Source organism: Pseudacidovorax sp. RU35E, assembly GCF_900156165.1.
Taxonomy (GTDB): Bacteria; Pseudomonadota; Gammaproteobacteria; order Burkholderiales; family Burkholderiaceae_C; genus Xenophilus.
The window spans coordinates 280,451-324,302 of sequence record NZ_FTMY01000008.1 but is presented as its reverse complement, the minus strand read 5'-3'; the positions used below and the strand labels follow the sequence as shown (position 1 = coordinate 324,302).

34 protein-coding genes and 1 pseudogene (1 of these 35 only partly in view) are annotated in these 43,852 nt (G+C 71.5%); 12 read left to right on the top strand and 23 right to left on the bottom strand.

The genetic code is table 11. The features are described from left to right. The 7 genes and pseudogenes from BXA03_RS26900 to BXA03_RS16650 all read left to right on the top strand — a co-directional run. A pseudogene (locus tag BXA03_RS26900) lies at positions 1-3,107 on the top strand (hypothetical protein); the annotation flags it as partial. 80 nt (positions 3,108-3,187) lie between these two features. Then, positions 3,188-3,700, top strand: a complete 513-nt coding sequence (pal, locus tag BXA03_RS16675; protein WP_076509814.1) for a peptidoglycan-associated lipoprotein Pal — start codon at positions 3,188-3,190, stop codon at positions 3,698-3,700. Between the two features lie 25 nt (positions 3,701-3,725). After that, the gene (locus tag BXA03_RS16670) at positions 3,726-6,854 is read left to right on the top strand and encodes a glutamate ligase domain-containing protein (protein ID WP_234983714.1); all 3,129 of its coding nucleotides are present in this window, start codon (positions 3,726-3,728) and stop codon (positions 6,852-6,854) included. 105 nt (positions 6,855-6,959) lie between these two features. Beyond that, positions 6,960-8,744 (top strand): peptidase domain-containing ABC transporter, encoded by a 1,785-nt coding sequence (locus tag BXA03_RS16665; protein WP_076509812.1) that lies wholly within the window; start codon positions 6,960-6,962, stop codon positions 8,742-8,744. After that, entirely contained in the window at positions 8,741-10,054 is a 1,314-nt protein-coding gene (locus BXA03_RS16660) for an HlyD family type I secretion periplasmic adaptor subunit (protein ID WP_076509810.1), read from the top strand. Before BXA03_RS16665 ends, BXA03_RS16660 begins: the two co-directional genes overlap by 4 nt. Before the next feature lie 155 nt (positions 10,055-10,209). Then, complete coding sequence (locus BXA03_RS16655) at positions 10,210-11,997, top strand: TolC family protein (RefSeq protein ID WP_234983713.1); 1,788 nt, start codon at positions 10,210-10,212, stop codon at positions 11,995-11,997. 27 nt (positions 11,998-12,024) lie between these two features. After that, positions 12,025-13,194, top strand: coding sequence for a GGDEF domain-containing protein (locus tag BXA03_RS16650; RefSeq protein ID WP_076509808.1), 1,170 nt, complete (start codon positions 12,025-12,027; stop codon positions 13,192-13,194). Positions 13,195-13,235: 41 nt separating this feature from the next. Here BXA03_RS16650 and BXA03_RS16645 read toward each other — a convergent pair whose 3' ends face one another. The 20 genes from BXA03_RS16645 to cphA (BXA03_RS16550) form a co-directional block, all read right to left on the bottom strand. Next, positions 13,236-14,624, bottom strand: a complete 1,389-nt coding sequence (locus tag BXA03_RS16645) for a sigma 54-interacting transcriptional regulator (protein WP_076509806.1) — start codon at positions 14,622-14,624, stop codon at positions 13,236-13,238. Between the two features lie 5 nt (positions 14,625-14,629). Then, positions 14,630-16,765: a TadG family pilus assembly protein gene (locus BXA03_RS16640; protein WP_076509804.1), complete on the bottom strand. Its 2,136-nt coding sequence runs from the start codon at positions 16,763-16,765 to the stop codon at positions 14,630-14,632. 1 nt (position 16,766) lies between these two features. Beyond that, entirely contained in the window at positions 16,767-17,177 is a 411-nt protein-coding gene (locus BXA03_RS16635) for a TadE/TadG family type IV pilus assembly protein (RefSeq protein ID WP_076509802.1), read from the bottom strand. Further along, positions 17,174-17,650: a TadE/TadG family type IV pilus assembly protein gene (locus tag BXA03_RS16630; protein WP_076509800.1), complete on the bottom strand. Its 477-nt coding sequence runs from the start codon at positions 17,648-17,650 to the stop codon at positions 17,174-17,176. Before BXA03_RS16630 ends, BXA03_RS16635 begins: the two co-directional genes overlap by 4 nt. A 10-nt stretch (positions 17,651-17,660) precedes the next feature. Then, a complete protein-coding gene (locus BXA03_RS16625; RefSeq protein ID WP_076509798.1) occupies positions 17,661-18,116 on the bottom strand; it encodes a DUF3613 domain-containing protein in 456 nt (151 codons plus the stop codon). Continuing rightward, on the bottom strand, positions 18,113-19,000 hold the full coding sequence (locus BXA03_RS16620; RefSeq protein ID WP_143476339.1) for a tetratricopeptide repeat protein: 888 nt from the start codon (positions 18,998-19,000) through the stop codon (positions 18,113-18,115). The genes BXA03_RS16625 and BXA03_RS16620 overlap by 4 nt, the downstream gene beginning before the upstream one ends. Beyond that, on the bottom strand, positions 18,997-19,950 hold the full coding sequence (locus tag BXA03_RS16615; protein ID WP_083716127.1) for a type II secretion system F family protein: 954 nt from the start codon (positions 19,948-19,950) through the stop codon (positions 18,997-18,999). Before BXA03_RS16615 ends, BXA03_RS16620 begins: the two co-directional genes overlap by 4 nt. Continuing rightward, the gene (locus BXA03_RS16610; protein ID WP_234983712.1) at positions 19,950-20,984 is read right to left on the bottom strand and encodes a type II secretion system F family protein; all 1,035 of its coding nucleotides are present in this window, start codon (positions 20,982-20,984) and stop codon (positions 19,950-19,952) included. The genes BXA03_RS16615 and BXA03_RS16610 overlap by 1 nt, the downstream gene beginning before the upstream one ends. After that, a complete protein-coding gene (locus BXA03_RS16605) occupies positions 20,977-22,302 on the bottom strand; it encodes a CpaF family protein (RefSeq protein WP_076509792.1) in 1,326 nt (441 codons plus the stop codon). The genes BXA03_RS16610 and BXA03_RS16605 overlap by 8 nt, the downstream gene beginning before the upstream one ends. Positions 22,303-22,307: 5 nt before the next feature. Further along, complete coding sequence (locus BXA03_RS16600; RefSeq protein ID WP_076509893.1) at positions 22,308-23,606, bottom strand: AAA family ATPase; 1,299 nt, start codon at positions 23,604-23,606, stop codon at positions 22,308-22,310. 25 nt (positions 23,607-23,631) lie between these two features. Beyond that, a complete protein-coding gene (locus BXA03_RS16595) occupies positions 23,632-25,014 on the bottom strand; it encodes a type II and III secretion system protein family protein (RefSeq protein WP_076509790.1) in 1,383 nt (460 codons plus the stop codon). Between the two features lie 7 nt (positions 25,015-25,021). After that, positions 25,022-26,014, bottom strand: coding sequence for a Flp pilus assembly protein CpaB (cpaB, locus tag BXA03_RS16590; protein ID WP_076509788.1), 993 nt, complete (start codon positions 26,012-26,014; stop codon positions 25,022-25,024). 55 nt (positions 26,015-26,069) lie between these two features. Then, positions 26,070-26,561: an A24 family peptidase gene (locus tag BXA03_RS16585; protein ID WP_076509786.1), complete on the bottom strand. Its 492-nt coding sequence runs from the start codon at positions 26,559-26,561 to the stop codon at positions 26,070-26,072. A gap of 50 nt (positions 26,562-26,611) precedes the next feature. Next, positions 26,612-26,800, bottom strand: a complete 189-nt coding sequence (locus tag BXA03_RS16580; RefSeq protein ID WP_076509784.1) for a Flp family type IVb pilin — start codon at positions 26,798-26,800, stop codon at positions 26,612-26,614. 513 nt (positions 26,801-27,313) lie between these two features. Further along, a complete protein-coding gene (locus tag BXA03_RS16575; protein WP_234983711.1) occupies positions 27,314-28,840 on the bottom strand; it encodes a L,D-transpeptidase family protein in 1,527 nt (508 codons plus the stop codon). 31 nt (positions 28,841-28,871) lie between these two features. Then, positions 28,872-30,089 (bottom strand): nuclear transport factor 2 family protein, encoded by a 1,218-nt coding sequence (locus tag BXA03_RS16570; RefSeq protein ID WP_076509782.1) that lies wholly within the window; start codon positions 30,087-30,089, stop codon positions 28,872-28,874. 134 nt (positions 30,090-30,223) lie between these two features. Beyond that, positions 30,224-30,616: a hypothetical protein gene (locus tag BXA03_RS16565; RefSeq protein WP_076509780.1), complete on the bottom strand. Its 393-nt coding sequence runs from the start codon at positions 30,614-30,616 to the stop codon at positions 30,224-30,226. 69 nt (positions 30,617-30,685) lie between these two features. Further along, positions 30,686-31,081, bottom strand: a complete 396-nt coding sequence (locus tag BXA03_RS16560; RefSeq protein WP_369822433.1) for a hypothetical protein — start codon at positions 31,079-31,081, stop codon at positions 30,686-30,688. 145 nt (positions 31,082-31,226) lie between these two features. Continuing rightward, positions 31,227-33,806: a cyanophycin synthetase gene (gene cphA / locus BXA03_RS16555; RefSeq protein WP_076509778.1), complete on the bottom strand. Its 2,580-nt coding sequence runs from the start codon at positions 33,804-33,806 to the stop codon at positions 31,227-31,229. 14 nt (positions 33,807-33,820) lie between these two features. After that, positions 33,821-36,070, bottom strand: coding sequence for a cyanophycin synthetase (gene cphA / locus BXA03_RS16550; RefSeq protein WP_076509776.1), 2,250 nt, complete (start codon positions 36,068-36,070; stop codon positions 33,821-33,823). 133 nt (positions 36,071-36,203) lie between these two features. On the opposite strand from cphA (BXA03_RS16550), the gene BXA03_RS16545 reads away from it, so the two are divergent. Genes BXA03_RS16545 through queC form a run of 3 tightly spaced genes read left to right on the top strand, consistent with a single transcriptional unit; the run spans position 36,204 to position 39,748 of the window. Then, positions 36,204-38,486, top strand: a complete 2,283-nt coding sequence (locus BXA03_RS16545; RefSeq protein WP_076509774.1) for a cyanophycin metabolism-associated ABC transporter — start codon at positions 36,204-36,206, stop codon at positions 38,484-38,486. Beyond that, positions 38,486-38,968: a cyanophycin metabolism-associated DUF1854 family protein gene (locus tag BXA03_RS16540; RefSeq protein WP_234983710.1), complete on the top strand. Its 483-nt coding sequence runs from the start codon at positions 38,486-38,488 to the stop codon at positions 38,966-38,968. The genes BXA03_RS16545 and BXA03_RS16540 overlap by 1 nt, the downstream gene beginning before the upstream one ends. 54 nt (positions 38,969-39,022) lie before the next feature. Then, complete coding sequence (queC, locus tag BXA03_RS16535; RefSeq protein WP_076509772.1) at positions 39,023-39,748, top strand: 7-cyano-7-deazaguanine synthase QueC; 726 nt, start codon at positions 39,023-39,025, stop codon at positions 39,746-39,748. Here queC and BXA03_RS16530 read toward each other — a convergent pair. Further along, positions 39,703-41,493 (bottom strand): ABC transporter ATP-binding protein/permease, encoded by a 1,791-nt coding sequence (locus BXA03_RS16530; RefSeq protein ID WP_076509770.1) that lies wholly within the window; start codon positions 41,491-41,493, stop codon positions 39,703-39,705. The genes queC and BXA03_RS16530 overlap by 46 nt on opposite strands. Positions 41,494-41,693: 200 nt before the next feature. Here BXA03_RS16530 and BXA03_RS27430 point away from each other — a divergent pair, with 200 nt between their 5' ends. Together BXA03_RS27430 and BXA03_RS16525 are read left to right on the top strand one after the other, a co-directional pair. Next, the gene (locus tag BXA03_RS27430; protein WP_255377189.1) at positions 41,694-41,825 is read left to right on the top strand and encodes a hypothetical protein; all 132 of its coding nucleotides are present in this window, start codon (positions 41,694-41,696) and stop codon (positions 41,823-41,825) included. A gap of 4 nt (positions 41,826-41,829) precedes the next feature. Continuing rightward, entirely contained in the window at positions 41,830-42,258 is a 429-nt protein-coding gene (locus BXA03_RS16525; protein WP_076509768.1) for a DUF1810 domain-containing protein, read from the top strand. Between the two features lie 105 nt (positions 42,259-42,363). On the opposite strand, the gene BXA03_RS16520 is transcribed toward BXA03_RS16525, so the two are convergent. Next, positions 42,364-43,338, bottom strand: coding sequence for a Bug family tripartite tricarboxylate transporter substrate binding protein (locus tag BXA03_RS16520; RefSeq protein ID WP_076509766.1), 975 nt, complete (start codon positions 43,336-43,338; stop codon positions 42,364-42,366). Between the two features lie 75 nt (positions 43,339-43,413). Next, positions 43,414-43,852, bottom strand: the end of a protein-coding gene (locus BXA03_RS16515) for an MmgE/PrpD family protein (protein WP_076509764.1). The gene runs 1,013 nt beyond the window's last position; the window shows 439 of its 1,452 coding nt (coding positions 1,014-1,452); the start codon falls outside the window, past its right edge; the stop codon is at positions 43,414-43,416.

Sequence of the window (43,852 nt, the reverse complement as noted above, 5' to 3'; positions counted from 1 at the left end):
TCGTGAGCAGCGACGGCCCGCTGGGCGGCGTGCTCGGCGCCACGGGCCTGGACGGCGTGGTGGGCGGCCTGCTGGCCGAGGACGGCGTGGTGGGCAGCCTGCTCGGCAGCGTCGCGGGCGATAACGGCTTGGTGGGCGGCCTGCTCACCGAGAACGGTCTGGTGGGCGGCCTGCTTGCCGAGGACGGCCTGGTCGGTGGCCTGGTGGCCGACGACGGCCTGCTGGGCGGCGTCGTGGGCAATGGCGGCATCGTGGACGGCCTGACCGACACGCTGCTGGGCGACCAGGGGCTGGTCGGCGGCCTGGTGGGCGGCACCCTGGGCGGCCCGCTCGATGCCGTGCTGGGCGACCAGGGCGTGCTGGGCGGCGTGCTCGGCGACAACGGCCTGGTCGGTGGCCTGCTGACCGAGGACGGCCTGGTCGGCGGCCTGGTGGGCGAGAACGGCGTCGTCGGCGGTCTGCTGGGTGGTGACCTCCTCGGCGGTGACCTGCTGGGTGGCGTGCTGGGCGAGGACGGCGTGCTCGGCGGCCTGACGGGCGGTGACCTGCTGGGTGGTGACCTGCTCGGCGGTGTGTTGGGTGAGGACGGCGTGCTTGGCGGGCTGACGGGCGGTGACCTGCTCGGTGGCGATCTGCTCGGCGGCGTGCTCGGCGAAGACGGGCTGGTGGGTGGCCTGCTCGGCGGGCTCACCGGCGGCGGCGAGGGCGGCACGGGCAGCCAGCTGCTGGACCCGGCAGCGGGCGTGGTCTCCGACACTGTGGCCAGCCTGGACAGCCTGCCCCTGGTCGGCGACCTGGGTCTGTCGGACACGCTCGCGCCGGTCACAGGCCTGGTGGACAGCACGACCAGTACCGTGAGCGGTGCGCTCTCGCCGCTGCTGGGCGACAGCTTCACGGCCAACGATCCGAACACGCTGGACCCGGTGGACGACGTGGTCGGCACGGCGACCGGCGCGGTGGACGGCCTGGTCTCGCCACTGACCGAAGGCCTGCTCGGCTCGACGCTCGTGCACGACGCGCTCTCAGGCGTGACGCAGCAGGTGGACTACCTGACCGACGGCGTGGCGCACCTCGCCGACGGCGCACTGGGTGGTGACCTGCTGGGCGGCCTTGCCGGCGGTGATCTGCTCGGTGGTGATCTCCTGGGTGGCGTGCTGGGCGAGGACGGCGTGCTTGGCGGGCTGACGGGCGGTGACCTGCTGGGCGGCGTGCTCGGTGAAGACGGGCTGGTGGGTGGCCTGCTCGGCGGGCTCACCGGCGGTGGCGAGGGCGGCACGGGCAGCCAGCTGCTGGACCCGGCAGCGGGCGTGGTCTCCGACACTGTGGCCAGTCTGGACAGCCTGCCCCTGGTCGGCGACCTGGGTCTGTCGGACATGCTTGCGCCGGTCACCGGCCTGGTGGACAGCACGACCAGCACCGTGAGCGGTGCGCTCTCGCCGCTGCTGGGCGACAGCTTCACGGCCAACGATCCGAACACGCTGGACCCGGTGGACGACGTGGTCGGCACGGCGACCGGCGCGGTGGACGGCCTGGTCTCGCCACTGACCGAAGGCCTGCTCGGCTCGACGCTCGTGCACGACGCGCTCTCGGGCGTGACGCAGCAGGTGGACTACCTGACCGACGGCGTGGCCCACCTCACCGACGGCGCGCTGGGCGGTGACCTGCTGGGCGGCCTTGCCGGCGGTGATCTGCTCGGTGGTGACCTCCTGGGTGGCGTGCTGGGCGAGGACGGCGTGCTGGGCGGGCTGACGGGCGGCGACGTCCTGGGTGGCATCACCGGTGGCGATCTGTTGGGCGGTGTGCTGGGTGAGGACGGCCTGCTCGGCGGCCTGACGGGCGGTGACCTGCTGGGTGGTGACCTGCTCGGCGGTGTGTTGGGTGAGGGCGGCGTGCTTGGAGGTCTGACGGGCGGTGACCTGCTCGGTGGCGATCTGCTCGGTGGCCTGCTCGGCGGGCTCACCGGCGGCGGCGAGGGCGGCACGGGCAGCCAGCTGCTGGATCCGGCAGCGGGCGTGGTCTCCGACACTGTGGCCAGCCTGGACAGCCTGCCCCTGGTCGGCGACCTGGGTCTGTCGGACACGCTTGCGCCGGTCACCGGCCTGGTGGACAGCACGACCAGCACCGTGAGCGGTGCACTCTCGCCGCTGCTGGGCGACAGCTTCACGGCCAACGATCCGAACACACTGGACCCGGTGGACGACGTGGTCGGCACGGCCACCGGCGCGGTGGACGGCCTGGTCTCGCCACTGACCGAAGGCCTGCTCGGCTCGACGCTCGTGCACGACGCGCTCTCGGGCGTGACGCAGCAGGTGGACTACCTGACCGACGGCGTGGCGCACCTCGCCGATGGCGCGCTGGGTGGTGACCTGCTGGGCGGCCTTGCCGGCGGTGATCTGCTCGGTGGTGACCTCCTGGGTGGCGTGCTGGGCGAGGACGGCGTGCTGGGTGGCCTGACGGGCGGCGACGTCCTGGGTGGCATCACCGGTGGCGATCTGTTGGGCGGTGTGTTGGGCAACGACGGCCTGCTGGGTGGTCTGACGGGTGGCGATCTGCTCGGTGGCCTCACCGGCGATACCGGTGTCGTGGGCGGCCTGCTCGACAGCGTGACCGGCGACAGCGGCCTGCTGGGGGGCCTCACCGGCGGCGAGCTGCTGGGTGGCGACCTGCTGGGTGGCGTGCTCGGCCAGGATGGCCTTGTGGGCGGTGTGCTGGGTGCCACCGATGGCGCGAGCGGCGCGGGCGATCTGCTCAATGCCGTGCTGGGCGACAACGGCGTGCTCGGCGGCGTGCTGGACAGCGTCACCGGCAGCACGACGGGCGGCCTGCTGGACGGCATCACGGGCAGCGATGGGGTGACTGCAGGCCTGCTCGACGGCGTCACCGGCAGCAGCGGCCTCGTCGGCGGCATGGTCGACACCGTCGCCGGCAGCAACGGCCTGCTCGGCAACGTGCTCGGCGGCAGCGGATCGGCCAGCGGCAGCGGTCTGGTGGGCGGGCTGCTCAGCGGCCTCAGCAGCGTCACCGAGCCGGTGTCCAGCGGCACCGGTGGCAGCAGCAGCAGCCCGGCCAGCCCGGTCGGCGGCCTGTTGCACAACCTGCTGGGTTGACGCGCACGGGTCCTCGTCGTCCATCACGGTGGGCCGGCGCCGCGCGCGGGCCGGCCCCCGATTCCCAAGGTTCAACCAAGATGCTCAAGCCAATCCAACGCCTCGGCCTCGTGCTGTCGCTGCCGGCGCTGCTCGTCGCCTGCGGCAGCGCGCCCAAGAGCGGCAGCGAGGACACCACCTACTACTACGCCAATCCCAAGGGGCGCAGTGCGGTGGCGCCGGTGAACGCACCGCCTCCGCCGGCCAGCCTGGCCGGCCCGGCCGGGGTCGCCCGCGTCGTCTACTTCGATTTCGACAAGTACGACGTCAAGCCCGAGTACCGCGCGATCGTCGAGGCGCATGCGCGCTACATGCGCGAGCGGCCCCAGGCGCGCGTCGTGCTCGAAGGTCACACCGACGCCCGCGGAGGCCGCTCGTACAACGTGGCGCTGGGCCAGCGGCGGGCCGAATCGGTGCGTCAGGCCATGCAGCTCGGCGGCGTGCCCAACGAGCGCATGGAGCCCATCAGCTGGGGCATGGAAAAGCCGGCCTCGCTGGAGACGACCGAGGCCGGCTACCAGCTGAACCGCCGCGTCGAGTTCGTCTACCGCTGAGCGGCCCTGCGCAATGGACCAGGACGTGAGCGCCCCCGCACGGACGGGCGCCGGGGGAGCGGGCTTGCCGCTCGCCGGCGCGCCCGGCCAACCCGGCGAACGGGGCTTCGCTGCCCAGCTCGCCGCCTGCCGCGACAAGGTGGCGGTGATGTGCGCAGCCGTCCCGGCGCCGTATCCGGCGTTCACGCTGTTCTTCTCGGTCACCGACGGCCAGCGGCGGGCCCATGTGCTGCACGCGACGGGCGCCTGCTTCGACGAAGCCTGGCAGTCCGGCGCACGCCGCGCCCATGCATTCGTGCAGCGGCAGCAGCTGCAGTCGCCCTGGCTGCGGGTGGACTGGGTCCAGGGCGTGGGCGAGCTGCCGGTCGCTGAGTTCGAGCAGCAGCTGCGCCAGGTCAAGCGCAACTACTTCCGCCTGGGGCTGGCCTTCGACGCCGGCTTCGCGATGGCGCTGACCGAGCAGGAAATCAATGCCAACGCGCTGCTCTACGGCGGCCCCGACATTGCGCACGCCGTCATCAACCGCCACAACCTGGGGCTCTATCTGCAGCAACGCTACCGGGGCCAGGCGGCGCCGGCGCTGGAGGCGCAGGACAAGGTCTACCTGCTGGCCTTGGGCGGCGTCTTCTGCCAGGAGGACGGCGTGGTGCACCGCCTGGCCGGCCACGGCCTGGACACCGGCCGCCGCCAGGTACCGCCCCTGGACGCCGCCTGTGCACTGGAACTGGTGCGTACCGGCTCGGCGCACCTGGCCCGCCAGGTGCAGGACAACGGTCGCTTCGTCTACGGCTACTTCCCCTGCTTCGACCGGCTGATCCCCAGCTACAACACGCTTCGCCATGCCAGCTCGCTCTATGCCATGGCCGAGGCCTGGGAACTCACGCGCGATCCGGCGCTGCGCCAGGCCATCGACCGCGGCCTGCAGCACCTGACGCAGCAACTTGTGCGCGACTACACGCTCGCCGACGGGCGCGCCGCGGCCTTCCTGGTCGACGTGGGCGACGAGATCAAGCTGGGCGGCAATGCCGTCGCGCTGCTGGCACTGGTCAAGTACAGCGAAGTGCTGGGCACCGACGAATGGCGCCCGCTGATGGAGCGGCTGGCCACCGGCATCGCCGCCATGCAGGACGCCACCACCGGCCGCTTCGTGCACGTGCTGCATGCGCAGGATCTGTCGGTGAAGGAGGTCTCGCGCATCATCTACTACGACGGCGAGGCCGCCTTCGGCCTGCTGCGGCTGTATGCGCTGACGCGCGACGAGCGCTGGCTGGCCGTGGTGGAGCGCGCCTTCGAGTACTTCATCGGCCAGCAGCACTGGCAGGCGCACGACCACTGGCTCAGCTACAGCATCAACGAGCTGACGCGCTGGAAGCCGCTGGAGAAGTACTTCCGCTTCGGCATCCAGAACGTGGCGGGCTACCTGGACTTCGTGCTCGACCGCAAGACCACCTTCCCCACCCTGCTGGAGCTGATGCTCGCGGCGCAGGCCATGATCCGACGCCTCGAAGGCATCCCGGCCCTGTCCCACCTGCTGGGCGAGATCGACCTGGAGAAGTTCGAGCGCGCGCTGCACTACCGGGCCAACTACCTGCTCAACGGCTACTTCTGGCCCGAGATGGCGATGTACTTCCGTCGGCCGTCGGCGGTGGTGGGGTCCTTCTTCATCCGCCACCATTCCTTCCGCGTGCGCATCGACGACGTCGAGCACTACCTGTCGGGCATGGTGGCCTACCACCGGCTGATGGCCGAGCGCGAGACCCAGGGCCGCGCCGCGCCGGAGGCGGCGGCGCGCGGCATCCGTTGGTCGGCAGCCGACCTGGCCCGCATCACCGGCGGGGACTGGGTGGTGGCGCCACCCGAGGGTTGGCAGGCCGTCGGCATGGCCACGCGGCCCTTCGCACAGCCGCAGCGCCTGCTGTGCCTGCATGACGAGCGCGCCGGACGCACGCCCGCGCCGCTGGAGCTGGACGGCCTTCGCCCCGCCGCGGCCGTGCTGTGCGCACACCCGGCACCCCATTTGCACCGCGGTCTGCCGGTGCTGCGCGTGGACGACGTGCGGCAGGCCATGCTCGAACTCGGCGCCCATGCGCGCGCGCAGTTCCCTGGGCGGGTGGTCGCCGTCGCCGGCGATGCGGCCCGCGACACGGCCGCCGCCATGCTGGTCCAGACCCTGGCCGCCTGGGGCGAGGTGGGTGTGCCCGACAGCCGCCAGCGCCTGCCGCTGGGCGTGGCGTGGTCACTGACCTGCCTGCCGCAGGAGGCGGCGAGCTGGGTGGTGGAGCTGGGACAGGCCCCGGCCCCGGCGATGGTGCAGGTCGCCCGGCCGCAGGTGCTGGTGCTGGCCGCCGACCCGTCGGAATCCGCCGTGGCCGACGGCCCGCGCAAGACGGTCCAGCTGATCGACACCATGCCCGAGGGGGCCGCCGTGGTTCTGTGCCGCGACGTGGCGGGGTACGACGCCCTGGCCTCGGCGGCGGCGCGGCGCGGCCTGCGCGTGATCGACCACGGCAGTCACCGCGATGCGCAGGTGCGGCTGGAGGCGCTGGGCCATGGCGAACTGCGGGCCGACGTGGGCGGCGACCCGGTGCGCGCGAGGCTGCAGGCCGTGGGCGCCCACGTGGGCCTGGGCGCCACCGCCGTGCTGGCCACCGTGGTGGCGCTGGGCTGGCGGGCGCAGATGGGCGCGGCGCTGGTCGCGCTCGGCGGCTTCGAGCGACACGAGTGGCGCGGGCCCGTGCTGGAAGTGCCCATCGCCGGCGGCAGCTTCCATTTCGTGGACGAGACGCACGACGCCAACCCCACCTCCATGCGGGCGGCACTCGCCCTGCTGGCCCAGGCGCCCTGCGCGCCGCGCCAGCGGGTGGCGGTGCTGGGCGAGATGCAGGGCCTGGGTGCGGAGTCGCAGCGCCATCACCTCGCGCTGCAGGCCGAGGTGCTGGCCGCGCAGCCTGGCCGCGTGCTGCTGTGTGGCCCGCTGATGGGCCCGCTGGCGCAGCGGCTCAAGCCGGTCGTGCCGGTGCGTTGGTTCAACGACGCAGCCGAACTGGTGGCCGCCTTCGGCGACATCGTGGCGCCGGGCGACTGGGTGCTGGCCAAGGGCGGGGCGCGCATCGGGTTGGGTCGGCTCGCCAAGGCCGTCAAGGCGATGGTGTGAAGGCGTTGCCCTCGGCGATTACCCGGCCTTTCTGCCATTTGACTGACCCAGGGCGGTAAGCATGAGTAACAATCTGTTCATGGTTTTCAACATCGACGGCGGCCCATGCTGAAGTACCTGCTCCCCCGCCAACTGGTGGCGCCGTCGGTTGCCGCCGAGGGCGACGCGGCGGCCAGCCCCCATGCCGACGCGCTCGGCCGGGCCTTCGGCGCGGCCTATCCGGCCGTGCGGCAGGCCGCTTGGTGGTCGGTGCCGATCAGCCTGTTCGGTCTGCTGCCGTCGATCTTCCTGCTGCAGGTGTACGACCGCGTCATCTACCGCAGCGGCACCTCCACGCTGTGGGCGCTGTTCAGCGGCATCCTGTTCTTCCTGACCATCGAATTCGTGCTGCGCAGCCGCCGCTCGCGGCTGCTGCGCGATGCGGGTGCCACCATCGACCACGGCATCTCGGGCGCGCTGCTGCAGTCCATGCTCAATCGGCCGCTGCGGGCGCTGGAGGAGCGGCCCGCCGCCGCGTGGTTCCTGCTGTTCCGCGACGTGGGCGCGGTGCGCATGACGCTCAGCAGCGGCCTCGCGCAATCGATCTTCGACCTGCCCATGGCGCTGTTCGCGCTGGTGGTCATCGGCATCGTGGCGCTGCCGGTGCTGCCGGTGGTGGTGGTCTTCCTGGGCGTGATGTCCTTCCTGGCCTGGTGGTGGGCCGACGAGGTGCGCGCCGGCCGCGTCGAGGAAACCGAGCGCAGTCGCAACCTCGAACGCATGACGGCCGAGATCTGCGCCGCGCGCGAGACGCTCAAGACCCAGGCCAACGACGGTCCCACCATCGAAGGCTGGCGCCAGACCTACGACCACTGGCTGGGCGAGAGCTTCCGCAAGAACGGCGAGATCGAGACCGCCCGCGACGGCACCACGGTGCTGCTGACCATCTTCTCGACGGTGGTCATCACGGTGGGTGCGCTGTCGGTCATGGAGCAGTGGATGACCGTCGGCGGCCTGGTGGCGGCCAACATGCTGGCCATGCGGGCGCTGCAGCCGGTGGCCGGGCTGGTCTCCAACTGGCGCGCACTGGCCACCGCGGGCGAGGCGGCGAGCCGGCTCGAGAAGGTGCTCTGCGAGCCCGTGGAACGCGAGCCCAGCGGCCTGAACCTGCCGCAGCCCCCGGGGCTGGTGCAATTGCGCGACGTGGACTTCCGCTTCCAGCCGCAGGGCCGCCCGGTGTTCGAGAAGCTGCATCTCGCCATCGGCCCGGCCGGCCTGCATGCGGTGGTGGGCCGCAATGGCGCCGGCAAATCCACGCTCGTGCGGCTGATCTGCGGCCTGTACGCGCCCAGCGCCGGCACCGTCAGCCTGGGCGAATACGACCTGGCCCAGTTCGGCCGCGACGACCGCGCCAAGTGGATCAGCTACCTCTCGCAGGAGGTCTACTGGTTCGCCGGCGAGATCATCGACACGCTGCGCCGCTGCGCGCCCGGCCACAGCGACGAGCAGATCGTGGCGGCCTGCAAGCTGGCGGGCGCGCACGACTTCGTCTCGCGCCTGCCCGCCGGCTACCGCACCCGCATCGGCGAGGGCGGCACCGGCCTGTCGGTGGGCGAGCGGCGCAAGCTGGGCCTGGCTCTGGCCTTCCTGCGCAAGCCCTCGGTGCTGGTGCTGGACGAGCCCAGCAACGACCTCGACTTCCACAGCGAGCGCCAGCTCATCAACACGCTGGTGGCCATCGCCCGCACGCGCACGGTGATCGTGGTGACGCATTCGCTGCGCATGGTCGCCGCCGCCAACAACGTCTACCACGTCACCGGCGATGGCGGCGTGGAGCAGGGCCCGCCGGCCGTGATGGTGCCGCGCCTGTTCGGCAGCCGGCGCGCCGACCTCGAACAGGTGGCCGCATGAAGAACGATCTGCCCCAGGTCCTGCTGCGTGCCGAGGACCGCGCGCCGCTGCCGGACGGCCCCGGCCGCCGTCGGCGCTGGCTGATCGGCGGCGCCATCGGCGTGCTGGCCGTGGTGGCGCTGGCCTTTCCCATGGAGACCGTGGTGGTCGCCAACGGCAAGGTGATCCCGTCCGACCGCGTGAAGTCGATCCAGCATCTGGAAGGCGGCATCGTGCGGGCCGTGCTCGTGCGCGAGGGCGAGCGCGTCAAGGCCGGCCAGCCGCTGGTGGAGATCGACCTGGGCGGCAGCGGCCTCAACCTGGAGGAGCTGACCGCCCGCCAGGCCGCCACCCAGGCCGCCCGCCTGCGCCTGACGGCCGAGAGTCGCGGCGAGCCGCTGCGGCGCGAGAGCTTTCCGGCCGCGATGGATGCCGACGTGGTCCGCGGCGAACTCGGCGCGTACCAGGCCCGTTCGCTGGAGCAGCGCGGCATCGCCGCCGGCGCCCAGGCTGCGCTGGAGGCCGCGCGCAGCAAGCAGATGGAGCAGCAGGCCAAGGTGGCCGGCCTCACGCAGCGCGTGGCGCTGGCGCGCAAGGAGCTGGAGATCTCCGAGCAGCTGGCGGCCGAGAAGCTCATCGGCCAGCTGGAGGTGCTGGACAAGCGCCGCGAGGCCGAGGTGGCCGGCGCCGAGCTGGCCGTGGCGCGGCAGGGCGTGGTCTCGGCCGCTGCCGCCATCGGCGAGGCGCAGGCCAAGCTGGCCGAGGCCGAGGGCAGCTTCCGCCGCCGCGCGTCGGACGAGCTCTCCACCGTCGAGCGCCAGCTCGCCAGCCTCAACGAGGACCTGCAGCGCGCGCGCAACCAGCGCTCGCGCACGGTGGTCACGGCGCCCGGCGAGGGCATCGTCAAGGGCCTGCGCAGCGGCAGCCCTGGCTGGGTCATCAAGCCTGGCGAGGCCATCCTGGACGTGGTGCCCGACGACGCACAGGTGATGGTCGAGGCGCGCCTGAGCCCCAACGACCGCGGCTTCGTGCACGCCGGCCAGAAGGCCCGCGTGAAGATCACCGCCTACGACTTCCTGCGCTACGGCACGGTGGATGGCCGCGTGGACCTGGTGGCGGCCGACGCCGACCGCGATGCCACGCTGCCCACCGCGCCGCCCTATTACCGGCTGCAGGTGAGCACCAGCGCCTCGCACGTAGGCCGGCCGGAGAACCGCATCACCCCCGGCATGGAGGCCGAGGTGGACCTGATCGTGGGCACCGACCCGTTCATCTGGTACATCCTGCGGCCCGTGCTGAAGCTGCAGCGGGAGGCGTTTCGAGAACCATGAAGCACCCCCAGGCTCCGCACTTCGCGCTCCGCCACCCCCCTCCAGGGGGCACGTCCAGCGGCCCGGCAAAGCCGGTTCCGCAGACATCCACGAATGGCCTGCTCCGCGGCCTTCTGAATGGGGGGCGGTCCGGCGCGAGTGGCCTGCGACCGCCTGTGCGCGCCGCCATCGCCCTGGCCTGCGCGCTCGCCTGCGTGCCCGCGGCTGCCCAGGTGCAGATCCGCCGCCAGGGCGTGCCGGTGGCCGTGTACGACGAGAACGGCCTGCGGTTGGCCACCGCCACGCGGCTGTCGGTGCCGCAGGCGCCTGCGCCGATGCCGGCCGTCGAACGTCTCGCGGCGGTGGCGCCGGCGTCGCTGCAGAGCAGCCCGACCCCCATGCCCGCCGCAGCGCCCCCTGCACCGGCGCTGCCTCCCGCCTTGTTGCCTGTGGCCCCCGCATCCACGCCATCGGCCGCGCCGGTGCCGGCCGTGGGCACGCCCCCGGGCATCGTCATCAGCGGCCAGACCCAGCGCTTCAAGCAGTCGCTGCGCACCCTGGCGCTGGAGCATCCCGAGGTGCTCGCCGCCGATGCCGCCGCCGCCACCAGCGGCTTCGAGGTCGAGGCGGCCAAGAAGGCGCGCTACCCGCGCTTCAAGGTCGGCACCGCCAGCGGCACCTACAACAGCGGGCGCGACGGCGCCTCCAGCGAGAACTACACCCTGCTGACGGCCGAGGCCCGGATGAGCCTGATCGACGGCGGCGCCATGAGTGCCCGCGAGCGGGCCGCCGAGGCCGGCAGCCGGGCCCAGAGCGAGGCGGTCAAGACCACCTCGCAGAAGGTGGTGCTCGATGCCCTGACGGCCTACATGCAGGTGCAGCGCTTCGACCTCAAGCGCGAGATCGCCCGCCGCTCCACCCGCATCGTGCAGGACCTGGCCAAAAGCGAGGAGCGCCGCGTCGCCCTGGGCGGCGCCGGCCAGAACGACCTGCGCATGGCCAGCGCCCGCCGCGCCGGCATCGCCGCGCGCGAGGCCGACTTCGACGCCCAGCTGGCCGAGGCGGTCGCCAAGTTCGACAGCTACTTCCGCTTCGTGCCCGACCCGTCGCGGCTGCCGCTGCTGCGCACGCCTGCCGGCTGGCAGATCGCCTCTCAGCAGGAGGCCATCGCCCGCGCCGAGTCGCGCAGCACCGAGCTGACCGAGGCGCAGGAGCGCGTGGCGCGCGCGCGCGAACTGGTCGATCAGCAGGAGTCCAGCGTCTGGCCGACCGTGGACGCCGTGGTGGTCAAGACCAAGGACCCGCGCGGCGTGACCACCTCCGAGCCCACGCGCGCCGCGCTGGAGCTCAACTGGAACTTCGGCAGCGGCTTCGACCGCCAACTGCGCGTCAAGTCGGCCCTGGCCGAGGTGCAGAACCAGGAGGCCAAGCTCGACGGTGTGCGCCGCAACCTGCTGGAGCTCACGGCCTCGGCCTGGGGCCGCACCGCCAGCGGCCGCGAGCGCGAGCAGCAACTGCGCGAGGCGGTGTCCGAGTCGGGCGAGGCTTTCCGCGGCCGCAGCCGGCTGCTGGAATTCGGCCGCGAGACGCTGCCCAATGTGCTCGACGCGCAGCTCGACCACAACAACCTGCTGCTGGACTACGTCGACGCCGTGTTCGACCTGCGCATCACCGAGTTCCGGCTTGCCCGCGCCACCGGCGAGCTGCGCGTGGAGCCCGACGGCGTCAGCCCCTGGGTGGACGAGATCGTGGGCGCACCGGCGCGCTCGTTGCTCGGGCCCGACGGCCTGGGCATGACGCAGCAGGGCGCCCCCACCGCGCCGGCCCGGTCGACGGGCCGTGCCGTGGTGCAGCGTCCGGATGCGGTGCCCATGTTGGCCGCGACGCCCACTTCCGAGGCTGGCCTACCGGGTCAGAAGCTGCCGCAGCGCATGGCCTTGCGGGCCTCTTCGCGTCTACAGTGAGGGGTTGCACTCACTCTGCCCAATTTCTTGAACGACGCCGATCCGATCCTGCGACGCCGCCGCGTCGAGGCGCTCTACGACGCGGTGCCCGTTTCCGCCCTCATGGGCCTGGGAGGCGCCGCCATGCTGGCCACGGTGTTCTGGCGACCCGACCGGCATGCCCTGGTACTGGGCTGGCTGGTGGCGTCCTGCCTGCCGATCTTTGCCCGCATGGGCCTGCGCCTGGCCTACCGCCACCGCCGGCATCAGGACGGTGCCAGCCTGCACTGGGTCTGGGCCTCGCTGGTGCTGATGGGTCTGACCGGCCTGGCCTGGGGCGTCGGCCTCGGCTGGATGCTGGTGCACGGCGATGCGGACGAGGTGCCGGTGGTGGTCGGCACGGCCCTGGGTGCCGTGGCCATGACCATGACCAACATGGCGTACTGGCAGACGCACGCGGCCTTCCAGGTGCCCATCCTCGGGTCACTCGCGGTGGCGGTGCTCGCGGCGCGTCCCAGTTTCGCCAACGTGCTCGCGGGCGCGTCGGTGGTGTTGTGCGTGGCGCAGCTCAGCGTGGCACGGCGCATGGGCCGCATCTATGTCGAAGCGTTGCGCGTGTCGCTGGACAACGAGCGCCTGGCGCAGGACCTGGCCACCCGCAGCCATGCGCTGGAGCAGGCCAACCTCGAGCTCGAGGTGCTCAGCCGGGCCGACCCGCTGACGGGCCTGGCCAACCGGCGCAGCTTCATGGAGCGGCTGCACGCCGTGTGGAAACGGGCAGAACAGGAGGACCTGGCCCTGGCGCTGCTGTCCGTCGACGTCGACCGCTTCAAGCTCTACAACGACGCCCATGGCCACGGCGCCGGCGACCGCTGCCTGCAGGCCGTGGCCTCGGCCCTGGCCCGGGCCTGCCGCAGCGAGCAGGACCTGGCCGCGCGACCCGGCGGCGAGGAATTCGCCATCGTGCTGCCGGCCACCGAATTGCGTGACGCGGTGCAGGTGGCCGAGCGCGTGCGTCAGGGGGTGATCGACACCTCGTCGGACAGGGACTGGGCGCTGCCGGCGGGCGTCACCGTCAGCGTGGGTGTGGCCTGCCGCCACCCGCGCGACGGCGGCAGCGTCGAAGACCTGCTGCGCGAGGCCGACCAGGCGCTCTACGCCGCCAAGGACCGGGGCCGCAACCGTGTCGAGGCCGCACCCGCGGCCGTCGTCGCCTGAGGCCCTGCCGCGCAGGCGCGTCGGCAAGGGCCGGGCCCTCCTCACGACGACTCCGGCGCGTCGGGCACGCCCGGCTCGCCGTCCATGATCTGGTACTTGCGCATCTTCTCCCACAGCACCTTGCGGCTGATGCCCAGGTGCTGGGCCGCGTCCTGGCGGCGCCAGTCGTTGACTTCCAGCGCCGCGATGATGCGGTTGCGCTCGGTGGCGTTCCAGCCGCGGCGCTCCAGCGGGACGGCGGCGGCCACCTCCAACGGCCGGGCGAGGGCCAGCGCGCGCTGGATGAGCATCGGCTCCCATTGCTGGGTCTGACGCGCGATCACGCCCACGCGTTCGGCCAGGTTGCGCAGCTGGCGCACGTTGCCGGGAAAGGTGGCCGAGGCGATGGCGTCGGTCAGCCAGTGCGGCGGTTCGCCCAGCGTCTGCAGCAGCGGCTCGCCCAGCACGCCGCCCAGCACCGCCTTGAAGAGGGCGATCTTGTCGGCCTCGCCGCGCTCCTCCAGGCTGGGAATGCGCAGCTCGATCACGGCCAGCCGGTAGAACAGGTCGGCGCGGAACTCGCCTGCCGCCACCATCTCGCGCAGGTTGCGGTTGGTCGCCGCCACCAGGCGGAAGTCCACCCGCAGCGGCGTGGCCGAGCCCAGGCGGGTGACGGCGCCGTCCTCCAGCACGCGCAGCAGCTTGACCTGCTGGTAGCGCGGCAGGTCGCCGATCTCGTCGAGGAACAGCGTGCCGCCGGTGGCCTGCTCGAAGTAGCCGCGGTGCGCATGCACGGCGCCGGTGAAGGAGCCCTTGGCATGGCCGAAGAACAGCGACTCGAACAGGCCGTCCGGAATCGCACCGCAGTTGACGGCCACGAAGGCGCCACGGCCGTAGGCGGGATGGCCGTGGTGCAGCAGCTGCGCCACGCGCTCCTTGCCCACGCCAGTCTCGCCCTGCACCAGCACCGAATGGTCGCTGCCGGCGAAGGTGTTCACCTCGGCCAGCAGCGCCTTCATGGGCTCGGACAGGGCCACCAGCTCGCCCGGTGCGGGCGCCTCGGCCGCGCGGGCACGCAGCTGGCGCACCAGCTTGGCGACCATGGTGCGCAGTTCGGCGCAGGTGAAGTCGTAGGGCAGGACGTGCAGGTACTCGGGCGGGTAGTTGCGCGGATCGCGCTCGCGCGTGCTGGCGCCGACCCAGATCACGGGCATGCCCTGCAGCAGCTCGGTCGCGTGCGGCAGGCCGGCGCCGTCGATGGCCGTCACGCTCATCACGGCCAGCGAAGGGCGCAGCGGCTGCTCGCGCTCGGGCAGGTTCATGAAGCGGTCGTCGGCGCGGATCACCTCCACGTCGAAGCTGGACATGCAGCGCGCCACCCGGTCCAGGATGTCGGCCTTGCCCTCCCACACGTAGAGGTCGAGTTCGTCAAAGGCAGGAGAGACGCTCATGCGATTCAGAAGACCAGTTCGGCACCGCGGCGGCAGCTCAGGCGCGCGCCGACCTCGGTGGTGGCGATGTCGATGCCCAGCGTGTCCAGCAGGAAGTCCAGCAGCGGATCGAGCAGCGGCGACAGCAGTCCGCTGATCACTGTCTGCAGCGAGCCGAGCAGGCCGTTGATGAGGCTGGCCGTACCGAAGAGCAGATTGCCCAGCGTGCCGCTGCTGGTGCTGCGGTAGGGCTGGATGTCGACCTTGGCGAGCGTGTTCGACAGGCTGCCGATCACGCCGGTGGACGAGATCGACTGGTAGGCCGGCACCGCGGCATCGATCTCGGGCAGGTTGGCCGCCACCGGTGCGGCGTACTGCAGGGTCTGGCTGCCGCCCACGGCGGTGGTGTCGGCGCGCAGGCCCAGCGCCGATTCGAGCGTGAAGTCCGACTGCTTCGGATCGGTCACCCAGGTGCTGCCCTTCTTCCAGCGCAGGCCGGAGCACAGGTTGAGCAGGCAGCTGTCCGGCCGGACCGTGCGGCGGCCGAGTTCCAGGATCGACACGGCGGTCGCCTGCGGAATCTCGGCGGAGGAGAAGAAGGCGCTGTCCGCCGCGGCCTGCGTGCTGCCGAAGCTGCCCACCTGCACCTCGCCCACCGCCGTGGATGCGGGCACGGTGAGCGTTTTGGCATCGCTGCTGGCGCAGCCGTAGTCGCTCACATGGGCGCGGCCGCCGCCCACGCCGAGGCCCAGGTCGATGCGCGGGCTGGGGGCGATGCGCACCGACAGTGCCTCGGCCGACGGACACGGACCGAGCAGCGGGCACACCAGCCCGCCAAGGAAGTTGCCGATGGCCGCCACCAGGTTGAGGTTGAGCACCCCGTTGATGAAGCTGGTCAGCGGTGCGATCTGGCCGTTGACGGTGTCGAGCAGCGAATTGACCGTGCCCAGCAGGCCACCCAGTTCGACCGAGACCAGGGTGCGCACCTGCGCCGTGCGCACGAAGATGCGGTCCGCACCCATCGGGTCCAGGCGGGCCAGCGCCGGGTTGCCGATGGCCGTGATCTGCGCCGGCTCGACCACCTTGGTCTTGACGGTCACCGTGCCCAGCCCTGGTAGCGACACGGGTACCGACGCGAAGACCGCGCTCTTGCTGTTGGCCGCCTGCACCACGGCCTCGACCAGCTGGAAGAGCTGCACGGGCACCTCCAGCCCGGCGGCAGGCGTGCCGCTCTGTACCGACACCAGTTCGCCCAGCTTGACCAGCGGCAGGGCGGGCGCGGCCTGGGCCGCCAATTGCAGGGCGCGGAGGGCGGTAAGCGAGGCATCGAGCGTGCCGGGCGCCCCGGCGCCGCCGCCGCCCTGTAGCGCGGTGATGGCCGCACCCATCAGCGTGCCCACCGAGGCATCGGTGGCCAGGAGGCGGTCGTAGTCACCCGCGCTCACGCCCAGGTCCACCGCCAGGGCGTCGAGGTAGCGCAGCAGCTGCACGTCGGTCTGCAGCAGGCCGTTCCAGCCGCCCACGCCCAGGTTGACCGAGCCGCCGAGCAGGCCGCCGACGAGGGCGTCGAGCAGCACCGAGCGCTGGGTGTCCACCGTCAGCAGCGTGCTGCGGATGGAGAGCGCCGCCTGCGGCTGCTGGCGTGCCGCGATGGCCTCCACCGTCAGCGGGGCGGCGCTGTTGCCGGGCAGGGCCGGCAGCATCAGCGCCGGGGTGCGTTGCATCGCCACGCGCACGGCGTTGAAGGGCTGGGTGCCGGGCTCGAAGCGGCGGCCGGTGGGGTCGGTGGACGTGGCCTCCCAGCGGCCGCATTCGATGTCCCCGGCCGCCAGGCTGAAGCCGCGCGGCAGGTTGCGCTGGCCGTCCTGCATGCCGCTGCCGTTGGCATTGGCCAGGGCCGTCTGCCGGGCCGCCGCGCAGCTCGTGGGCTGCACCTGCTGCGCCCCGGCCAGCGCGGCCAGGTCGGCGGCCTTCTGCAACTCTCGTTTGGTCAGCAGCAGGTAGCCGAGTTCGAGCGCCAGCAGCCCGACGATCAGCACCGCGAGCGCCAGCGTGGCGTTGATCGCGATCGAGCCGCGCTGCCGTCGGGCGCCCGCACGCCGCCTCGCCGACCGCGCGAGTGCGGCCGGACGTTGGAGCGGGCGGCGCGCCGGATGCGTCATGTCACGACGGTCGCGCCGCGCTGGCGCGGGCCTGCAGCGTGTCCGGCACGAAACGGTCCGCCAGCGGCAGCACCGGCAGCACGGCATTGGGCCGGTAGGGAAAGCGCACCGTCACCACCACCGGATCCGACGCCGTGGTGGCGCTGATCTCCAGGCCCGTGGCGGTCGACAGCGGCAGCGCCAGCGAGCTGCGCACCACGGCCTGGATCTGCGCTTCCGTCGGCGCGCCGTACATGGACACGGCGCGCGCACCGTCCTCGGCGGCGCGGGTGATCTGGTGCCGCGTGTAGAACACCGAGCCGAAGGTGGCCAGTCCATACAGCAGGGTGAAGAGGCCGATGAACACCAGGCCGAACTCGATGGCCGCCACCCCGGCCTGGCCGGTGCGTCGGGCGGTCGGGCGTCGCCTCACAGCGACCTCCCGTCGAGCAGCACCCGCGCCTGGGCGGCCACGTCGTTGGGCAGGGCGAAGTCGGGGAAGGGCGGCAGCACCGTGTGCAGGTCGGGCGCGCTCACCGTGACCTCGATGCTGCAGCGGTTGGCCAGTTGCGCATCGCAGCTGCTGCCGTTCTCGTACACGATCCGCGAGTCCACCGCCGGCGGCACCGGGAGCCAGACGGTGACCTTGCGGGCAGCCTCGGCGCGGGCCGCGGCCTGCCGGGCCGCCAGCGTGGGCTGGTAGCGCAGGGCGGCCCGTGCGCCGTCCTCGGCGGCGTTCTGCAGTCCGAAGCGGAAGCTGAACACGATGGCGTAACAGACGATGGTGTAGATCAGCGCGAAGAAGAGCAGGAACACCATCGCGTACTCCAGCGAGTAGGCGCCGCGTTGGCGATGCGTGCAGCGCCCCGGGGCGCCGGGGGTGCGGGAGCGGCGGGGCTGGGTCATGGCAGGGCGTTCAGCGGCCCAGGCCCGTGGATGCCCCGGTGCCCGTGGCGGCACCGCCCGGACGCACCGACACCGAGGAGCCGTAACGGTCGGGGATCGGATGGTTGAAGCTGTTCAGGTAGCGCTCGTAGCTGCGGTGCGCCACCTCGCCCGGGATGGGCCGCGGCGTGGACGAGGCCAGCGTGCCCCCCCGCTGCAGGGCCAGCAGCCGCTGCGTGGCCGCGCCGACCGGCAGTGCGGCCTGGTCGGTCGCGGCCCCGGCTTCGGTGGCGGTCGGTGCCGGTTCGGCCATCGGCATGGCCTGGGGTGCCGCAGCGACGGAGACCGCCGGCGACACCTGCACGGGCGTCACCTGCCGGCTTTGCGCGGCCGGCGGGGCGGCGCCGGCGGGCGGGGTCTGCGCCTGTGCGCCCGCAGCACACAGGCTGCCCAGCGCGAGCAGGGCAAGCAAAGGGGTCGTGTTCATGGCGTTCTCCCGGATTCGGTGCCCAGGCCCGCGCGTTCGGCGCTGGCGGTGGTGCCCGTGGTGGTGATCGTTGTGCTGCGCGGCAGGCTGGCGCGGGTGGCGGTGCGCAGGGCCAGGCCGCCGGACGCGAAGCCGGCGGGCAGGTCGGCACTGGCCGTGGGCGCCGCGCCGCCGGCCAGCTCGCGCGCGGCCTGGCGGATGGCCTCGCGGCTGGCCGCGGGCAGGCGCTGCGCATCCATCAGCGCGCCGGCCTGATCCGCACGGCCGCTGGCTTCCAGGTACAGCGCCAAGTTGGCCTGCACCTGCGGCTGGTCCGGGCGCAGCTGGGCCGCCTGCATCAAGGGGACGCGCGCGGCCTCGGTGCGGCCGGCGCGCAGCAGCGCATAGCCCAGGTCGCTCAGCAGCAGGCCGTCCGTGGGCGTGCTGCGGCGGGCCTGCTCCATCAGGCGCGCGGCCTCGGCGAAGTCGCCCTTGCCGCCCGCCAGCAGGCCCAGGCCGTGGTAGCCGGCCGCTTCGAGCGGCGTGCCCACCAGGCGCCGGTAGGCGGCGGCGCTGGCGGCGTCCTGCCCGGTCTGGCGCAGCGCGTCGGCGCGCAGGCGCGTCGAGGCCGGCGTCACGCCATGGCGCGCCTCCAGCGCATCCACGTGGGCCAGCGAGGCGAACCACAGGCCGTCCTGCTGCATGCGCTCGACCAAGCGCAGATAGGTGCCCGTGCTGTCGATGGCGCCTGCGCCCTCGGTGCCGGCATCTGCCGCCGCCTGCTGGTTCTGCCGCTCGCGAGCGGCATCGGCGCCGGGGTATTCCGAGCGCGGCGTGCTGCCGCAGGCTGCAAGGCCCAGGCACAGCAGGACTGGGGCGATGCGCAAAGGCGTATGGGGTGTCATCTCATGCTCCCGACCGAACGGACGATGGCGAGAAAGCCGGGCCCTGCCGTGACCACCAGCAGTGCCGGCAGCAGCGTAGTGACCATGATCACGGTCATCTTCACGGTGATCCGGCCGATGCGTTCCTTCATCTCCATGCGGCGGCGCTCGCGCAGCCTCTCGCTGAAGATGCGCAGCGGCTCCTGCACCGCACCGCCGTGGCGGTCCACCTGCACCAGCAGCAGCACCAGGCTGGCCAGGTCTTCGTTGCCGTGCAGCGTGGCCAGGCGCTGCAGCGAATGCTCGCGGGTGCGGCCCTGGGCGTATTGCCGGTTGGCGATGCCCAGCTCGTAACCCAGCACGCGCAGCACGTGGTGGAAGTCGGTGGCCATGATCTGCAGGCTCTGGTCCAGGCTCAGGCCCACGCCCTGCAGCAGGCGCAGCAGATCGACGAAGAGCGGCAGCTCCTGCGCCACCTGCTCGCGCCGGTCGGCCGCGCGCCGCGCCAGCAGCCACTTCGGGCCCATGAAGCCGAGTGTGAAGCCGAAGGCCAGACCGGCGATGGCCTTGCTCGGCGTCTGGCTGCCCGCCCAGGCCATGTAGACCACGACCGGCAGCAGCAGCGCCAGGCCCAGGCGCAGCAGCAGGAAGATGAGCTGCGCCCGCACGGGCGGGAAGCCGCATTGGTCGATCAGGCGCCGGTCCTCGTTGGCCACCAGCGCGCGGCCGAGGCGCGTGTCCAGCCAGTGCACGGGCAGGTCGCTGGCGCCGGGTGCGCCCAGGGGTGCGTGCAGGCTGGGGTCGCCGGCCTGGCTCAGGCTGGCCCCATGGGCCATGGCGCGGTCGAGCGCCCGCTCGTGGCGCAGGCGGCGCAGCTCGGCGGTGATGAGGGCGGCGCCAAGCACCAGCAGCCCCAGGGCGAGCACGGCCACGCTCAGGGCGGCCAGCAGGGTGGGGTTCAGCTGCGACATCACAGCCTCGCCACCCGGTAGAGCAGCACCGCGCCCAGCAGCTGCAGGCCGGCGCCGCCGAAGACCATCATGCGGCCCGTGCCGTCGTGCCACATGCGCAGGAAGTAGTCGGGGTTGTTGGCCACGATCAGCCCGCCCACGATCAGCGGCAGCAGGCCCAGGATCCAGGCCGACAGCCGGGTCTCGGCCGACAGCGCCTGCAGCTCATGGTCGGCCTGTTCGCGGTCGCGGATGAAGTGCGCGAGCCGCTCCAGCAGCAGGTCGGCGCGGCCGCCGTAGCGCACGCCCAGGCCCAGCACGGCGGCCATCAGGTGCAGCTCCTGCACGCGCACGCTCTCGGCCGTCTGTGCCAGCGCGCGGTCCAGGTCCACGCCGGCGCGCACCAGGCCGGCCGTGCGTTCCAGGTAGGCCCGCAGCGGCTCGCGCGCGCTCGGAATGGCCAGCTGGAAGGCCGCCTGCGTGGAGTTGCCCACGGTGATGAGCCGCACCATCGCATCGATGAAGCCGGGCAGCTGGCCCACCAGCCGGCGGCGGAACTTCTGCACCCGCCACCAGAGGAAGAAGGCCGACAGCGGCAGCAGCACCGCCAGTGCGGCGACCACGCCCGGCCCCGACGCGAACAGCCCCGCCAACGCAAGCAGGATCGCCAGCGCCAGCATGCCCAGGCCCAGCTGCGGCGCGGAGAGCGCTCCCTGCAGCCACGGCGGCAGCAGCTCGTCCAGGCGATGGCGGCTGGATGCGTTGGCCGCGGTGGCGAGCTCGGCCGTCGCGGCCCAGGGGTCGACCAGCGTGCCGTCGGTGGGTGCGGCCGCCACCGGCAGCGCACTGGCCGGCGTCGACAGCGGCGCAGGCCGCGCGCGTCGCGGGGCATCGCCGTCGGCGGCCAGGCCTGCGAGCTGCTCGCCCAGGTGGCGGGCGGCGGCGGCGCGGCCCTGGCGCGTCGCCGCCCACTGCCACAGCAGCAGGCCGGCGGCGGCCAGCATCAGGGCCAGTGCCGCGAGCAGCAGCAGGCCGATGCGCGGCGACTCAGCCACGGCGGCCCTCCGCCCCGCCTGGCGCATTGCGGGCCATGGTCTGGCGCAGCCGCGCGATCTTGGGCGAGTGCGGGGCGATGCCCAGCGACACCCAGCGGTCGCGCTCCTCGCCATCCGGACCGACCTGCGGCTCGTAGCGGTACAGCTCCTGCATGGCCACCACGTTGTCGTTCACGCCCGTCACCTCCGACAGCGAGAGGATGCGCCGCTGCCCGCCCGAGAGTCGGCCGATCTGCACGATGAAGTCGATGGCGCTGGCGATCTGCCGGCGCAGGCTGACCTCGCTGCCCTGGTAGCCCGCGAAGCCCGCGAGCATCTCCAGCCGGTAGATGCATTCGCGCGGCGAGCTGGCGTGGATGGTGCCCATCGAGCCGTCGTGGCCCGTGTTCATGGCCTGCAGCATCTCGATCACCTCGGCGCCGCGCACCTCGCCCACGATGATGCGGTCGGGCCGCATGCGCAGGCTGTTGCGCAGCAGGTCGCGGATGGACACCAGCCCCGCGCCATCGAAGCCGCCCTGGCGGCTCTCGAGCCTCACCACATGCGCATTGGCCAGCGACAGCTCGGCCGTGTCCTCGATGGTGATGACGCGCTCGGTGTCGGGGATGAAGGTGGTCAGCGCATTGAGCAGCGAGGTCTTGCCCGAGCTGGTGCCGCCCGAGACCAGGATGTTGCAGCGCGCACGCACCGCCATCTCCAGTACCTGTGCCATGCCGGCGTCGAAGGTGCCGAGCTTGACCAGCTCGGCCGGCGTGAGCGGGTCCTTGCGGAACTTGCGGATCGACACCGACATGCCGTCCAGCGCCAGCGGCTCGATCACCGCGTTGATGCGGCCACCGTCGGGCAGGCGCGCATCGACCATGGGGTTCGATTCGTCCAGCCGCCGGCCCAGCGGCGACAGGATGCGGCGCACGATGCGCAGCACATGCTCGTCGTCCGAGAAGCGGATCTGCTCGCGCGTGAGGATGCCGCGGCGCGAGACGTAGACGTTCTTGTGGCCGTTGATCAGCACGTCCTCGACGGCCGGGTCGTTCAGCAGGTCCTCCAGCGGGCCGAGGCCGGCCAGCTCCTTGGTGAGCGCATCGGCCACCAGCTGGATCTCGCGCTCGTTGATGGGCACGCGCTGCAGCCGAACGAAGCTGTCGAGCTCCAGCTCCACGAACTGCTGGATCGAGGCGCGCGACCAGCGGCCGAACTCGGCGCCCAGCTCCTCGATGCGGGTGAGCAGGTGCTCGTGGGTCCAGTTCTTGATGTCCTGGAACTGCTGGGAGCCGACGAAGGCCTGGTCGTCGTCGGCGAACTGGATGTCGGGGGACATGGCGCTCAACCCTCTTTCTTCCACAGGCTGCCGATCTGCTTGCCCAGGGCGCGCCAGCGGGCGGGCGTCGCGGAAGCGCCACGCGGCGCGTGGGCGACGGCTGCGCCGCCGGGCAGTGCCTCGCGCAGGCTGCGCGCCATGGCGACCACCGCCTGGGTGTAGGCATCGCTGCGCGCGGTGCGCACCAGCATCTCGCCACGGCTGGCGGCCGCATTGAGCGCCGCCGCGCGCGCCGGCACCACATGGGCGAGCGGCAGTTCGAGCCGCGCCGCGATCTCGCGCGCCGACAGCTCCACATGGCTGTCGAACTTGTTGACCACCAGCGCGAAGTCCTTCAGGTCCACGCCCTTGGCCTTCAGGTCCTTGAGCAGCGCGGCGGTGGAGACGATGGCGCCGATGCTCTGGTCGCACACCACCCACACGCGCTCGGCCTCGCGGGCCGTCTGGGCGATGAAGTCCACCGACGAGAAGCCGCCCAGGTCGGCCACCTGCAGGTCGAAGAAGTCGGCCAGCCGGCGGATCAGCTGGGCCGAGTCGGCATGCGAGATCTCGCGCACCTGCGTCAGGCTGGCGGGCAGCGGCAGCAGGGCCACGCCACTGTCGTGGTGGGCCAGGGCGGTCTGCAGCAGCGTGGGGTCGATGCGGCGCAGGTTGCGCACGCCGTCGACGAAGCTGAATTCGCTGGGCGTGTCCAGGTAGAGCAGGCCGTCGCGCGCAGGCAGGCCCAGGTCGAGCAGGGCGACGCCGCGGCGCTGCGCGGCGGCGGCGGTGCGCGGTGGCGTGCCTGCATCGCCCAACTGCTCCTGCAGCACCAGCGCCAGACTCGCGGCCAGCGTGGTGGTGCCCACGCCGGCGCGGGCACCCAGCAGGGCCAATGTGCCGCCGCGTACGCTGCGCTGCGTGGCGGCACGGCGCTGCATCAGCGCACGCAGGGTGGCCTGGGCATCCGACGGTGCACCGGCCAGGTCGATGAAGTCGTCCACGCCGGCGCGCAGGGCGCCCAGCGTGGCGGCGGGGTCGGTGGCCAGGCCGGCGGCGGCCACCGGCAGCGCCGGCCAGTCCTGGCGCAGGCGCTGCAGCAGGGCCGTGGCATCGTCGGCCGCGCCCGCACCGAAGTCGATGAGCACCGCCTGCGGCGACAGCATGCCGATGCGCTCCTCGATGCCCATGCCGCTGCGCAGCGGCACCACCACGCCTTCGCCGGCCAGGGCATCGGTCATCCAGGCCACGCGGGCCGGGTCGGCGCATACGAACACATAGGTGGCCGTGCCGGCATCGGGAAAGCGGTCGCGCGGGGCGTTCATGGCGGTCTCGTCGATCACGAAGAGCTCAGCGCGAGAAGCCCGGCAGGGTCGTGCTGCCGGGCACGTTGCCGGTGAAGATCGAGCGCCACACGGGGCCGTCGCGCTGCTCGTTGGCGCCGGGCAGGTAGGGCGTGAGATCGGTGCCGCGGGCGATGGGCCGCACCAGGTGCGGCGTGACCACGATCACCAGTTCCTTCTCGCTCATCTGGTAGCGGTTCTGCTTGAAGAAGCTGCCCAGCACCGGCAGGTCGCCCAGCAGCGGCACCTTGTCGGCGTTGGAGCTGGTGCTGCGGCTGACCAGCCCGCCGATGATGAAGCTCTCGCCGTCGCCCAGTTCCACCGTGGTGTCGGCACGGCGGGTGGTGATGGCGGGCACCGGCACGCCGTTGAGGCTCAGGGCGTTGGCGTAGTCCAGGTCGCTGGCCTCGGGCGCCACCTTGAGTGCGATGCGGTCGTCGCCCAGCACCGTCGGCGTGAGCGTCAGGCCGATGCCGAAGGGCTTGTATTCGATGGAGGTGGTGCCCAGCCCCTGCGGCACCGGGATGGGCAGTTCGCCACCCGACAGGAAGCTGGCGCTCTGCCCGGAAAGGGCCACCAGCGTGGGCTCGGCGAGCACCCGGGCCAGGCCGTTCCCCTCGAGGAAGCCCACGTTCAGGCCGATGCCGGCGCGGCCGAAGTTGAACAGCAGGTTGAAGGCCTGCGACAGCGGGTTGTTGGCGTCGGTGCCGAGTGAGCCGTCGGTGTTGTAGGTCGTGCTCTTGAGCGAGGTGGGCGTGAACACGCCGAAGCTGAAGCCGTGCGAGTTGGCCCGCGTGCTGAAGATGTTGAGGCCGGCCTGCTTGAGCACGCTGCGGTTGAACTCCACCACCTTCACGTCGACCTGCACCGTGTGGCTCTTCACCTGCACGCTGGAGCGGTCGGTCAGCGTGGCCTTGTCGGGAAAGGCCGCCAGTGCCGTCTCGCGTGCCTGGCGGTGGGCCGGCAGGCTGTCGCTGCTGCCGTCGAGCACGGCGGTGCGCCGCTGGACCTCGATGGCATAGGTGCGGCCCGCGGGCCTGCCTTTCTCCCACACGATCAGCGAGGTACCGCCGGCGGCCTTGCCGGTGACGACCAGCCGCGCCGCCGGCGAGCCCGGCGTGCGGCGCGCGACGGTGACGCTGGCCACCGACTCGTCGGCGATGGCGATGCGCTCGACGGCGCTGTCGAACACGAGTTCCTTCTGGGTGCCGGTGGTGAGCACCAGCCGGGCCGGGTCGTCCGCCGGCGTGAGGGCCAGGGCGGTCGGCGCGGCCGCGGGGGCAAGCAGGGCCACGGCCAGCACGGCAGGGATCGGAAGGCGGAGGGGGCGCAGGCGCATGGTGGTGGTCGGTGGGGTGCAGGCGGTGCGGGCGATGCGGGCAAAGGGCATGGCGCGGTCAGTAGCGCACCGTCTCGCGACGGTCGCCGCGGATCACTTCCACCTCCAGGCCGGTGGGGGTGGCGCGTGCACCGGGGTTGGCCGGCGCAGCCGCCACGCTCCGGCGTGCCGTGCGCGCGCCGCCGTTGGCCAGGTCTTCCACGGCTAGGCCGGCCTGGGCGCGGTCGATGCCTTCCAGCGTTGGGCGGGCCTCGTCGCCGCGCGCGGCGGACAGCGGCTGCAGCGCAGGCGGCAGCGAGGCGAACAGGCGGGGGTCGGGCTCGGCCGTGTCGGCCGGATTGCGCAGGGCCAGCAACAGCCGGCCGCTGGTGTCGCCCAGCACCAGGCGGTTCACATCGGCCACCGGCACGGCCAGCACGGCGGTGCGCGGGGCTTCCGCACGCTGCCCTCCGGCCGAGGCGTTGTTGACGCGGCCGTTGCTGCCTTCGGCCCGGCTGGCTGCGCCGTCGACGGAGGCCTGGCCGAAGGCCAGCACGCGCAGGCGTGCCATCAGCAGGCGGGCCTGGCTGCGCTCGATGTCGCGGCCGTCGGCCTTGAGGGTGAAGAACACGTCCACGTAGTCGCCGGGCGTCACGCGGTTGCCGACGCCGATGACCTCGTCCACCTTGACGGCCACGGCGCGTTCGCCATCGGCCAGCTTGAGGGCGAGGCCGGTGCTCAGCTGCGCCTCGAGCACCGGCGTGCCGGCGCCCAGGTCCAGCACCGGCACGCGCCCGGCCACGTCGGCCGGGCTGCGGAAGGCGCCGGCGGGATCGATGGGCAGCTGGGCCACCTGCAGGGCGTCGGCGGGGATAGGCTGGCCGGCCGCCACCGACTTGGTCGTGACCACCACGGCAAAGGCGGCGGCCGGTGCAGTGGCCGGAGCGCTCGCGGCCGGTGCCGCCACCTTGCGGGTCGGGGCCGGGTTGCGGCTGAGCAGCCAGGCGTACACCGCCAGGGCCACGGCCAGCAGCACGAGGAGGACGGCCAGGATCTTGGAAAAGCGCAGCATGGCGGGCGGGCGGTTCAGATCGGGACGAGGGTGGAATGACCGGAAGGCGTCCGGCTCATTGCGGCACCCGCCAGGCCAGCCACGCGAAGGTGGCCAGCGCCAGGTAGGCGGCGTAGGGAATGGGCCGCCGAGCCGAGGGCGATGCCACGCCCTGCGGGGTGCGACCCGAGAGCATCAGCATCAGCCGGGGAGAAAGGGGCCAGCGCCGCAGTGCGAGCACGGCAAGCGCATGGAGGAAGGCCAGCAGGCTGCCGGCGATGGCGATGGGAGCCAGGGGCGCGAGACCGAGCCACAACCCCAGGGCGGCGGCAAACTTGACGTCGCCCGCGCCCATCAGTCCTAGGGCGTAGAAGGGCAGGAGCACGGCGAAGGCGACGAGCGCGCCGAGCAATGCCGTCAGCCAGTCCAGTCCGGGCAGGGCGGCATCGAAGGTCAGCGAGAGCAGGGCGCCCACCATGCCGGCCAGGACCAGCAGGTTGGGCACCTTGCGCCAGCGAAGGTCGCAGACCACCGCACCGGCCAGCCAGAGCAGGAAGAGTGGCTGCATGGTCCGGCGCGGGGGAACTGGCGAGCAAGAGTGCGGACCCGGACGGGCGGTCAGCCGGCCGCACCGGTCGTGGCCACGGTCTGGACGTTGGTGAAGATGGTGTTCAGCGTGTCCCGCACGATGCCGGTGTTGCCGAAGATCGCCACCAGGACCAGGGCCATCAGGCCCGCGATGATCCCGTACTCGATGGCGGTGGCGCCTTCTTCATCGCGCAGAAAACGAACGATTGCAGCTTGCATGATTGACCTCGCAGAAATGTTGTCGGACAGGTGCCCGAAGGCGAGCTCATGCTAGGTTCCAGTAACTTCCTGTATCAATAAGAGGGAAGTATTCACATTTGAAAAGCGGGTCACGCGTGTCACGTTGACCACTTGGTCGCAAAATTTTTTTACGCATCGACCAAATGGACGATTCAGCCCGCGTAAGCCATTGAAATCAAAAGAGAAATTTTTTGAAATTTGCCAGGATTCGCTTGCACCAAGATGGTGCATAACGTAAATGCGCAAGTTACGAAGGTGTCACGGCGCGCGTTACGTAACGGCAGTTTTGACGTTTCGGCCACAAACCCCGGGGAAAACGCTAAATAGTTCACCCCCTGTTCGTAGGGGCATTTCAGGGCCTGCAGGCCTTGTTCGGGGGGGCAGCACCCGTCGTTGCCGTCGGCGGCGCGACGATGCCGGCCTCACGGCGGCATGGATGGACTGGTCATCCCAGGAGAAATGGACCGGCCGCTGCGCCCGGTCTGCCTGGCCTCAGCCCAGGATGTCTTCGTGGAAGAGCTTCCAGCTGTCCGGCGTACGCACCCAGTACTGCCGACGGGTGCGGCCGGTGCGTTCACCCGAGACGACCTCGCCGAAGGTGGCGACCACCGTGTCGCGCTTGTCGTGCCACATGAGCACCGAGGTGTCCTTGAGCTGGATGTTGCGGCCCTGGGCCGTGGCCAGTTCCTGCCGCAGGACGTTGTCGATGGGCACCGAAACCGGGCCGCGCCGGCTGGCGCGCTGGTAGTCGGTGGCGTAGAAGCTGCGCAGCCGCTCTTCGTTGCCGCCGCTGCGGGCCTGGAGCCAGGCGCTGAGGGCGGTCTCGAAGGGCTCGGCCAGGGTGCGCACCTTGGGCGGCGCCACCCAGTCCAGCTTGCGGGCGATGACCACCGGCGTCGCTCCCACCTGCACCTTGCGCAGGATCTGCTTGAGGTCGGGGTTGGACAGCACCACGCAGCCATCGCTGGCCTGGGGGGGCCGCGAGAACTGCTCGGGCGGCGTGCCGTGCAGCCAGATCCCGCTGCCCGTGCGCCCCAGCATGTTGTCGTAGGGGTTCGGGTAGTTGATGGGCAGGGCGCCGGCCCCGTAGAAGTCCTTGAGCGTGCGCGGATCGAGGTTGCTGGTGACGTAGTACACGCCCAGGGGCGTGCGGGCATCGCCCTCCACCAGCTTGTCCGTGCCCGCCTTGCCCACCGAGATGTAGTAATCGGCTGCCAGCTGCAGGCCGTTGGCCGTGTTCTCGAGCAGGTACAGGCGCGATCGCGACGCGTCCACCGCAATCGCGTAGCGGCTGCGCTGCGACAGCGCGAGGAACTGCGAGGGCACCGTGCCCGGCGGCGGGCGGTCGCGCAGGGCCTCCAGGCGGCGGCGCGACTCTTCGTGCAGTTCGGTCAGCGCCGGGTTGCCGCGCAGTCGTGCGAGGCTTGCGGCGTCGGGGCGGGCCGCCGCACCGGGCGGCACGCGGGTGGCCAGCAGGTCGCCATAGACCAGTTGTGCCAGCTGGAAGTTGGGATAGGACTTGACCAGCACGCGCGCCTTGTCGAGCGCCTGCTGTGTCTCGCCCCGGCCGAAGAGCTGGTAGACCTCGATCAGCTGCGCCTCGGCGGCGCCCCCGGCCTGCAGGATCGGACCCGCATCCACCGGGGCGGCCGGCGCGATGGCCTCCGCGGCCGCCTGCACCCCGCCCATCGCGGGCGGGTGCGCCACCACGCGGCTGGTGCTGGCCGCAGCAGCGGCGGCCGCTGGAATGGCGGCGGCCTTCGCCACCGATCTCACCGGGGTTCGCTCGGCACGACGCTGAGCGGCCCGTCCAGGCGTCGCCACGGCGGCGCGCGCGGCAACGGGGCGGCCCGCCTCCTTCTTGGCGCGGGGAGCCGCCGCCGCCTTGGCGGGGCTCTTGCCTCGGGCCTGCCGCTCCGCGGTGGCGGCCTGGGCGGCCAGCGGCACGGACGCGACGATCAGGCCGGCAGCCAGCAGCCAGGCCGTACAGGGCTTGAGGGAGCTGAAACGGTCCGCCAAGGTCGAAGCTGTGCGTTACATGTCGCCGGCCTCAGCCGCCGACGGTTTCCTTCACGATGCGCCACTTGCCATGCACGCGCTGCATCTCCAGCGTCTTGCGGCTACTGACGTTCAGGCGGTCGGAGCGGTAGCGCTGGCGGAACTTGGCCGTGGCCTTGTCGCCTTGCACATCGACGTTCAGGCCCTCGACCTGCACGGTGATGTTGTTCTTGCTCACGATGCGCGCGCGCCGCTCCTTCTCCCAGGCCGAGCGGCTGGCACCGTCGGCAGGGTCGAAGTTGGGGGCGTAGGACGCAAGGTAGCCGTCCATGTCCTGCTTGGACCAAGCGCTGGCCCAGGCGGTCACCGCAGAAGCCACCTCGGTCTGTGCCGTGTTGGTCGCCTCCGGCTTGGGTGCCGGCGCGGGCTCGGCCGGCTTGGGTGCCGGCGCTGCAGCAGGCACCGGCGCAGGCGCCGGGGTGGGCGCGGCGGTGGCGGCCGGAGCGGGTGCAGCAACCGGTGGCTTCGCGGGCGCCGGCGCCACGGCGGGGGGTGCGGGTGCTGGTTCGGGCGCCTTGGCCACGACGGCTGGAGCGGGCGCGGGTGCGGGCGGAGCCGGCGGTGCCTTGGCGACCACGGCAGGGGCAGGAGCAGGCGCCGGTGTGGGCGCGGGCGCCTTCGCGACCGTGGTCGCACCTTTGTTGCCGGCCAGCAGGGCGGCGCTCGGCGTGGTGAAGAGGGTGCGGATGACCGCCAGCTTGGGCTGCACCGCGGCATTGCCCTTGTCCAGCTGAAGTGCCTTGCCGTAGGCCTCGCTGGCCAGGCGCGCGTACACGTCGCCAAGGTTCTCGTAGGCGGTGGCGTAGCTGGAGTTGGTGCGGATCGCGCGCTCCAGAACTCCGCGTGCCTTGTCGAAATCACCCTGACCGGCGTAGATCACGGCCAGGTTGTTGTAGGGCTCGGGCAGGTTGGGCGCGTCGCGGGTGAGCTGCTCGAAGATGTTGATGGCTTCGGGGCGACGACCTGCTTCGAGGTTGGCGACGCCCTTGAGGAAGCGCATCTGCAGATCTTGCGGCTTCTCGCGCAGGAACTTGTCCGCCTGCGCAAGCCCTTCATCGAATTTGCGCTGCTGGATGAGTTGCTCGACGTTGTCGTACTCGTCGGCCCAGGCGGCGGCGAAGGGCATCGCACAGGCGAGCGCCACGGCCAGCAGACGCGACGGGATTCGGGAGGCGTATCGAGGCGGCTGGGCGGCTGCAATCTTGAACATGCGGGCGGGGGCTCTGTCGGAACCGCCGGATTGTAGTGTCGCCCTTCCACGCATTGTTTACTTTTATCCACACATGCCGAACCCTCCGGGCTGCGCAGGGCAACACGGAGGGAAAAGTGGAGAGGAACGGCGGATCAGCGCGGCATGCTGGTCGGCGGCAGGGTGGTGACCGTCTCCCGGATCAGACCGCCACCGAGCACGCTGCCGTCGATGGTGGTGTCGCCCTGGCCGGTTACCCGCGCTTCGCACGCTGCCCGGTCGACGCGCGTCTGATGCAGCTGGCATCGCGCGAGCGCGTTCTGTCGATAGGTGTTGGCATTGGCGCTGCTCAGGTTGCCCTGGCGTGCAGCCTGTGCGGCAGCCCCTGCCTCGCGGATGCACGCCGCACGGTCCTGCTGGATGTGGCCGCACATCGCACGTTCCTGCGTGTAGCTGCTGCTGTCGCTCGCCTGGGCAAAGGGGCCCCCAAGCAGGGCCCCGGTGGCGAGGGCCAGTGCGAAGCCGGTATGACGAAGGGTCTTCTTCATGGCAAAGCTCCTGGTAAGGGTTTGGTGGGGAAAGGGTGCGGGCCATGCCCGCGTCGGAAGCTGCTGCGCTCAGCGCGGAGCAGCGGGAATCGTCGTGACCGTCTCGCGGATGATTCCGCCGCCCATCACGCTGCCTTCTGTGGTCGTCGTCGTGGCGGCACCGGCGCCGCTGCCACGGACGCGCGCCTCGCAGTCCGCTCTCTCCGCGGCAGGCTGGAGGCTGCAGCGCGCCGTGGCGTTGGCCTGCGCGTTGCCTTGAGCGGGGGTGGTGAGTCCGCCGCGCTGCGCCTCCTGGCGCGCGGCCCCCGCCTCGCGGCGGCAGGCTGCGGCGTCCTGCCGGGCATCGCAGTCCGGTGCGGATTGCGCGAGGGCAGGCCAGGCTGCTGCAACCAGCGTCAGGGTGCAGGCGCCACGCAGCGCAATGCGCTGCCAAGCTTTCAGGGGAGGGGTCATGGTCACGTCCATGCGCCCGTACGGGCGTCGTTGTTCAATGACCTGACTGTGGGCGGGACCGTTAGCGCGGGCCTGTGGGACGCGGCTGCGCGGTGCCTCGCGCCGACGGCGCCCGCGCATGTCGGACGGGTCGCACGGAACGGCCCGGGACCGTCGCTCAGTCCGCCTCGTCGATGCGTTGCGCCAGATGCGCGAGGGCTTCCTCGACCTGGTCCACCAGGATCAGCGACAGATCGCCAGGGGCCAGTCGTGCGAGGGCGGCGTCGATGGCGAGGAATTCGCCGCGGATCTCCTCGACGTGCGCAGTGCGGCGTGCACCCTTGAGGCCCTGGCGCAGCAGGGCGATAACTTCGCCGTCGGCGCGGCCGCGCTGGGCGGCGTCCTGGTAGAGGATCACGTCGTCGAAGGCCTCACCGAGGATGGCCGTCTGATCGCGGATGTCCTCGTCGCGGCGGTCGCCGGCGCCGCTGATGACCACCGAGCGACGGTTGGCCGGCAGCGTCTCGATGGCCGCCACCAGCGCCTTCATGGCGTCGGTGTTGTGGCCGTAGTCAGCGATCACGGTGGCGCCCTTGTAGTCCATCACGTTGAAGCGGCCGGGCACGCCGGCAGCGTCGTTCTTGAAGCTGGCCAGGCCGCGGCGGATGGTGTCCCAGTCCAGGCCCACGGCCCAGGCGGCGGCCACGGCGGCCATGACGTTCTCGACCTGGAAAGGCAGCGTGCCGCCCCGGGTGATGGGCACGTCGCGCAGCGCCACGCGCTCGCGCCAGGCGCCTTCGGCCGCGATCAGCGTGTCGCGGTCCACGTAGACGGTGCGCTTGCCCTGCGCCCGATGCGTGGCCATCACCGGCAGCTGGCGGTCGGCCGCGAAGTAGATGACCTGGCCGGGGCAGGCCCCCGCCATGGCGGCCACGTGCGGATCGGCCGCATTGAGCACGCCCCAGCCGTTCGGCGCCACGTTGCGCACGATCACCCGCTTGACGGCGGCCAGGTCGTCCACCGTGTGGATGTAGTTCATGCCGAGGTGGTCGCCGCTGCCCACATTGGTCACGACGGCGACGCTGCAGCGGTCGAAGCCCAGACCTTCACGCAGGATGCCGCCGCGCGCCACCTCGAACACCGCCGCTTCCACTTCGGGGTGCAGCAGCACGTTGCGGGCGCTCTTGGGGCCGCTGCAGTCGCCGCTGTCGGTCTGGCGGCCATTGACGTAGACGCCATCGGTGTTGGTCATGCCCGTGACCATGCCGCTGGCGGCCAGCAGGTGGTTGATCAGGCGCGTGGTGGTGGTCTTGCCGTTGGTGCCGGTGACGGCGATGACCGGCACGCGGCCATCGTCGCCGTCGGCGTAGAGCTGGTCCACGATGGCCTCGCCCACCGGCCGGCCGCGGCCGAAGGAGGGGCTGATGTGCATGCGCAGGCCGGGCGCGGCATTGACCTCGACGATGCCGCCGTGCTGCTCTTCGAGCGGGCGGATCACGTTCTCGCACACCATGTCCACGCCGCAGATGTGCAGGCCGACCATCTGCGCCGCGTCGACCGCGCGGGCGGCTATCTCGGGATGCACGGTGTCGGTCACGTCGGTGGCCGTGCCGCCGGTGGACAGGTTGGCGTTGTTGCGCAGCACCACGCGCTGGCCCAGGGCCGGCACGCTCTCAGGCGTGAGGCCCTGCGCCTCCAGCCGGCCCAGGGCGATGTCGTCCAGCCGGATCTTGGTGAGCGAGGTGGCATGGCCTTCGCCGCGGCGCGGGTCCTGGTTGACCACGTCGACCAGCTGGCGCACGGTACTGTGGCCATCGCCGATCACCTGCGGCGGATCGCGCCGGGCGGCGGCGATCAGCCGGTCGCCCACCACCAGGAGGCGGTAGTCGAAGCCGGGCAGGAACTTCTCGACCATCACCTCGCCGTAGTGCGCGGCAGATGCGTAGGCGGCGTCGAACTGCTCGCGGGTGGCGATGTTGACCGTCACGCCCTTGCCCTGGTTGCCGTCCTGCGGCTTGGCGACCACGGGCAGTCCGATCTCCAGCGCCGCGGCCCAGCCGTCATCCGCGCTGCTGACCGGCCGGCCCAGCGGCACCGGCACGCCGGCCGAATGCAGCAGCTGCTTGGTGAGCTCCTTGTCCTGCGCGATCGATTCGGCGATGCCCGAGGTGGCGTCGACCTCGGCGGCCTGGATGCGGCGCTGGCGCACGCCCCAGCCGAACTGCACCAGGCTGCCAGTGGTCAGGCGCCGGTACGGAATGCCGCGCGCCACTGCCGCATCGACGATGGAACCGGTGCTGGGGCCCAGGCGCTCGTCCTCGTCCAGCTCGCGCAGCTCGGCGATGGCGGCGGCGGAGTCGAAGCTGCCGCTGCCCTGCGGATCGAGGGCGGCGTTGAGCAGCTGCGTGGCCATCTCGACCGCGCGGCGGCCGACGGCCTCCTCGGTGTACTGCACGGCCACCAGAAAGATGCCTTCCTCGCGGGCCCTCGTGGTGCGGCCGAAGATCACCTCGCAGCCGGCCTGGGCCTGCAGCGCCACGGCGGCGTTCTCCAGCACATGGGCGGCGGTCAGTGGATGGCCGAGCACCACGGGATGCAGTTCGCCGATGGTGGGGAAGAGGGCGCGCAGCCGGGGCTCGAAGCCGGGGATCTGTTCGACCGCCTGTTCGATCGCGCTGCAGGAGACGACCAGCTCGATGCAGGTATGGCGGCTCCACAGGTTGGGGCCGCGCAGGGCACGGGTGCGGATGATGTCCATGGGGCGGTCGGGTCTCAGGCGAGTTGCAGCGAGCCGGCGGTTTGGCTCTGGTCCAGTTGCAGTGAGGCGGTGGCCAGTTGCAGGTCGGCCTCGAAGGCCTCAATGCCGGCACCGATCAGGTTCAGTGGAATGGCCATGGCCCAGGCGGCGCCCACGGCGGCCAGCACGCTCTCGAGGCCGACGCCGGCATGGTGGGCGCTCCAAACAGTCAATCGGCCGAGGCCGGGCAGGAAGGATTCGCTGGTGCCATGGGCCAGCACGATGCGGTCCTGCCGCACCGTGACCACCTTGCCGCCTGCCGCCATGTGGGCGGCCAGCGGCGTGGCCTGCGGGTCGGCGGCGTACAGGATCACCTCACCGTCGCACAGTGGCGCCATGCCGGCCACACGCGCATCGGCGGCATTGAGCACGGCGGTGCCATGGTCCAGCACCACGTCGACCTGGGTGCGCAGCACCTTCACCATCTGGTCGCTCTCGGTGATGTCCTCGTGGGCCAGCTGTTCGGCGCCCTCCAGATCGGTCACGATGCCGATCTCGCAGCGGTCGTAGGGAAGGCCGTCGGCCAGGATGGTCGCGGCGCCGTTCTCGATCACCACCGCCTCGACCTGGCGGTTGACCAGCAGCCGGCGGCCGGCGGCCCAATGGGCGCTGTCGCGGGTGTCGACGCGGCGGCGATCCAGGAACAGGCCGTCGCGGCAGGCCAGGCCCACATGGCGGCCCGACAGGCCCACCAGCCAGGCCACCAGGCGGGCCAGCACGGCGTTCTCGCGCGAGCCGGCCACGCCCACCACGGGGATGCGGCCGGGCCGTTCGTCGTCGGATTCCGGGAACAGGTGATCGCAGATGGCGCGACCCACCGGACGCGGCGAGCCCACGGCGGGCTTCAGGTGCATCAGCAGCCCGGGGCCGGCGTTGACCTCGACGATGGCGCCGCCCTGCGACTGCAGGGGTCGGCCCACGTCCAGACAGACCAGGTCGATGCCGGCGATGTCCAGGCCCACGGCGCGGGCGGCCAGGGTGGCGGCGTAGGCGACCTCGGGATGGACCTGGTCGGTGCAATCCACGCCCAGGTTGCCGTTGCGCTGGATGATCACCTCGTGGCCGGATTCGGGCACCGACTCGCCGGTCAGGGCCTGCCGCTGCAGCTCCAGCTGCAGCTTGGCGTCGGTGGCCAGCACGATGAGGTCGAGCGGGAACTCCTCTTCCGCGCCGCGGCGCGGGTCGCTGTTGAGCTGGCTCTCGATCAGCTCGGCAACGGTGGAGCGGCCGTCGCCTGTCACGGTGATGATCTCGCCCCGTGCGGCGGCGACGACCTCGCCACCCACCACCAGCAGCCGGTGCTCCTGGCCGCGGATGAAGCGCTCCACCATCACACCGCTGCCCTCGGGCTCGGCCACGGCGAAGGCGGCGAGCACTTCCTCGCGGGTGTGCAGATCCAGCGACACGCCGCGGCCATGATTGGCGTCCACGGGCTTCACGGCCACGGGCAGGCCGATGTCCTCCGCGGCCTCCCAGGCCTCTTGGGCGGAGTTGACTTCCAGGCCGTCGGGCACCGGCACGCCGCAGCTGGCCAGCAGCGACTTGGTCAGCTGCTTGTCGCTGGCGATGGATTCGCCGATGGCGCTGGTGTGGTCGGTCTCGGCGGTCCAGATGCGCTGCTGGCGGGCACCATGGCCCAGCTGCACCAGGTTGCCGTTGTTCAGCCGCAGCGAGGGGATGCCGCGGTCGGTGGCGGCGGCGACGATGGCCGCGGTGCTGGGCCCCAGGTAGCACTCGTCGACCTTGGCCTTGACGGCGGCCACGGCCTTCTGCACGTCGGCCGCGTCGTAGGCATCGCCATTGATGGCCGCCATCAGCAGCCGGTGGCCTTCGAGCAGGGCCATGCGGGCGACCTGCTCCTCGCGGGCGCGGAACACCATGCGGTAGACACCGTGCTTCGACGTGCTGCGGGTTTGACCGAAGCCGGTGGGCATGCCGGCCAGGTTGAGCAGCTCGATCACCACATGCTCCAGCACATGCCCGGCCCAGGTGCCTTCGGTCAGCCGCTGCAGGAAGCCGCCGCGTTCGCCGACGCCGCAGTGGTGCTCGATGAGCGCTGGCAGCAGGGCCGTCAGTCGCCCGGGAAAACCCTCGATCTTGTTGGAGGGGAAGTCCTCCAGCGGGCCGAGGTCCAGCCACGTCTCCAGCACGGGGCGGTAGGTCCAGACGTTGGGACCGCGCAGGTAGCGGATGCGCAGCAGGCGGATGTCGTCGAAACGGGGCATGGATGCGTTGATAGGCGTTCGATGGAAGCGGGCAGGGGCGCCGTGCGGCGCGCCCGGGTCAATGGAGAGAATCGGCGCCCGACCGGCGCGCGGGTGGGACCTGCCACAGGTCCCCGACCATCCAACACAACGAATGACAAATCACGATTCAGTCGGTGCCCCGGGGGGCGAATCGGCCTCGGCGGCACACGCCCCTGCTGTGGGAGAAAGCCGCGTACCGGTGTCGGACAACGTTCTGGCCAGCCTTTCGGTTGACCTGGACCAGGGGCTGCGCTTCGCTCAGGAAACCCAGTTGCACCTGACCCAGACCCAGCTGCGCGAGGTGTCGCCGGATGGCCGGGCTCGGGTCTGGGACGTCGCGGCGCCGGGCCTGCGGCTTCGGCTGTCGGACCATGCGGGGGTCGCCGCGCTCGACCTGATCGGGTCGCACGGGTTGATGGCGCGGTGGCATTTCACGCTGGTGGGCCAAGCGGCGGCGGTGCGGCTCGTACGGCTGTTCGAACAGCTGCGCAGCGGCGGCCTGCAGCCCGAGGCGGCCGATGCCGAGGAGGCGGTCGACACCGAGCTGAACTCGGCGCCCTCCACCTGGGTACTGCTGCGGTTGTGGCGCTTCGCCCATCCCTACCGGCTCCAGCTGTTCTGGGGGTTTGCCCTGACGCTGCTGGCCACCGGCGCGACGCTGGTGCCGCCCTACCTGACCATCCCGCTGATGGACGACATCCTGATCCCCTACCAGAACGGCAAGCCCATCGCCCCCGGCGAAGTGGCGCTGTACCTGAGCGGGCTGCTGGGTGCGGCTCTGGTGGGCTGGGGCCTGGGCTGGGCCCGCACCTACCTGCTGGCGCTGGTCAGCGAACGCATCGGCGCCGACCTGCGCACCACCACCTACGAGCACCTGCTGACCTTGCCGCTGGACTACTTCGGCGGCAAGCGCACCGGCGACCTGATGGCGCGCATCGGCTCCGAGACCGACCGCATCAACGTCTTCCTGTCGCTGCATGCGCTCGACTTCCTGACCGACCTGATCATGATCGGCATGACGGCGGTGATCCTGGTGTCGATCAACCCGCTGCTGGCCGTGGTCACGCTGGTGCCGCTGCCCATCATTGCCTGGATGATCCACGTGGTGCGCGACAAGCTGCGCACCGGCTTCGAGAAGATCGACCGCGTCTGGAGCGAGGTCACCAACGTGCTGGCGGACACCATCCCGGGCATCCGTGTGGTCAAGGCCTTTGCGCAGGAGCGGCGCGAGGCCGAGCGCTTCCGCGCCGCCAACCAGCACAACCTGCAGGCCAACGACCGGCTCAACCGTACCTGGAGCCTGTTCACGCCCACCGTCACGCTGATGACCGAGATCGGCCTGCTGGTGGTGTGGGCCTTCGGCGTCTGGCAGGTGGCGCGCGACCACATCACGGTGGGCGTGCTCACGGCCTTCATCGCCTACATCGGCCGCTTCTACACGCGGCTCGATTCGATGAGCCGCATCGTCTCGGTCACGCAGAAGGCCGCGGCCGGCGCCAAGCGCATCTTCGACATCCTCGACCATGTGAGCACGGTGCCCGACCCCGTGCAGCCGGTGCGCCTGCCGCAGGTGCAGGGCGCCATCGAGCTGCGCGGCGTTGGCTTCCGCTACGGCGCGCGCTCGGTCATCCGCGACCTCAACCTGCAGATCCGCCCGGGCGAGATGATCGGCCTGGCCGGCCACAGCGGCTCGGGCAAGAGCACGCTGGTCAACCTGATCTGCCGCTTCCATGACGTCAGCGAGGGCGCCATCCTGGTCGACGGCCAGGACGTGCGCCGCTTCGCTGTGGCCGACTACCGGCGGCATGTGGGCCTGGTGCTGCAGGAGCCCTTCCTCTTCTTCGGCACCATCGCGCAGAACATCGCCTATGGGCGGCCCGACGCCAGCCGTGAGGAGATCGTGGCCGCGGCGCGTGCCGCCCATGCGCACGACTTCATCCTGCGGCTGCCGCAGGGCTACGACTCGCTGGTGGGCGAGCGCGGCCAGGGCCTGTCGGGCGGCGAGCGTCAGCGCATCAGCATCGCCCGCGCGCTCCTGATCGACCCGCGCATCCTGATCCTGGACGAGGCCACTTCGGCCGTGGACACCGAGACCGAGAAGGAGATCCAGAAGGCGCTGGACAACCTGGTCAAGGGCCGCACGACCATCGCCATCGCCCACCGGCTGTCCACGCTGCGCAAAGCCGACCGGCTGGTGGTGATGGACCGCGGCGAGATCGTCGAGGTCGGCCCGCATGACGAGCTCCTGGCCCGCCAGGGCGCCTACTGGCGGCTCTACCAGGCGCAGCAGCGCCAGGCCGAGGACGAGGTCAAGGCCGAGGCTCATGTGGCGGAACTGACTTCCGTGGCCGTCGCGCTGGAAGCCCACGCCGCCCACCCCGCGGGAGACGCCTGATGACTGCCGATGCCATGACCGATGCCTCCTTGTCCCTGAGCCGCGATGCCCTGGGCGCCCTGCTGTGGACCGGCCCCACGGGCCGTGCCGAGCCGGTCGTGCCGGTGCGGGCCTTTCCCTTGAGCGCGCCGGGGGAGGGCGTCTCGCTGGTGGGCGCCGACGGCCGCGAGCGCTGCTGGATCGCGCGCACCGACGCACTGCCCGCCGCCACACGTGCCCTGCTCGACGAGGCGCTGGCGCCGCGCGACTTCGCGCCCGAACTGCAGCAGCTTGTGGACGTCTCCACTTTCGCGGTGCCCAGCACCTGGACCGTGCGCACCGACCGCGGGGACACCCGCTTCGTGCTGCGCGCCGAAGAGGACATCCGCCGGCTCGAAGACGGCGGCCTGCTCATCACCAGCGCACACGGCGTGCACTTCCGCATCTCCCGCCCGGCGGTGCTGGACCGTGCCTCGCGCAGGCTGCTGGAGCGCTTTCTCTGACCTGGCGGGGGTGCGGCTGCACAGCCGCTGGTCCCGCCCTTGCTTGACCTTGCCATGCACAACACCGCCCTCGTCCTCTTTTCCGGCGGGCAGGATTCCACGACCTGCCTGGCCCATGCGCTGAACCGCTACGAGCGCGTCGAGACGCTGGGCTTCGACTACGGCCAGCGCCACCGCATCGAGCTGGAGGCGCGCACGCATGTCCTGACCCGGTTGCGGCGGCGCTTCCCCGGCTGGTCGCGGCGCCTGGGCGAGGACCACCTGCTCAAGCTCGACGTGCTCGGCCAGATCGGCGGCTCCTCGCTGACCGAGGACATCGCCTTCGCCATGCAGGCCAACGGCCTGCCCAACACCTTCGTGCCCGGGCGCAACCTGATGTTCCTGACGCTGGCGGGCGCACTGGCGTACCGCCGCGGGCTGCAGGTGATCGTCACCGGCGTGTGCGAGACCGACTATTCCGGCTACCCCGACTGCCGCGACGACACCATGAAGGCCATGCAGCTGGCGCTGTCGCTGGGACTGGACCAGCGCCTGCTGATCGAGACGCCGCTGATGTGGATCGACAAGGCCCAGACCTGGCAGCTGGCCGAATCGCTCGGCGGCCAGGGCCTGGTGGACCTGATCGTCGAGGACACCCACACCTGCTACGAGGGCGACCGCAGCCAGCGCCACGACTGGGGCTGGGGCTGCGGCCGCTGCCCCGCCTGCGAGCTGCGGGCACAGGGCTGGGCACGCTACGTCGAGGGCGAGGCGGGCAGCGGCGCATCCTCCACCGCATAGGCGGCCTCGCCATCGCGCCGCGGGCGCAGCGTCCAGCGGCGCGTGTGGTGCTCCTTGAGCGTGGAGCGGTGTGCGATGGAGACGATGGCGCCGTGGGCCTGCTTCACCATGGACGTGAGGCGCCGGTAGATGGTGGCTTCGGCGTCCTCGTCCAGCGCGCTGGTGGCCTCGTCGGCCAGCACCCACGCCGGCTTCTTCAGCAGCACGCGGGCGATGGCCAGGCGCTGGCGCTCGCCGCCCGAGAGCTTCTGGCTCCAGGCGTCCTCGCGGTCCAGCTGGTCGGCCAGCTGCGGCAGCAGGGCATCGACCAGGGCCTGGCGCAGGGCCTCGTCGCCATAGTCGGTGGCCGGCGCCGGATAGGCCAGCGCATCGCGCAGCCGGCCATCGGGAAAGTAGGGCTGCTGCGGTATCACCATGGTGTTCCGGGGCATGGCGACCGCTCCCTGCGCATGCGGCCAGATGCCCGCCAGCGTGCGCAGCAGGCTGGACTTGCCGCTGCCCGACGGGCCGTGCACCAGCACCGTGTCGCCGGGCGCCACGCGCAGGTCGGTGCCGCGCAGCAGCGCCTGGCCGCCGGGCAGGCCCACGGTCAGCCCATGGGCCTCGATGTCGCCGGCCGCGGTGTCGCGCGACAGCGCATCGTTCTCGCGCGATTGGGCCGTGAGGCTGTCCTCGAAGCCGGCCAGACGGTCGGTGGTGGCCTTCCACGCGGCCAGCGACATGTAGTTGTCCACCAGCCAGGACAGCGAGTCCTGCACCCGTCCGAAGGCCGAGTTGATTTGCATGAGCTGGCCGAGCTGGATGGCGCCGCTGAAGTAGCGCGGCGCCGCCACGATCAGCGGGAAGATGATGGCCGCCTGACCGAAGAAGCTGCTGAACCAGGTCAGGTTCTTCTGGTTGCGCACCAGCCGCAGGTAGTTGGCCATCACGTCGGTGAAGCGCAGGTCCAGCTGCCGGCGCTCCACGCCTTCGCCGCCGTCCAGCGCGATGGCCTCGCTGTACTCGCGCACCCGCACCATGTGATGGCGGAAATTGGCTTCCAGCATCTGCTGCTGGAAGTTGAGCTGCACCTGTGGCCGGCCGATCCAGTGCGCGATGGCGCTGCCCACGGCGCAATACAGCACCGCTGCCCACACCATGTAGCCCGCGATCTCCCAGCCGCCGCCGCCGGGCAGCGGCACCGTGATGGAGCCGCTGAGCGTCCAGAGAATGCCCACGAAGCTGAACAGGGTGACCAGCGCATTGAGGATGCCCATCGACAGCGTCACCGTGTAGCTGGTGAAGAGGTTCAGGTCCTCCTGGATCCGCTGGTCGGGGTTGTCCGGATGGCCGCCATTGCCGGTGTAGCGGGCCAGCTCCAGACGGTAGAAGGCCTTGTGCGCCAGCCAGCGGGCCATGTAGTGGTCGGTCATCCACACGCGCCAGCGCAGCTGCAGGATCTGCGTGAGGTAGAACTTGTAGACCGCGATCACGATGTAGATCAGCGCCAGCCAGCTGAAGCGGCCGATCTGCTGCCAGAACACGGCCTGGTCCTTGTTCTGCAGCGCGTCGTAGAACACGCGGTACCACTCGTTGATCTGCACCAGCATGTAGACCGCACCCAGGTTGAGCGCCACGATGGCCGCGAGCAGCCCTCGGGCCTTCCACTTCTGGTCGGAATTGAAGTAGGGCGTGGTCAGCGACGCGATGCGGCGAAGCGTCTGGCCCAGTCCGGGGCGGGGGTGGGATGTGGGGGCGGTGCTCATCGTGGTGGGTCGAAGCGGGGATCGGGCGTCTGCGCCGTGACGGCGCGGATGCGTGCCCGATCCTAGCGACGCGGCCGGTGGCCTGCCTTAAACCGGACTGAAAGCGCCCCTTGGCGCGGCCGTGCGGGCTTCCCGCGCTGACGGGTGGGGCATGGCCGGCCGGCTTGGCCGTCGGCGGCCGGCGGCCTACGATGGGTTGCATGAAGCCCCTCTTCGCCCTCCTGGCCGGTCTGGCCTTCCTGCTCGCTGGCTGCAACGACAAGCCCAAGCCGGGCGCTCCGGTGCCCAAGGCCGAGGCGCCCGCGTCGTCGGCCTTCGCGGCGCGGGCCTGAGCCCATGCCGCCGGACGCCTTCGACCTGGCACGCTTCGTCGAAGCGCAGGCCCCGGTGTATGCGCAGGTGCGTGCGGAGCTCGCCGCCGGCCGCAAGCGCTCGCACTGGATGTGGTTCGTCTTTCCGCAGATCGCGGGCCTGGGCCGCAGCGCGATGGCGCAGCGCTACGCCATCGGCTCGCGCGCGGAGGCCGTCGCCTATCTCGACCATCCCCTGCTGGGTGCCCGCCTGCGCGAGTGCGGTGCGCTGGTGCTGTCGGCGCACGGCCCGTCCGCCCTCGACATCCTCGGGCCGCCGGACGACCTCAAGTTCCACTCCTGCATGACACTGTTCGACGCCATCGCTCCGACGCAGGAGACCCTCTTCGCCCAATGCCTCCAGCGCTTCTTCGAAGGGACGCGCGATTCGGCCACGCTGGCGCTTCTGGATTGAGCACGCGAGCCGGCGGCGGACGAGAGCTGGAGACGCCAAGGCTTCGGCCGTGCACAGGGCCGGCAGGCCGGCACACGGCCCCGGCACCGGCACTGCGTCATGCGCTCACTCGGCCACGATGCGCAGTTGCTGGGCCAGGCCGCCCAGGCGTCGACGCTCGTCGTCGATGAAGCGCGTGAACGTGGCGCGGTCGCCCAACATGGGTTCGCTGTTGCGCTGTGCGATGAGCTTTCGCTGCTCTGGCGTGGAAATGAACTTCTGCACCGCCGCATTGATGCGGTCCATCACCGCCGGCGGGGTGCCCCGGGGCGCCATGAGGCCGAGCCAGTGCGTCATGCGGATGTCGGGAAAACCGGCTTCCACGGTCGTTGGCACCTCGGGCAATGCGGCCAGTCGGTGGTCCGAGGCAACGGCCAGCGCCCGCATTCTTCCCGCGCCGATCAGGGCGATGAGCGAGGCCGAGGGCACTTCGGAAAGCATCTGCACCTGTCCCGAATGCAGCGCAGCGCTGCTCTCGCCGCCGCTCTTGTATTGAACGAAGGTGAGTGGAACGCCCAGCGCCGCCTTGATCAGCTCGCCCGAGAAATGGCTGGTGCTGCCGATGCCGGTGGTCGCGAAGAAGATGCCGCGAGGCTCGGCCCGGGCGAGGGCCTGCAAGGCCTTGAGGTCCTTGGCTGCAAGTGCGGGATCGACCACCAGCAGCGACGGTGACGCTGTGACACCCGTCACCGGAACCAGGTCGCCAGGGGCGTAGGGCATCTTGCTGCGGATCAGGCTGTTGATCAGCGTGCCGTTGGCGGCGGCCAGCAGGGTGTAGCCGTCGGCCGGCGCCTTGGCCACCACGTCGGCGCCGATGATGCCCCCTGCACCGGGCTTGTTGTCGACGATGACCGGTTGGCCCAGGGCCTTGGCCAGGCCGTCGGCCACCATGCGCGCGCTGTCGTCCCCGGGGCCGCCCGCGGCGTAGGGTGTCACGATGCGGATCGGCTTGGTGGGCCATGCCGGTGACTGAGCCATCGCGGCGCCCGGGCCCATGCTCAGAGCGAGCGCAACCAGAGCCATACGTACAAGTAGCGTCATCCGTGTCTCCTTCTTTCGAGTTCATGGCTGCGGTGCCCGAGCTGCGGGCCTCGCGGCTGATCTGGCGCGAAAAACTCAGTCGAACGCGGCGCGCGCCGGCGGTGCCAGCCGCGCAAGGAGTTCGCGCATGTCGCCGACCGCGTCGAGCCCGCGCACCAGCGACTCGATCGCCTGCTGCCGCGGCGCATCGATGAGCGCGTCGGTCAGCGTGCGGTATTTGCTGGCAATCTCGGCGCTGGTCTGCGGCGACTCGATGGCGCGCGAGGCGTTGCGCTCGACCTCCAGCCGCTCTCCGTCATGGAAGGTCACGGCGACGCGCGTGCGGCCGCGGCGCATCATGCCGCCGGTGTCGAACGCCGGGTCGTGCCGCACCTCGATGCGCGGCAGCAGTGCCCACACGTCATCGGCGTCGATGCGGTTCGGCGCGAACTGGGCCACCATGGCGGCGCCGTCGAGCACGGCCACCGCGAGTGCATAGCCGATGTTCATCTGTGCGCCGATCGGCGTGAGGGGC

Coding starts and splice junctions, on each gene's coding strand:
- BXA03_RS16615 (WP_083716127.1), bottom strand. CDS start 19,950: ATGTCGCAGCTGAACCCCACCCTGCTGGCCGCCCTGAGCGTGGCCGTG.
- BXA03_RS16605 (WP_076509792.1), bottom strand. CDS start 22,302: ATGTCCCCCGACATCCAGTTCGCCGACGACGACCAGGCCTTCGTCGGC.
- BXA03_RS16580 (WP_076509784.1), bottom strand. CDS start 26,800: ATGCAAGCTGCAATCGTTCGTTTTCTGCGCGATGAAGAAGGCGCCACC.
- BXA03_RS16565 (WP_076509780.1), bottom strand. CDS start 30,616: ATGAAGAAGACCCTTCGTCATACCGGCTTCGCACTGGCCCTCGCCACC.
- BXA03_RS16620 (WP_143476339.1), bottom strand. CDS start 19,000: ATGACACCCCATACGCCTTTGCGCATCGCCCCAGTCCTGCTGTGCCTG.
- cphA (WP_076509776.1), bottom strand. CDS start 36,070: ATGCCCCGTTTCGACGACATCCGCCTGCTGCGCATCCGCTACCTGCGC.
- BXA03_RS27430 (WP_255377189.1), top strand. CDS start 41,694: ATGAAGCCCCTCTTCGCCCTCCTGGCCGGTCTGGCCTTCCTGCTCGCT.
- BXA03_RS16560 (WP_369822433.1), bottom strand. CDS start 31,081: ATGGACGTGACCATGACCCCTCCCCTGAAAGCTTGGCAGCGCATTGCG.
- BXA03_RS16540 (WP_234983710.1), top strand. CDS start 38,486: ATGACTGCCGATGCCATGACCGATGCCTCCTTGTCCCTGAGCCGCGAT.
- BXA03_RS16530 (WP_076509770.1), bottom strand. CDS start 41,493: ATGAGCACCGCCCCCACATCCCACCCCCGCCCCGGACTGGGCCAGACG.
- pal (WP_076509814.1), top strand. CDS start 3,188: ATGCTCAAGCCAATCCAACGCCTCGGCCTCGTGCTGTCGCTGCCGGCG.
- BXA03_RS16660 (WP_076509810.1), top strand. CDS start 8,741: ATGAAGAACGATCTGCCCCAGGTCCTGCTGCGTGCCGAGGACCGCGCG.
- BXA03_RS16600 (WP_076509893.1), bottom strand. CDS start 23,606: ATGAACGCCCCGCGCGACCGCTTTCCCGATGCCGGCACGGCCACCTAT.
- BXA03_RS16570 (WP_076509782.1), bottom strand. CDS start 30,089: ATGTTCAAGATTGCAGCCGCCCAGCCGCCTCGATACGCCTCCCGAATC.
- BXA03_RS16625 (WP_076509798.1), bottom strand. CDS start 18,116: ATGAACACGACCCCTTTGCTTGCCCTGCTCGCGCTGGGCAGCCTGTGT.
- BXA03_RS16640 (WP_076509804.1), bottom strand. CDS start 16,765: ATGACGCATCCGGCGCGCCGCCCGCTCCAACGTCCGGCCGCACTCGCG.
- BXA03_RS16645 (WP_076509806.1), bottom strand. CDS start 14,624: ATGAGCGTCTCTCCTGCCTTTGACGAACTCGACCTCTACGTGTGGGAG.
- BXA03_RS16585 (WP_076509786.1), bottom strand. CDS start 26,561: ATGCAGCCACTCTTCCTGCTCTGGCTGGCCGGTGCGGTGGTCTGCGAC.
- BXA03_RS16630 (WP_076509800.1), bottom strand. CDS start 17,650: ATGACCCAGCCCCGCCGCTCCCGCACCCCCGGCGCCCCGGGGCGCTGC.
- BXA03_RS16545 (WP_076509774.1), top strand. CDS start 36,204: ATGACAAATCACGATTCAGTCGGTGCCCCGGGGGGCGAATCGGCCTCG.
- cpaB (WP_076509788.1), bottom strand. CDS start 26,014: ATGCTGCGCTTTTCCAAGATCCTGGCCGTCCTCCTCGTGCTGCTGGCC.
- BXA03_RS16595 (WP_076509790.1), bottom strand. CDS start 25,014: ATGCCCTTTGCCCGCATCGCCCGCACCGCCTGCACCCCACCGACCACC.
- BXA03_RS16520 (WP_076509766.1), bottom strand. CDS start 43,338: ATGACGCTACTTGTACGTATGGCTCTGGTTGCGCTCGCTCTGAGCATG.
- BXA03_RS16665 (WP_076509812.1), top strand. CDS start 6,960: ATGCTGAAGTACCTGCTCCCCCGCCAACTGGTGGCGCCGTCGGTTGCC.
- queC (WP_076509772.1), top strand. CDS start 39,023: ATGCACAACACCGCCCTCGTCCTCTTTTCCGGCGGGCAGGATTCCACG.
- cphA (WP_076509778.1), bottom strand. CDS start 33,806: ATGGACATCATCCGCACCCGTGCCCTGCGCGGCCCCAACCTGTGGAGC.
- BXA03_RS16525 (WP_076509768.1), top strand. CDS start 41,830: ATGCCGCCGGACGCCTTCGACCTGGCACGCTTCGTCGAAGCGCAGGCC.